Source organism: Swingsia samuiensis, assembly GCF_006542355.1.
GTDB lineage: Bacteria > Pseudomonadota > Alphaproteobacteria > Acetobacterales > Acetobacteraceae > Gluconobacter > Gluconobacter samuiensis.
Genome location: NZ_CP038141.1, coordinates 1,057,501 through 1,115,171 on the forward strand (window position 1 = coordinate 1,057,501; position 57,671 = coordinate 1,115,171).

General features: G+C 46.3%; 45 protein-coding genes, 2 tRNA genes and 2 rRNA genes (2 of these 49 only partly in view). 24 read left to right on the forward strand and 25 right to left on the reverse strand.

The annotated features are described in order from the left end of the window. The 3 genes from E3D00_RS04895 to E3D00_RS04905 all read left to right on the forward strand — a co-directional run. Nucleotides 1–1,562: ribosomal RNA gene (locus E3D00_RS04895) — 23S ribosomal RNA — on the forward strand (it extends 1,175 nt beyond the left edge of the window). Between the two features lie 84 nt (nucleotides 1,563–1,646). Beyond that, nucleotides 1,647–1,761, forward strand: a 5S ribosomal RNA gene (rrf, locus tag E3D00_RS04900). 40 nt (nucleotides 1,762–1,801) lie between these two features. Beyond that, nucleotides 1,802–1,878: transfer RNA gene (locus tag E3D00_RS04905), tRNA-Met, on the forward strand. 478 nt (nucleotides 1,879–2,356) lie between these two features. On the opposite strand, the gene E3D00_RS04910 is transcribed toward E3D00_RS04905, so the two are convergent. Both E3D00_RS04910 and E3D00_RS04915 read right to left on the reverse strand, forming a co-directional pair. After that, nucleotides 2,357–2,602: a hypothetical protein gene (locus E3D00_RS04910; protein ID WP_141460458.1), complete on the reverse strand. Its 246-nt coding sequence runs from the start codon at nucleotides 2,600–2,602 to the stop codon at nucleotides 2,357–2,359. A gap of 3 nt (nucleotides 2,603–2,605) precedes the next feature. Next, nucleotides 2,606–2,821, reverse strand: coding sequence for a hypothetical protein (locus tag E3D00_RS04915; protein ID WP_141460460.1), 216 nt, complete (start codon nucleotides 2,819–2,821; stop codon nucleotides 2,606–2,608). A gap of 208 nt (nucleotides 2,822–3,029) precedes the next feature. On the opposite strand from E3D00_RS04915, the gene E3D00_RS04920 reads away from it, so the two are divergent. The 12 genes from E3D00_RS04920 (at nucleotide 3,030) to pbpC (ending at nucleotide 23,645) form a co-directional block, all read left to right on the forward strand. Further along, complete coding sequence (locus E3D00_RS04920; protein WP_141460462.1) at nucleotides 3,030–4,643, forward strand: class I SAM-dependent DNA methyltransferase; 1,614 nt, start codon at nucleotides 3,030–3,032, stop codon at nucleotides 4,641–4,643. Continuing rightward, entirely contained in the window at nucleotides 4,640–5,044 is a 405-nt protein-coding gene (locus E3D00_RS04925; protein WP_141460464.1) for an HI0074 family nucleotidyltransferase substrate-binding subunit, read from the forward strand. The genes E3D00_RS04920 and E3D00_RS04925 overlap by 4 nt, the downstream gene beginning before the upstream one ends. Next, on the forward strand, nucleotides 5,041–5,343 hold the full coding sequence (locus tag E3D00_RS04930) for a nucleotidyltransferase family protein (RefSeq protein WP_141460466.1): 303 nt from the start codon (nucleotides 5,041–5,043) through the stop codon (nucleotides 5,341–5,343). The genes E3D00_RS04925 and E3D00_RS04930 overlap by 4 nt, the downstream gene beginning before the upstream one ends. Next, nucleotides 5,340–6,638 carry a restriction endonuclease subunit S gene (locus E3D00_RS04935; protein WP_141460468.1) on the forward strand — a complete coding sequence of 433 codons (1,299 nt, stop codon included), beginning with the start codon at nucleotides 5,340–5,342 and terminating at the stop codon, nucleotides 6,636–6,638. The genes E3D00_RS04930 and E3D00_RS04935 overlap by 4 nt, the downstream gene beginning before the upstream one ends. A 51-nt stretch (nucleotides 6,639–6,689) precedes the next feature. Beyond that, nucleotides 6,690–9,881 carry a type I restriction endonuclease subunit R gene (locus tag E3D00_RS04940; RefSeq protein ID WP_141460470.1) on the forward strand — a complete coding sequence of 1,064 codons (3,192 nt, stop codon included), beginning with the start codon at nucleotides 6,690–6,692 and terminating at the stop codon, nucleotides 9,879–9,881. A gap of 293 nt (nucleotides 9,882–10,174) precedes the next feature. Continuing rightward, entirely contained in the window at nucleotides 10,175–11,356 is a 1,182-nt protein-coding gene (locus E3D00_RS04945) for a glycosyltransferase family 32 protein (RefSeq protein WP_141460472.1), read from the forward strand. Nucleotides 11,357–11,385: 29 nt separating this feature from the next. Then, nucleotides 11,386–12,753 (forward strand): discoidin domain-containing protein, encoded by a 1,368-nt coding sequence (locus E3D00_RS04950; RefSeq protein WP_141460474.1) that lies wholly within the window; start codon nucleotides 11,386–11,388, stop codon nucleotides 12,751–12,753. A 29-nt stretch (nucleotides 12,754–12,782) separates the two neighbouring features. Then, complete coding sequence (galE, locus tag E3D00_RS04955; protein ID WP_141460476.1) at nucleotides 12,783–13,766, forward strand: UDP-glucose 4-epimerase GalE; 984 nt, start codon at nucleotides 12,783–12,785, stop codon at nucleotides 13,764–13,766. Nucleotides 13,767–13,799: 33 nt separating this feature from the next. Next, entirely contained in the window at nucleotides 13,800–14,948 is a 1,149-nt protein-coding gene (glf, locus tag E3D00_RS04960; RefSeq protein ID WP_141460478.1) for a UDP-galactopyranose mutase, read from the forward strand. 134 nt (nucleotides 14,949–15,082) lie between these two features. Next, complete coding sequence (locus tag E3D00_RS04965) at nucleotides 15,083–16,501, forward strand: glycosyltransferase family 2 protein (protein ID WP_141460480.1); 1,419 nt, start codon at nucleotides 15,083–15,085, stop codon at nucleotides 16,499–16,501. Between the two features lie 125 nt (nucleotides 16,502–16,626). After that, on the forward strand, nucleotides 16,627–21,648 hold the full coding sequence (locus E3D00_RS04970) for an alpha-2-macroglobulin family protein (RefSeq protein WP_181442003.1): 5,022 nt from the start codon (nucleotides 16,627–16,629) through the stop codon (nucleotides 21,646–21,648). Further along, a complete protein-coding gene (gene pbpC, locus E3D00_RS04975; protein WP_141460484.1) occupies nucleotides 21,645–23,645 on the forward strand; it encodes a penicillin-binding protein 1C in 2,001 nt (666 codons plus the stop codon). Before E3D00_RS04970 ends, pbpC begins: the two co-directional genes overlap by 4 nt. Nucleotides 23,646–23,710: 65 nt before the next feature. Here the strand turns inward: pbpC and E3D00_RS04980 are convergent. Continuing rightward, nucleotides 23,711–23,786: transfer RNA gene (locus E3D00_RS04980), tRNA-Lys, on the reverse strand. A 127-nt stretch (nucleotides 23,787–23,913) separates the two neighbouring features. On the opposite strand from E3D00_RS04980, the gene E3D00_RS04985 reads away from it, so the two are divergent. Continuing rightward, nucleotides 23,914–24,285: a DUF6525 family protein gene (locus tag E3D00_RS04985; protein ID WP_141460486.1), complete on the forward strand. Its 372-nt coding sequence runs from the start codon at nucleotides 23,914–23,916 to the stop codon at nucleotides 24,283–24,285. 37 nt (nucleotides 24,286–24,322) lie between these two features. Here E3D00_RS04985 and E3D00_RS04990 read toward each other — a convergent pair whose 3' ends face one another. The 8 genes from E3D00_RS04990 to E3D00_RS05025 form a co-directional block, all read right to left on the reverse strand. Then, on the reverse strand, nucleotides 24,323–24,811 hold the full coding sequence (locus tag E3D00_RS04990) for a peptidylprolyl isomerase (protein ID WP_141460488.1): 489 nt from the start codon (nucleotides 24,809–24,811) through the stop codon (nucleotides 24,323–24,325). A 32-nt stretch (nucleotides 24,812–24,843) separates the two neighbouring features. Further along, on the reverse strand, nucleotides 24,844–25,374 hold the full coding sequence (coaD, locus tag E3D00_RS04995; RefSeq protein ID WP_141460490.1) for a pantetheine-phosphate adenylyltransferase: 531 nt from the start codon (nucleotides 25,372–25,374) through the stop codon (nucleotides 24,844–24,846). Further along, nucleotides 25,355–28,147: a DNA gyrase subunit A gene (gene gyrA / locus E3D00_RS05000; protein WP_246091520.1), complete on the reverse strand. Its 2,793-nt coding sequence runs from the start codon at nucleotides 28,145–28,147 to the stop codon at nucleotides 25,355–25,357. The genes coaD and gyrA overlap by 20 nt, the downstream gene beginning before the upstream one ends. A gap of 199 nt (nucleotides 28,148–28,346) precedes the next feature. Beyond that, nucleotides 28,347–29,903 (reverse strand): carbohydrate porin, encoded by a 1,557-nt coding sequence (locus tag E3D00_RS05005; protein WP_141460494.1) that lies wholly within the window; start codon nucleotides 29,901–29,903, stop codon nucleotides 28,347–28,349. A 116-nt stretch (nucleotides 29,904–30,019) separates the two neighbouring features. Then, the gene (locus E3D00_RS05010; RefSeq protein ID WP_141460496.1) at nucleotides 30,020–30,589 is read right to left on the reverse strand and encodes a YceI family protein; all 570 of its coding nucleotides are present in this window, start codon (nucleotides 30,587–30,589) and stop codon (nucleotides 30,020–30,022) included. Between the two features lie 24 nt (nucleotides 30,590–30,613). Beyond that, nucleotides 30,614–31,204: a cytochrome b gene (locus tag E3D00_RS05015; protein WP_141460498.1), complete on the reverse strand. Its 591-nt coding sequence runs from the start codon at nucleotides 31,202–31,204 to the stop codon at nucleotides 30,614–30,616. A 5-nt stretch (nucleotides 31,205–31,209) separates the two neighbouring features. Then, entirely contained in the window at nucleotides 31,210–31,824 is a 615-nt protein-coding gene (locus E3D00_RS05020) for a YceI family protein (protein WP_141460500.1), read from the reverse strand. 144 nt (nucleotides 31,825–31,968) lie between these two features. Continuing rightward, nucleotides 31,969–32,883, reverse strand: a complete 915-nt coding sequence (locus tag E3D00_RS05025; RefSeq protein ID WP_141462380.1) for a LysR family transcriptional regulator — start codon at nucleotides 32,881–32,883, stop codon at nucleotides 31,969–31,971. A gap of 101 nt (nucleotides 32,884–32,984) precedes the next feature. Between E3D00_RS05025 and E3D00_RS05030 the strand changes: the two genes are divergently transcribed. The 3 genes from E3D00_RS05030 to E3D00_RS05040 all read left to right on the forward strand — a co-directional run bounded on the left by E3D00_RS05030 (nucleotide 32,985) and on the right by E3D00_RS05040 (nucleotide 35,672). Then, nucleotides 32,985–33,692: a pirin family protein gene (locus E3D00_RS05030; protein WP_141460502.1), complete on the forward strand. Its 708-nt coding sequence runs from the start codon at nucleotides 32,985–32,987 to the stop codon at nucleotides 33,690–33,692. A gap of 186 nt (nucleotides 33,693–33,878) precedes the next feature. After that, nucleotides 33,879–34,841 (forward strand): hypothetical protein, encoded by a 963-nt coding sequence (locus E3D00_RS05035; protein ID WP_141460504.1) that lies wholly within the window; start codon nucleotides 33,879–33,881, stop codon nucleotides 34,839–34,841. Between the two features lie 135 nt (nucleotides 34,842–34,976). Further along, nucleotides 34,977–35,672: a hypothetical protein gene (locus E3D00_RS05040; RefSeq protein WP_141460506.1), complete on the forward strand. Its 696-nt coding sequence runs from the start codon at nucleotides 34,977–34,979 to the stop codon at nucleotides 35,670–35,672. A 45-nt stretch (nucleotides 35,673–35,717) separates the two neighbouring features. On the opposite strand, the gene mdoH is transcribed toward E3D00_RS05040, so the two are convergent. From mdoH to E3D00_RS05065, 5 genes are all read right to left on the reverse strand, one after another. Continuing rightward, a complete protein-coding gene (gene mdoH / locus E3D00_RS05045; protein WP_141460508.1) occupies nucleotides 35,718–38,006 on the reverse strand; it encodes a glucans biosynthesis glucosyltransferase MdoH in 2,289 nt (762 codons plus the stop codon). Nucleotides 38,007–38,025: 19 nt separating this feature from the next. Continuing rightward, on the reverse strand, nucleotides 38,026–39,153 hold the full coding sequence (locus E3D00_RS05050; RefSeq protein ID WP_181441931.1) for a polysaccharide biosynthesis/export family protein: 1,128 nt from the start codon (nucleotides 39,151–39,153) through the stop codon (nucleotides 38,026–38,028). Between the two features lie 27 nt (nucleotides 39,154–39,180). After that, nucleotides 39,181–40,317 (reverse strand): hypothetical protein, encoded by a 1,137-nt coding sequence (locus E3D00_RS05055; RefSeq protein ID WP_141460512.1) that lies wholly within the window; start codon nucleotides 40,315–40,317, stop codon nucleotides 39,181–39,183. A gap of 290 nt (nucleotides 40,318–40,607) precedes the next feature. Then, nucleotides 40,608–41,417, reverse strand: coding sequence for an aminotransferase class IV (locus E3D00_RS05060; protein WP_141460514.1), 810 nt, complete (start codon nucleotides 41,415–41,417; stop codon nucleotides 40,608–40,610). Further along, the gene (locus tag E3D00_RS05065; protein WP_141460516.1) at nucleotides 41,414–42,739 is read right to left on the reverse strand and encodes an anthranilate synthase component I family protein; all 1,326 of its coding nucleotides are present in this window, start codon (nucleotides 42,737–42,739) and stop codon (nucleotides 41,414–41,416) included. The genes E3D00_RS05060 and E3D00_RS05065 overlap by 4 nt, the downstream gene beginning before the upstream one ends. Before the next feature lie 72 nt (nucleotides 42,740–42,811). On the opposite strand from E3D00_RS05065, the gene E3D00_RS10525 reads away from it, so the two are divergent. Then, nucleotides 42,812–42,970, forward strand: a complete 159-nt coding sequence (locus E3D00_RS10525) for a hypothetical protein (protein WP_181441932.1) — start codon at nucleotides 42,812–42,814, stop codon at nucleotides 42,968–42,970. A gap of 2 nt (nucleotides 42,971–42,972) precedes the next feature. Here the strand turns inward: E3D00_RS10525 and E3D00_RS05070 are convergent, their stop codons facing one another. Further along, complete coding sequence (locus E3D00_RS05070) at nucleotides 42,973–45,636, reverse strand: 2-oxoglutarate dehydrogenase E1 component (protein WP_141460518.1); 2,664 nt, start codon at nucleotides 45,634–45,636, stop codon at nucleotides 42,973–42,975. Between the two features lie 219 nt (nucleotides 45,637–45,855). Between E3D00_RS05070 and E3D00_RS05075 the strand changes: the two genes are divergently transcribed. From E3D00_RS05075 to hemH, 4 genes are all read left to right on the forward strand, one after another. After that, complete coding sequence (locus E3D00_RS05075) at nucleotides 45,856–46,164, forward strand: hypothetical protein (protein WP_141460520.1); 309 nt, start codon at nucleotides 45,856–45,858, stop codon at nucleotides 46,162–46,164. A gap of 70 nt (nucleotides 46,165–46,234) precedes the next feature. Further along, on the forward strand, nucleotides 46,235–46,873 hold the full coding sequence (locus E3D00_RS05080) for a 2OG-Fe(II) oxygenase family protein (protein ID WP_141460522.1): 639 nt from the start codon (nucleotides 46,235–46,237) through the stop codon (nucleotides 46,871–46,873). Nucleotides 46,874–46,897: 24 nt separating this feature from the next. Then, nucleotides 46,898–47,938, forward strand: coding sequence for an aspartate-semialdehyde dehydrogenase (locus tag E3D00_RS05085; RefSeq protein WP_141460524.1), 1,041 nt, complete (start codon nucleotides 46,898–46,900; stop codon nucleotides 47,936–47,938). 602 nt (nucleotides 47,939–48,540) lie between these two features. After that, nucleotides 48,541–49,578, forward strand: coding sequence for a ferrochelatase (gene hemH, locus E3D00_RS05095; protein ID WP_141460526.1), 1,038 nt, complete (start codon nucleotides 48,541–48,543; stop codon nucleotides 49,576–49,578). Nucleotides 49,579–49,635: 57 nt separating this feature from the next. Here hemH and E3D00_RS05100 read toward each other — a convergent pair whose 3' ends face one another. The 8 genes from E3D00_RS05100 to dnaJ all read right to left on the reverse strand — a co-directional run. Beyond that, nucleotides 49,636–50,061: a hypothetical protein gene (locus E3D00_RS05100; protein ID WP_141460528.1), complete on the reverse strand. Its 426-nt coding sequence runs from the start codon at nucleotides 50,059–50,061 to the stop codon at nucleotides 49,636–49,638. 215 nt (nucleotides 50,062–50,276) lie between these two features. Beyond that, nucleotides 50,277–51,182: an electron transfer flavoprotein subunit alpha/FixB family protein gene (locus tag E3D00_RS05105; protein ID WP_141460530.1), complete on the reverse strand. Its 906-nt coding sequence runs from the start codon at nucleotides 51,180–51,182 to the stop codon at nucleotides 50,277–50,279. Then, a complete protein-coding gene (locus tag E3D00_RS05110; protein ID WP_141460532.1) occupies nucleotides 51,182–51,931 on the reverse strand; it encodes an electron transfer flavoprotein subunit beta/FixA family protein in 750 nt (249 codons plus the stop codon). The genes E3D00_RS05105 and E3D00_RS05110 overlap by 1 nt, the downstream gene beginning before the upstream one ends. A gap of 88 nt (nucleotides 51,932–52,019) precedes the next feature. Next, complete coding sequence (locus E3D00_RS05115) at nucleotides 52,020–53,660, reverse strand: electron transfer flavoprotein-ubiquinone oxidoreductase (protein ID WP_141460534.1); 1,641 nt, start codon at nucleotides 53,658–53,660, stop codon at nucleotides 52,020–52,022. 49 nt (nucleotides 53,661–53,709) lie between these two features. Further along, a complete protein-coding gene (trmB, locus tag E3D00_RS05120) occupies nucleotides 53,710–54,438 on the reverse strand; it encodes a tRNA (guanine(46)-N(7))-methyltransferase TrmB (RefSeq protein WP_408909366.1) in 729 nt (242 codons plus the stop codon). Continuing rightward, complete coding sequence (gene metK, locus E3D00_RS05125; RefSeq protein WP_141460538.1) at nucleotides 54,410–55,594, reverse strand: methionine adenosyltransferase; 1,185 nt, start codon at nucleotides 55,592–55,594, stop codon at nucleotides 54,410–54,412. Before metK ends, trmB begins: the two co-directional genes overlap by 29 nt. Before the next feature lie 290 nt (nucleotides 55,595–55,884). After that, on the reverse strand, nucleotides 55,885–56,625 hold the full coding sequence (gene dapB / locus E3D00_RS05130) for a 4-hydroxy-tetrahydrodipicolinate reductase (protein WP_141460540.1): 741 nt from the start codon (nucleotides 56,623–56,625) through the stop codon (nucleotides 55,885–55,887). A gap of 64 nt (nucleotides 56,626–56,689) precedes the next feature. Next, nucleotides 56,690–57,671, reverse strand: partial view of a molecular chaperone DnaJ gene (gene dnaJ, locus E3D00_RS05135; RefSeq protein WP_141460542.1) — the 3' portion only. Its footprint extends 155 nt past the window's final position; only the last 982 of its 1,137 coding nucleotides appear in the window; its start codon lies beyond the right edge, outside the window — the gene reads right to left on this strand; it ends in the stop codon at nucleotides 56,690–56,692.

The following is a 57,671-nucleotide window of genomic DNA, read 5'->3' on the forward strand; positions in this document are numbered from 1 at the left end:
AGCGTTCCGTAAGTCTGCGAAGGAGACGGGGTGACCCTCTCTGGAGATATCGGAAGTGCGAATGCTGACATGAGTAGCGACAAACAGTGCGAGAAACACTGTCGCCGAAAGTCCAAGGGTTCCTGCGCAAGGTTAATCCACGCAGGGTGAGCCGGCCCCTAAGGCGAGGGCGAAAGCCGTAGTCGATGGGAACTAGGTGAATATTCCTAGGCCTGCCAGAAGTGACGAATGGAAAATGTTGTCTGTCCTTAACGGATTGAACAGGCTTTTTGACCATTCCAGGAAAGAGCTCTGGCATATAGACCGTACCCGAAACCGACACAGGTGGACTGGTAGAGAATACCAAGGCGCTTGAGAGAACGATGCTGAAGGAACTAGGCAAATTGCTCGTGTAACTTCGGGATAAACGAGACCCATTGGTGGGCAACCATCAGTGGGTGGCACAGACCAGGGGGTAGCGACTGTTTAGTAAAAACACAGGGCTCTGCGAAATCGAGAGATGACGTATAGGGCCTGACGCCTGCCCGGTGCCGGAAGGTTAAGAGGAGATGTGCAAGCGTTGAATCGAAGCCCCGGTAAACGGCGGCCGTAACTATAACGGTCCTAAGGTAGCGAAATTCCTTGTCGGGTAAGTTCCGACCTGCACGAATGGCGTAACGACTTCCCCACTGTCTCCAGCATCGGCTCAGCGAAATTGAATTCCCCGTGAAGATGCGGGGTACCCGCGGTCAGACGGAAAGACCCTATGAACCTTTACTGCAACTTTGCAGTGGCATCAGGAAAATTCTGTGTAGGATAGGTGGGAGGCTTTGAAGCCGGGGCGCCAGCACCGGTGGAGCCATCCTTGAAATACCACCCTGAATTTTTCTGATGTCTAACCGAGACCAGTAAGCCTGGTCCGGGACCCTGCATGGTGGGCAGTTTGACTGGGGCGGTCGCCTCCCAAAGTGTAACGGAGGCGCGCGATGGTGGGCTCAGGCCGGTCGGAAACCGGCTGTTGAGTGCAATGGCATAAGCCCGCCTGACTGTGAGAGTGACAGCTCGATCAGAGACGAAAGTCGGCCATAGTGATCCGGTGGTCCCACGTGGACGGGCCATCGCTCAACGGATAAAAGGTACTCTAGGGATAACAGGCTGATCTCCCCCAAGAGTCCACATCGACGGGGAGGTTTGGCACCTCGATGTCGGCTCATCACATCCTGGGGCTGGAGCAGGTCCCAAGGGTTCGGCTGTTCGCCGATTAAAGTGGTACGTGAGCTGGGTTTAGAACGTCGTGAGACAGTTCGGTCCCTATCTGCCGTGGGTGTAAGAGACTTGAGAGGATTTGTCCCTAGTACGAGAGGACCGGGATGAACGCACCTCTGGTGCACCGGTTGTCGCGCCAGCGGCACAGCCGGGTAGCTAAGTGCGGACGGGATAACCGCTGAAAGCATCTAAGCGGGAAACCCACCTCAAAACGAGGTCTCATAGAGCCGTGATAGACCATCACGTTAATAGGCCGGGTGTGAAAGTGCAGCAATGCATGCAGCTAACCGGTCCTAATCGCTCATACCTCTCACATCAACACATGCACAGAAATCAGTCACACTCCTCATTCAATACACCAACCCAATCACCACCCTCTCATGATAGGGTGAGCTAGAAGACCTGGTGGCTTTGGCGAGGGATCTACACCCGATCCCATCCCGAACTCGGACGTGAAAACCCTCAGCGCCTATGATACTGCACCTTAAGGTGCGGAAAAGTCGGTCGCCGCCAGGTCCCCTAGCTTACCCTCAATCCTTACCAACATATCCACCAGCGCGGGGTGGAGCAGCCCGGTAGCTCGTCAGGCTCATAACCTGAAGGCCGCAGGTTCAAATCCTGCCCCCGCAACCATCTTAACGAATTTTCAGATAACACATCAACCGCACGACCTTTCCGGTCCGTTGCGGATTTTTGCGTTTGTGCCGCGTGCAATAATGCCACCAATTTACCCTCAAGCTCAACGCTATGTATCCGCCATCCCATGTGACAATGACACGATCAATCCAGGCTGCGGACTGCCCCCGTGGCCTCCAGACGAATACTCGGGGCGTTGAGCGATGGTCACCAAGGTCGATACCTTCGAAGCGTACACAGCGGCGAGGTTATCGGGGAGGGTTGGTATGTGTTGGGGCATGGTCCCATCATGGACCACCATTGTGAAGAGGGGGATGTGCGCGCTCTGGCGCGCTTTGGGTGTGCGTTTTGTTTTTGTAGCCATGTCAGGCACTCCGAGATGTTGGGGGAAGAACAGCTTGCGTTCTCTTCTCTTCGTCATCTGGGTACACCCCCCCAGGGGAGGGAAGTTGATTATGTAAGAAAAATGCAAACATTATGCTTTTCTTTTGCGCGTTCGTGGTAGGGGTGTGCCCTGTGGCCAGAGATCGTGTTCCCGTTCCTGTGCCTGCAACATGCGGGTTGCTGGGCCTGTTATAATGAATGGCGGCAATCCATGGTGCCGTGCGCCTAGAATAACGGCGTTGTGGCGCTTCCAGCAGATATAGCCTAACCGTGCTCCTGTTTTACCCAGACCCGTGGTGGCGGAGAGGCCACTATGGTTCAAGGAGTAAAGTGCCACGGCTCATGGCGTGTATTCGTCGGGATTGCGCGCGAAAATCGTAGATTTTCGCTGAAGTGCGCCCTCTCCCTTTTGGCCTTTCAGCTCCATGGTTGGGTGTGGTGAAAAAGATGGTGTGACAATGCCGCCTTGATGGCCACCAAGGAAATCATACAATGCTTTGACGCGGTGGAGATCACGCGCAAAATCGGGTAGGGGAATGTCCAGTTGACGGAGCATACGCCAGAGCGCGTTTTTCTGCTTGGCCCCATTGGGGAAGCCTGCGTCGTAGAAGGCGGCGAGATCAACAATATCGCCCGGTGTGAGGGTGAGCGCATCGTCTAAGCGGGGGACCGAATTGCGGTATTGTCAGAGTGTCGAAATATTGCGAAAATGAGGGATGCCGCAGAAGGCGGCAGCAGTGCCAGAATGACGAAAGCCTAACGCTATGCCGCGCGGACGCCCACACAAAAATCCTGAAGACGTTACCGTTAAGAAGCCTGCCGCGAAAGCGAAGGCAAAAGCGACGATGGCCAATTTGGGCTTTGAGGCACAGATGTTTCAGGCGGCGGACAAGCTGCGGAAAAATCTTGGGGCGTCTGATTACAAGCATGTCGTGCTTGGCTTGGTTTTTTTACGGTATATTTCCACCGCCTTTGAAGCCCGTCATGCTGCCCTGATGGCGGAGGATCCGATTGCGGCGGAAGATGCGGATGAATATCTGGCGGAGAATATTTTCTGGGTGCCGGTTGGGGCACGTTGGTCTCACTTGCAGGCGAATGCGCGTTCGGCCGGGATTGGCAAGATCATTGATGATGCGATGCTGGAGATCGAGAAGGCTAATCCTGAGCAACTGAAAGGGGTTTTGCCGAAGGATTATGCCCGTCCTTCGCTGGATAGTGTGATGCTGGGAGAGTTGATCGACCTGATTGCCAAGATCGGTATGGGGGGGAGTGACGATCAGGCGCTGGACGTGCTGGGCCGCGTGTATGAATACTTCCTTGGAGGTTTTGCGGGGGCAGAAGGCAAGCGCGGCGGAGAATTTTACACGCCCTCAAGCGTGGTGCGAACTCTTGTTTCGATGATCGAACCCTATAAGGGCCGTGTTTATGACCCGTGCTGTGGCTCTGGCGGGATGTTTGTTCAGTCTGAGCGCTTTGTGGAAGAACATGGCGGCAAGCTGGGTGATATTGCGATTTATGGGCAGGAGAGCAACCATACCACATGGCGCTTGGCAAAGATGAACCTTGCTGTGCGGGGCATTGGTGCGGATATTCGCTGGAACAATGAGGGTAGCTTCCTGCGCGATGAACTGCGGGATCTGCGCTTTGATTATATCCTTGCTAATCCGCCCTTTAACATTTCCGATTGGTGGAATGACGCGCTTGAGGAAGACCCGCGCTGGACGGATTACGGCAAGCCCCCGGCCAGCAATGCGAATTACGCCTGGTTGCAGCATATTTTATGGCATCTGGCCCCCCATGGGGTAGCGGGTGTGGTGCTGGCCAATGGCTCCATGTCCTCCAATCAAAACAACGAAGGCGAGATCCGTCGCCGCATGGTGGAAGCCGATGTGGTGGATTGTATGGTCGCACTGCCGGGGCAGTTGTTTTATTCCACGCAAATTCCGGCCTGTCTGTGGCTTTTGACCCGGAATAAAAAACCGAAAGACTGGCGTGACCGGTGCGGTGAGATGCTCTTTATTGACGCCCGTAAGCTTGGCTCCATGGTGGACCGTACTCGTCGGGAACTGACCGATGCGGATGTGGCAAAAATTGCGGCCATCTATCACGCATGGCGCGGCGAGAAAGGGGCGGAGGACTACGCGGATATTGCCGGGTTCTGCCGTTCTGTCTCGCTGGAGGAGGTCGCGCAGCATGGGTTTGTGTTGACGCCGGGGCGTTATGTGGGCGCAGAAGAACAAGAAGAAGACAGCGTGCCCTTTGCGGAGCGTTTTGCAGCGTTGGAGAAAACCTTGCAGGAGCAATTCCAGCAAGGGGAGGCTCTGAACGCGAAAATTAGCGCATCGTTAAAGCAGATTGTGGCGGAGGGCGCGGAATGACTTTGTATCTTACCCCCCTAGAGCGTGCGTTGGACCGTTTGATAGAAGGCTGGGCGCGCCATGCAGGGGAGCCGGATGATGAGCAGTTGCGCGATGGGCTGATTCAGCGTTTTGAATTTACCTATGAGCTTAGTCACAAGACCTTAAAGCGTTTTTGGGAGAGCATCGCGGCCTCCCCCGATGAATATGACCGCATGGGTTTTCCGGATTTAATCCGCTCCGCCAATGAAGCGGGTTTGCTCAAAAGCGCGTGGCCGCAATGGAGCGTGTTTCGGAAAATGCGGAACATGACCAGCCATACCTACAATGAATCCTCCGCAAAGCAGGTTGTGGCGACCATTCCAGACTTTATTGAGAAAGCCCGTTTTCTGTTGGCAGCGTTGAAAGAGCGGGCAGAGTGACGGGGCAGGTGGATATTACGCCGGAAGAACGGGCGATTGTGCAGCGTATTTTGCGTGACATTGTCCCAGACCGGGAGGTGCGCGTCTTTGGGTCCCGCGTGACGGGCAAGGCCAAGCCGTTCTCAGATTTGGATTTGGCGATTATGGGCGATGAGCCTTTGCCTTTAGCCGTGCGGGCACGGTTGGAGGAGGCGTTTTCTGAGGCTGACCTGCCGTGGAAGGTGGATGTGCTGGACTGGACGCAGGCCGATGCGCGGTTTCGGGGAATAATTTATAATTCAGGTACTATAATTTTATGACTAATTGGCAAGAGAGTACCCTCGAAAGCTGTATTGAGGTTTTGCTGGATTATAGAGGAAAAAGCCCACCTAAATCGCCAGTGGGAATTCCTGTTTTGTCGGCGAAAGTTGTAAAAACTACGGGACTGCAGCAGCCGATAGAACAAAAAATTCATGTTGATTATTATACGACATGGATGGTGCGAGGTTTACCTCGTGCTGGTGACGTTGTGATGACTACCGAAGGTCCGATGGGGGAAGTTATTCAGCTTAACGAAGAAACAGCTAAATATGCTTTGGGGCAGCGCATAGTTTGTTTGCGGGGGAAAGATGGCACTTTAGATAATACGTTTCTCCGTTATCTTTTATCTTCGCCATCGCAGCAGAAAATAATCGAGAGTTACTCGACTGGAACAACTGTCCCGGGGATTAGTCAAAAATCTTTACGGTCTATCCCCATTTTTTACCCATCATTTGAGAAACAAAAATGTATTGGGTCTCTGCTTTCCGCCCTTGACGATAAGATTGATCTGAACCGTCGGATGAATGAGACGCTGGAGGGGATGGCGCGGGCGTTGTTTAAGGACTGGTTCGTCGATTTCGGACCAACGCGCGCAAAAATGGCCGGGCAAAAGCCTTATCTCGCTCAGGACATCTGGGACATGTTCCCCAATCAACTCGATGACGACGGAAAGCCCGTTGGGTGGGTGGTGGTTTCTCTTAAAGACTTGGCTTCTTTATGCAAAGAAACCGTTAACCCTTCGGCTTTCCCAGACAAAAAATTTGAGCATTATAGTTTGCCAGCCTTCGACAATGGAAAAACTCCAGTGTGTGAGGTGGGAATATCCATAAAAAGTGGAAAGTTTATTGTAGCTCGCGGTTCTATTCTTCTATCAAAATTGAATCCTGAGATTCAGCGTGTCTGGCTAACAAGTATGCAAAAGCAAGAAAATACCAAGGTATGTTCAACCGAATTTTTGGTTCTATTACCGCACGCAGAATTATTGCGGTCTTTAGTTTATTGCATTTGTGTAAGTGAAAAATTTCAAGAACAGATAGTGTCTATGGTTACGGGTACCTCTAAGAGTCATCAAAGGGTTAAACCGAGTGAAGTTATATTATTGAACGTAAGCGTAGGTTCAAAGGCGATGTTTGAACAATTTTCTCAAATAACAGGAAGATTTTTTGAGAAAATTGAACAAAATTCGAATGAAATAAGCTCTCTTGCCCAAATGCGCGATCTTCTCCTCCCTAAGCTTATGTCCGGAGAAATACATATCAAGGATGCGGAGAAAATGGTGGGGGATATTTTATGATGTTTCAGCCTGTTTCTCCGTGCACTATTTGCCTGAAAGCCGCCTAACTCCATGAGCTTCCTCTCCGAAAACGACATCGAAAATTGGGCCTGCGAGATACTGTGTGAAACAGGATATGCACTGGCGGATGGCTCGGATATCTCGCCCGGTGGCGCGCACCCAGAGCGGGATTCACTGGCAGATGTTGTGTTGGAGGGGAGGCTAAAAGCCGCGATTGCACGGCTGAACCCGCATTTATCCGAAAGTGAGCAGGATGAAGGCTTGCGGGCCGTTTTGAGGGAGGACACACCGGACCATGTGGAGGAAAACCGCCGTCTGCATGGTTATCTGATTGACGGTGTGCCGGTCGATGTTGTGCGGGAGGATGGGACACAATCGGGCGACCGGGTGCGGTTGTTGGATTTTGACGATCCGTGGTCTAATGATTTTCTGGCGGTGCGGCAATTTGTGGTTGAAAAGCCTGATGTGAACCGCAGGCCGGATATTGTGCTGTTCATTAATGGTATGCCGCTGGGTGTGGTGGAATTAAAAAGCCCAAGCTCCGAACAGGCGACGTTGGAATCCGCGTGGAACCAGTTCCAGACCTATCGGCAGTATATTCCATCGCTGTTCCGCTTTAATGAAGCGCTGGTGATTGCGGATGGGACACAAGCGCGGGTTGGCTCCCTCACGGCGGATTATGACCGTTTCATGCCGTGGCGTACGGTGGATGGTGAGCAGGTTATTGCGAAAAACCACGAAGAGATGGAGACGGTTCTGCGCGGTGTGTTCGCGCCGGGGTGGTTTCTGCCGTTACTGCGTGATTTTGTGCTGTTTACGGAAAAGGACGGTTGCCCAGTTAAAATTTTAGCGGGGTATCACCAGTTCCACGCTGCTCGCCGTGCTGTGACGCAGACGGTCCGCGCGACTGGTGGCCTGACGGGGGAGGCTGGGGATAAGAAGGTCGGGGTTATTTGGCATACGCAGGGTTCCGGTAAGAGCCTGTTGATGACGTTTTATGCCGGGGTGATTGCGCGACACCCAGAAATGGGCAACCCGACGATTGTTGTGTTGACGGACCGTAACGATCTGGATGATCAGCTTTTCGCGACATTTTCCGGGGCGCAGGCGCTGTTGCGGCAAAAGCCGGAGCAGGCGGAAGATCGCGCGCAATTAAAGTCGTTATTGCGACGTGTATCAGGCGGTGTGATTTTTACGACGTTGCAGAAATTCCAGCCGGAAGAGGGCGCAACAGAACTCCCGCTTTTAACGGATCGACGCAATGTGGTCGTGATGGCGGATGAGGCGCATCGCAGCCAATATGGGCTGAAGGCGAAAGCTGACAATAAAACCGGTGCTGTGTCGTACGGTTTTGCAAAGCATTTGCGGGATGCGCTGCCCAATGCGTCGTTTATTGGCTTTACGGGTACGCCGGTTGAGACGGTGAATTCTAACACGCGCGCCATTTTTGGCGATTATATTGATGTGTATGACATCGCGCAGGCGGTGGAAGATGGCGCGACGGTCCCCATTTATTATGAGAGCCGTCTGGCACGGATCCAGCTTGATGAGGATATAGCGGGCGAGTTGGACGACGAGTTGGCGGAGATCGTCGACGGGCTTTCGGAAAATGAAGAGCACAAGTTAAGCCAGAAATACTCGCGGGTTGAGGCGCTGGTCGGAGCAGAGCCGCGTTTGCGGAGTGTGGCGGCGGATATTGTGTCTCATTTTGAGGCGCGTCTGACCGCGCTTGATGGCAAGGGCATGATTGTGTGCATGAGCCGTGCCATTTGCGTGGATTTATACAACGAGATTATCCGCTTACGCCCGGAATGGGGCGGTACAGAAGATCATGATGGTGTGATTAAGGTGGTGATGACGGGGAGTTCGTCTGATCCACAGGAATGGTTACCCCACATTGGGAAAAAGCCAAAGGATCGTCGGGAATTGCTGGCAAAGCGCATGAAGAATAATGCCGATCCGCTCAAATTGGTGATTGTGCGGGATATGTGGCTCACCGGGTTCGATGTGCCGTCCATGCACACTATGTATGTTGATAAGCCGATGCGCGGGCATGGGTTGATGCAGGCGATTGCGCGCGTCAATCGGGTGTTTAAGGGTAAGCCGGGCGGTTTGGTGGTGGATTATATCGGGCTGGCCCAGAATTTGCAGAAGGCGCTGGGACAGTACTCCGCCGGGGACCGGGATCAGGTCGGGATTGATGAGGACGAAGCGATCCGCATGATGCTGGAGCGCTATGAGATTGTGGAGGCGATGTTCAATCCGGGTCAGCCGGGAGGATTTGATTATCGCCCAGCCTTAGCGGAGGGGGCGACGCCGCAGAGAAAGTTGCAGGCTATGGCCGGTGCGTTGGATCATGTGCTGGGACAGCAACAACAGGACATGGTGAAAGCGAAATCCGATGAAGAGCGCAGGGCGGCTGAGCGTCGTTTTCCTGAAGCTGTAAAGGGCTTGTCGGTTGCTTATGCGCTGGCCTCGGCCAGTGATCAGGCGCAGCTATTGCGTGATGCGGTTGGGTTTTTCGAGGCTGTCCGCGCGGCGTTGATGAAGAAGGTGGCCGATGTGAAAGGTGGCCGGAGCGTGCAGGACCGGGAGCTAGCGGTTAAGCAGTTAATCAGTCGCGCTGTCATCTCGACGGATATTATCGATATTATGGAAGCCGCAGGGATTGGGCGGCCCGATATTTCGATTTTATCGGATGCGTTTTTGCATGAAGTGCGAGAGATGCCGCAGCGTAATTTGGCGATTGAAGCGCTAAAGAAGCTGTTAGAAGGGCAGATCCGCACGCGGGGTGCGTCTAATATGACGGAGGCTGAACGGTTCTCGGAGCGGTTGGAAAAAGCCGTAGCCCGGTATCATGCCAATGCTCTGACTTCGGCTGAGATGCTGGAGCAGTTGATTGCCATGGCAAAGGAGATGGCGGAGGCCCGTGATCGGGGCGAAGAGTTGGGTCTATCGCCAGAGGAAGTCGCGTTTTACGATGCGCTCTCACGCAATGAGAGTGCGAAAGAGGCGATGGAAGACCCCGCTTTGCGTACGCTTGCCGGTGCGCTTGTCGTCACGATCCGCAATAATGCCACGGTGGACTGGACCATCATGGCGCAGGCCCGCGCTAAAATGCGGAAAGAGGTCAAGCGCTTGCTCCGCAAGCACGGATACCCGCCTGATTTCTCAGAAGAGGCCATCCGCTATATTCTCAAACAGGCTGAAGAGTTCGCTCCCTCATGGGCTGCGAAGGCTTGATGGTTTGAAAACTGCGGTTTTTGTTGGGTTGGTGGGCCGGGGTTATGTGTTCGCTAAAGTTGGTATCCCACCCCCGCAACCACTTCCCCATCAAAATCTATAATCCCCACAGCCTCATTAGATTATAATTAAAACTAGAGAGACTGAAAAACGTTGCTTTGTTGCTAGCTGTTTTTACCTTTAAGGAACATACAAAAATATTTTTATAATAGCTTAGAATGAAATATTTTTGTATGTTCCTTGAAAATCCTGTTTTGGACTGTGTTTGATATATATATATAAAGGAAAGTTTCATGATGACGAATGATGATATTTCTGCTTGGGACGCAGTCCGAACTGAAGAAAATGAAGTTTCTACTCAAGAAAACAGAAAAAAAGAACTTATAAAGCTTTTGGATATTAACCCTCGAGCTAAAAGTGTTTACGACGCTAAAGGTTGTGAGACTGTTGAAGCTTGCTTTGAACTAGCTAATATCCTCCATACAGATGGGCAGGTGCTAGAAGCAGCATCTTTTTATGGAGAAGGATTTGATTTGCATGATAAAAATCCAGCTCATTATCCTTTAGCGCAGTCATTTCTTCAGACAAAATTGTTGTGTTTGATGAAAGCTGGACATTCTATTGAAGAAAAAGATCTGGATACTTTGAAATCGTTTTCTATACCATATTATAATTTTATTAAGGGGATACAGTTAGGTTGGCAGCAGAATAATGTTGATTTGGCTTTAGAAACTATAGGAAATGCATATGAGGAATTTCATACAGGGGAAGAGATTGATAATCTTTATTTAGAGTTGGCGTTAAAAAAATTTGGAAGTTCGTTATTTGGAGAGGTAAAAGGAACAAGCATAAAAAAAATACCTAACAACTTGTTCTTTTATTGGGATAAAAATCCCCCAGAAGAAATTCAGCAAAATATAGATTATCACCAAAGTATTGAGAGTTTGTCGGTTAAGGTTTTCGATAAAGAAGAAGCTGCTGAATGGCTATATGAAAATTATGGATTAGAAACTAGAGAGTTATTTTTGAGTGCTCGTCATCCTGCTGAAGCTGCTGATTTTTTAAGGGTGCATGTAATTAATCTTCTTGGTGGGTGGTGGCTGGATGCAGATATCAGGTTATCTCAGGAAGGTATTAAATTTATTGATAGTGTAAACTCAGAGGGGGTATATTTTTTAACAAGAAAATTTGTTGTTCATAATGATTTTTTTGGCTCTGCAGAGAATAATCCAATACTTAACGATTGCTTGCTAAGTTTGTATAGGAATAGTTATCTCCATAAGGGTCTATTTATTGCGTATAAAACCGGTCCAGGTGTTTTTAATCGTGCATTCAATCGTTTGATTCATCGGAGAGATGAGGGATTGTCTATGGAAAATAAAATAGAGATTTATAGCCAAGATGATTTCAATCAGTACATTGAAGAGTTTCATACGCCTTACAAACATATTTTACCGTCATGGTATACGGCTTAATAAAAAGTACTTTTGGAAGGTAGGCGATCGTGCAAAAAAAAATTCTTATTGCGTTCAGGACGCATTATTGGAATGAAGTTACTGACTTTTTAGCTCGTAAATTATATGCAGCCACCCTGAATTTTGATTTTGTCGTTATGGCTGATGAGACTAACGGTATTATTGATACAAAGCACTTTGAAAAAGTTTCACATACATCTGATATGTTTAGCGCAATAGAACTGCCTCATTGGCCTGCTTCGTATAATAATTTGCATTATAATGGAGATTACGTTTTATATGATTTAAGAAAAAAGAAGCCTGGTTATGATTTTTATGTGCTAGTAGAAAATGATGCGATAATTAATTTTGACATTGAAGGTCTATTAGTTACTTCTTTAGAACAAAACATTGATTTTATAGCGAAAGTAGATGAAGTTAATAGCTCCCTTCATGCGCCTTATCATGAAAAATCAAAACGATGGTTTAAAAATACAGGGCGATCTTTTTTTCCATTTGTTGCAGTTTCAAGTAACTTTGTTGATGAGTTATACGCTAAGAGGCTTATGATAAGTAAGGCCATTTCAAATGAAAATGAGTGGCCATATTGTGAAAGTTTTGTAGCTTCATGTGCTCTATCGACTGAAGGTATAAAAATTATTAATTTAGATGATATAATTGATACATCTGATTATCAATTTATGAATCATAAATATGTGTTTGATACAAAATATTATAGGAGAAATTCTATATGCCATCCTGTTGTGGGGAAAGAGTTTTTAGAAAAGAATTTAATTGTTAATCATATAACTGCATTATTTGATAAAAAAACCAGCTTATACAGTGGTGTAAAAGCGATGGCTCAAGAAGGTGATTTTTCCTTTGTTGAGAAGTTGGAAAATATAATAAAAGAAAAGGATATTAGTCTCTTAGAGCGTTTTAAGGATTTTGCTTTTTCGGAAAAATGGATTGAGCATATTCCGGCAATTAATTTGGCCTTGGGAAAACCTGCCACCCAATCATCGGTGTCACATTATTCGACGCATCAATCTGTAGAGAAAGATGCGGCTCTTTTAGTTGATGGGCGGATTATTCCTGAGACTAAATCTCATACTGCTAAAGAAAAAAATCCTTGGGTTCAAATAGATTTGGAGTTACTCGCGGAAATAAGATTTGTAGTAATTTATGTGAGACCTGTTAATTTCCATATTTTCAATGACTTTTTTATATCTTTTTCTGAAAATGGATTTGATTGGGAAGTTAAATATATGAAAACAGATGGGGTTTTCAAGGATTCTAGTGATTTAAAACCGATTGCGATTAAATTTAAGAGAGGAAACTTTGCGCGTTTTGTTCGAGTAACATTAGATGATTATGAGGCTTTGGCGTTAAATCAGATAGAGGTGTATAGCTATTAAAAGCAGATTATTTCTAAAGGGATTTTGGGATGCGTTATCTTATAACAGGCGGGGCAGGGTTTGTCGGTAGCCATGTTGTTCTTGCCTTACTTGATGCTGGTCATGATGTAGTAGTGCTTGATAATTTGAGTACTGGCCATCGTAAGGCAGTTCCCTTAGGTGTTCCTTTTCATCACGTTGATCTTCTCGATTACGAAGCAACTTCTGCCGTTGTTGCGCAAGGACCTTGGGACGGGGTTCTTCATTTTGCGGCTCTTTCCCTTGTCGGGGAGAGCATGCGGGATCCATTTTATTATTTACGTCAAAATTATCTTACAGCGTTAAACCTTGTTCAGTCTTGTGTCGCGCATGGAGTGAAAAAGATCGTTTTTTCTTCCACGGCTGCTCTGTTTGGAGGTGACGAGCGTTTAGATCCTATTCCTGAAACTGCGATTGTTCAGCCCGGCTCCCCTTATGGGGAGAGTAAGTTCATGATCGAACGAGTACTTCACTGGGCGGATTCAATATATGGTTTACGAAGTGCTTGCTTGCGTTACTTTAATGCTGCGGGAGCAGATCCATTCGGTCGAGCAGGAGAAGATCATCGCCCAGAAACACATTTAATCCCGCTTACGATTGATGCTGCTTTAGGGCGACGTCCAAAACTTAAGCTTTTTGGCATAGATTATCCGACAAAGGATGGATCATGTATCCGTGATTATATTCACGTTACGGATTTGGCTGAGGCGCATGTTAAGGCATTAGCGCAAATAGATGATAGAAGTGTCGTATATAATATTGGAAACGGGCATGGGTATTCCAATCTTGAGGTGATTCAAAGCGTTGAGCGTGTAACCGGTCGAAAAGTCCCGTGGGAGGTAGGACCTAGGCGTGAAGGGGATCCTTCTTTGCTGGTTGCTGATTCAACTACTCTTCGACAGGAGACTGGGTGGACACCACTTTTTGGAGATTTGGATCGTATTGTGGAAACAGCATTTCTGTGGCGTGAAAAAAATCCAAATGGATATGAGTGATAGTTATACTTCTTTAGCTTATGGAATAGAGTAATGAGATTTTGCATTGTTGGAGCGGGATTTAGTGGTGCAGTTATTGCGCGGCATCTTTCTGAGCAAGGATATAAGGTTCTTTTGTTAGATGAGCGTTCGCATATTGCTGGAAACTGCCATACTGAACGAGATGAAAAAACAGGAGTCATGGTCCATTGTTATGGACCTCATATTTTTCATACAGCAGACCAACGTGTATGGGATTATGTACAGAGGTTCGGAAAATTTCGTCCTTACACGAATAGGGTAAAAGCCATTTCTCAGGGGCGATTATATACTCTTCCTGTTAATCTTCTAACAATTAATCAGTTTTTTAATAAAACTATGTCTCCATTAGAAGCACGAGCTTTTATTGAAGAAAAGGCAGATAAGTCAATTCAAGAACCAAAAAATTTTGAAGAGCAGGCCCTTTCGATGATAGGGCATGAATTATATGAAGCCTTTTTCCATGGCTATACAAAAAAACAGTGGGGGTTAGAGCCTAAAGAGTTGCCTGCAGCTATTCTTAAGAGGTTACCTTTACGTTTTAATTACGATGATAATTATTTCAATCATCCATATCAAGGGATGCCTGAAAATGGATATTCTGAAATTGTTAAAAATATTTTGAACTCAAACAATATTGAAATTCGATTAAACACAAAATTTGAAGATGTTGAAGAAGAGTTTCAACATGTCTTTTATACAGGACCGATAGATCGTTATTTTGATTTTTCTCTTGGAAGATTAGGTTACCGCACATTAGATTTTGAGCGTATTGAGACTGTTGGGGATTATCAGGGAGCTGCTGTGATCAACTATTGTGACCAGCAGGTGCCCTTCACTCGTATTTCAGAGCACAAGCATTTTGCTCCTTGGGAAGCAGATTCTTTAGAAAAAACAGTCGCTTTTAGAGAATATAGTCGCTTGGCAGAACCTAAGGATATCCCTTATTATCCAATTCGTTTGGTTGATGAAAAAACGATGTTAGATAATTATATTTCTTTAGCAAAAAATACATCCGGTGTATCTTTTTTAGGACGTCTGGGGACGTACCGTTACTTAGATATGGATATAACTATTTCTGAGGCATTAAAGGCTTGTGATCAATTAGATGATCTTCTGTCCAAGAAGCTTAAGATACCGACTTTTTTTATCGATCCAAGTTAGCGTAAAAGTAAGCTTTTGGTAATTTGATATTGAGTTGTTTTATGTTTTTTAATGGTAAGAAGGCCGCATCAAGTTAGGAAATATGACCCAAAAGCTTTAATGACAACGTGGAATAATGATTGTATATTTGTTCAATGGATGATTTAATTAATTATAAACAAACTCCTAAAGCTGTTGCACAAAATAAGGGGGAGTGGCCCTCCCCCAAGTATAAATATAGTATCGTGACGACGGCTCGTTGGGAAACGGCTTATATTAAAGAGTGGATAGCTTATCATTTATCTATAGGCTTTGAGCATTTTTATATTTATTGCAATGATGATGATCCTAGCGAATTATATAGAGAACTTTCTCCGTTAATAATTGAAAAAAATTCAAAAATTACCTTTTTGCATTATGGCATTAAAGGCGCTCAATACCAAATGTTTTTGCATTATTTGTATAATTACTCTCATGAGACGAAGTGGTATATATTTTTAGACGTAGATGAGTTTATTTGCTTAAAAGGTGTGAATAATATTCGAAAATTTGTTGAACACCATGTCAAAAAATATAATGATTTTGACGCGTTGTATTTTAATTGGTCATTATATGGCACGAGTGGGTTTAAAAAACGTCCCAAAGGAGATGTTCTTAATAATTACACTCATCGAGAGGAAGGGCTGTCTCCACTCACGAAAATTCTGACAAAAGCAAGAGCATTCTCCTATCGTGAGTTTTTCTTAAAGCCTCATGAGGCTATTCATCATAATATAATGAATGTTTCTCCTGATATGCGTGGTATTAATGTATTGGGTGCAGATATGAGAAATTATTATGATGATTTCCCCAATAGAATATGGGCATATTTGAAAGATGGTGATAATATGCAGCAGATTTTAGATGTGGGCTATATTGCTCATTTTAATGTAAAGTCAGAGCAAGATTTTGAATTGCGATATAATCGAGGGGTTGCAGGGAATTTCATTCAGCAAAAGCAATGGATCTCTATGAACCAGTTAGAAAGAAACATTTTTTTGACGTTAACCAACAAAGTAGAAGATCGATATCTTTCTGATTATTGGACGGCCCTCTCAAATAGTCACAAAAAATGTGTATTCCCTTTACCTAAATGGCCATTAATTTCTGATTATGGTTCAGTTACACAATCCTCAACGGTTTTTCCTATATCTGTAGAAGAAGATGCAGAGCAGGTTTTTTCAGGAAATATTGGTAATTATCCGGCTAACCATACGAAGCAGGAAAATGATCCTTGGTGGCAGGTGGATTTAGAAAACCGTCATATAATTCATCAGGTTCGCGTTTTTAATCGGCTTGATGATGTTGTAGAGCGGATTGCTAATCTTGCGTTCTTCTCTTCAGATGATGGTGAAACATGGACTGAGTTTTATAGTAAACGAGATGGTATTCCTTTTGGCGGCGCAGACGGAACGCCTCTTATTTGGACAAGTGACGAAGGAATACCTTTGCGGTTTCTTAAAATTGTAGTTCTTGGGAATGATACATATCTTCATTTCACTCAAATACAGATCTACGGGAATAGAGTGGCGTAATGAATGCTTTTATACTCGGTGTTTTTCCTTATTGAATAAAATATTCAATATTTTCTGTTGCTTATTTCCATTCTTGTAGAGTAACTCTCTCCCAATTATTGATTTGGATGAAAGTTATTCGAAAGATGAAAAGCCGCTATTTTGCCTTGACTGCTTTTACGGCGTTATGTGCATTTGCACCTTTTTATTCTGCCGTGGCACAACGGCAAATACCGGCTTCTTCTGAACAAACAACATTAGGCTTTGTTCGTCTGACCCTTAATACAGGGGGAGAACGACCTGAAGCATGCCTAAGGTTTGACCAAACGCTCGATAGTACAGCCGTCACACATTACGCAGACCACGTGACGGTGACACCACAAGTGCATCCAGCCCTTCGAGTGGAAGATCATGATTTATGTATCGGTGGCCTTGCATGGGGAACACGCTATCGGATAGCGGTTTCTCCCGGAATGGCGGATGCTCACGGAAATCGTCTTTCCGCACCCGTTTCAGTCTCCGTGATGACAGGAGATCGCAAAGCACAAATCGCGATGGGAGGAGCTGGTTATATCCTTCCCAAGCGGACAGCCTCTGGCATTGATATTCAGACGGTTAACATGGATCGTGTGCGTGTTGCCGTTTGGCGTATGTCACAACCTTCCATAGAGCATTTAATAAAGAATGATGATATTGATCTGGCGGCCTCTTCAGTAACACGCTCTCAACTTGACGAGTTACGACAAACACAACTGACAAAAGTTTGGTCCGGTACGCTGGATGTGGATAATGTAAAGAACATAATGTCCACAAAGTCTTTTCCTCTGGCAGGTGTCGTTCAAGGGCAAAAGGCGGGTATTTATCTTGTAACAGCTGAAGATGCTGCAACTCCAAAAGATAGAAGCTTTATGGCGGACGCGTCGTCTGAAGCACTATCTGAAGCGGATATTGAAAAGGAGATTGCCGCACATTGGGTTAAAGTATCCGATATGGGGCTCTCGGCTATACGCGGAAGTGATGGTTTGCACGTTTTTGCACGTTCGCTTGCCACAGCAGAGCCGATGGTGGGAATAAAGATTTCCCTGACGTCGCGAGGATCGGATGAGCTTGGAACGGTCACAACAGATGATGCAGGACAGGCGGTTTTTGCATCGGGCCTCATGAATGGGAAAGAAGCTGAAACCCCCAGTTTAATTCTTGCGACTGCTCCTGATGGAGATACTGCAACGATACGCGTGGATGGATCATGGTTTGATTTATCGGATCGTGGAGTCGATGGTCACGAAACTTCCAAGGCTCAGCAAGCGGTTTTGGTAACAGATCGTGGCATATATCGCCCAGGAGAGACCGTAAATATCACCGCGTTGTTGCGGGATCATAAGGGTGAGGCTATTTCCTCACAACCGCTCATTCTTGCTCTTTCTCGACCTGATGGAGTTGAGGTGCGTCGGGTGGTGCTCCCCGCGCAAGCCAGTGGAGGCTTTGTAACGACAGAGCAACTGACCAGCAGTGCTCCTCACGGTCGGTGGACGATCAGTGCTTATTCTGATCCGACCTTGCCTCCGATTGGAACGACAGAGATTTCAGTTCAAGATTTTGTTCCTCAAACGCTTGGGGTAAAATTAACGTCTACAGCAAAGGCTTTTCCTACGTCCGGAGCATTGGATGTTGTATTGGATGGGCAATATCTTTATGGCGCACCTGCTGCCGGATTACACGGAGATGGCCGGGTAAAAATCTCTCTTGATGATGCGCCAATTGCTGGGTTTGATGATTATAGTTTTGGTTTGAATACAGAACATGTATCGGGAGACGAGCAAAAGCTTTCCGTTCCAGATGCCGATGCACAAGGACGTTCGGTAATCGCCGTTCATCCTGACATCCCTCAGGGTTTGAGCCTCCCTTTGAAGGCGACGATTACGGCATCTATGCAAGACCCGGCTGGCCGAAGTGTTGCTCAAACCCTCACCATGCCGTTAACGCGTACACGTCCGCTGATCGGCCTTAAGGTTAAAGACAGCGGCGGAGGGGATGATCAGCAAGCTGTATCTGTTCCAATGGATGTTGTTACATTTGGACCAGATAATAAGCCGCAAGCATTGCATAATTTAGCTTGGTCAATTGTACGCGAAAATGAAGTGTATGATTGGATCCATGATGATGGTCGGTGGTCTTTTCGCGAGCATGTGATTGATGAACCGGTTCAGCATGGTGCAACCGATACAGGAAGTGATGGTCGTGCTCATTTTGCTCCTGCGTTGGTCCCCGCACGGTATCGTTTGATTGTATCAGACCCTGCAACAGGAAGTGCATCTTCTCGTGAGTTTTATGTTGGTTGGTGGTCTGCGGGGGATGATAAACCCAATGCTCCAGACCGCTTGGTGGTCACACCGAAAGACAAAACCCTTGCGGCAGATGGAACAACGACCGTTCATATCGATGCGCCTTTTGCAGGACAGGCGCAGATCGTTATGGCGACGGATCGTGTAGAGTCGGTTCGTAACATTAATGTGCCCAAAGGTGGGGTCGATGTGCCGGTGACCGCCAGTGCAGACTGGGCCGGTGGAGCGTATATGTTGGTGACGCTGTATCGGTCGCTTCAAACGCCGGCACGTGCGCACGAGCCAACACGAGCGGTTGGTGTGGCCTATATTGGGTTGGATCAATCCGCTCATCGCTTAGGGGTATCAATTGATGCGCCAAAAGAAAGTCGTCCCCAAGGGAAGATGGTTGTTCCTGTCACGATTACGGGAGGGAAGTCTGGCCCAGTCCATGTAACGTTAGCGGCGGTTGATAAAGGTATACTCGGGCTGACGGCTTGGAAACAACCTGATGTTTTTGATCTGATTTATGGACGGCGTGAGCTGGGAGTGGATGTAACGGATACATACGCTCACCTTCTCTCTCCGACTGGAACGGCAGGAACTATTCATGAAGGGGGTGATGTTGGCAGTGGAGAAGAGGGGGATACCGCCTCACTTGCCGTGACCTCAACACACATTGTGTCATTATTCTCCGGCGATGTGACACCTGATGCGAATGGCCATGCTCAAGTTGCGCTTAATGTACCAGACTTTGAAGGAACATTGGGTTTGATGGGCACCGCCTGGAGGGATGATGCTGTTGGAACAGGGCAGGCAGAAACGATTGTTCGTGATCCTGTCTTTGCTGATCTGACCTTGCCGCGTTTTATGGCCCCTGGAGATACGGCAACCAGTCTTGTTTCTTTGGTAAATACAGATGGAGAAGCAGGACATTACACGGTGAGTTTGACCGTAGATGGGCCGCTTACGCTTCCACAAACACATGATTTTGCATCTGATTTGGCTAAAGGGGAGCGCAAAAGCTTCTCTACAGTGTTAACAGCTCATGAGGCTGGGATTGCTCATCTTCATCTGGCTTTACACGATAAGAATGGAAAAACAGTTCTAACCCGTTCGTGGGATATTCAGATACGTTCTGGCCATATGCCATTAACGACTTCTGTTATGCATAAGCAGGCATCTGGTGAGAGCTATACCGTTGACCCAGCACTTTTAGATTCTTTTGAACCCGGTGCTGCGTTAACGTTGAGTTACTCGGGTGTTGGTGGAATTGATACCGTTGGGTTGCTCCAATCTTTAGAAAGTTTCTCTTGGGGCTCTTCAGAAAGCCTTGCTTCGGCAGCTCGGCCTTTACTTTTGTTCAAAGGGCATAAGCAACTCGGTTTAGAGACCATTCCCGGTGGGCCAGATAAACGTGTTCAAGATGCGATTGCGGCCTTGTTGGACCGTGAGGATGAAGGCGGCCGAATTGGGGATTGGCGTTTAAATGACGGTGGCACATTACCGTGGACACAAATCTATCTGGTTGATTTTCTTTCACGCGCTAAGGCTGCGGGGTATGCGGTGCCTGATGCAGCACTTGGCCATGCGTTAGACTGGTTGGAAACGGAGCAGGGCCAAGGGAATGGATCGGACGAAAGCTCCAGCTCTGGTGATATAGCTGTAACGCCTGAAAGCAAGGCATACGCACTTTATGTGTTAGCGCGTGCAGGGCGTCTGAATACGCCTGCCTTGCGGGCGTTATACGATAACGTCAATACCGAAGGCGGTAGTGGTACCCGTACGCTCTTCTGGGGAGATGGGCCTGCCAGTGATAAAACGCGAGCAGATGCGTTAGCGCTTGGTCATCTGGCGGGAGGCTTGGCTCTGGCTGGCCAACATAAACAAAGCGACGATACGTTTGGCATGGCGGTCGATGCTCTTGGCCCTACGCGTGTTGGTCGGCCTGGATTGCTTGACTTTGAGTATTGGACGTATGTGCGTGATCTGGCAGGCCTTACCCCTCTCGCAGCTGAATCTGGCAATCACGGATTAGCACAGAAGTTGGCGGATCGTTTTTCGGGTTTGACTCTTGGCCCTGCAGAATTGTCGGATGAGAGCAAGATGGATCTGCTTGAAACGGTGGCGGCTATGAACCAGAATGTTTCAGGTGTAGGGATTTCTGTGAATGGGCATGCACAGCCCCAGCCTCTGCAATTGCCTTTCTCTGTAACGCCTAAAACATCAGAGCTGAAAGGCTTTACGGTTTCCAATTCGGGCTCGATCCCTTTGTGGCTTGCTGTGACGGTTACAGGCTCTCCTAAAGATGTTTCCAAGCCAATCACACAAGGGTTTAACATGAATGTATCCACACGTGGGATGCATGGTGAACCCGTGGATGTCACAAAATTACGCCAGAATGATCGTTTTATCGTTGTGATTGAAGGGAATGTAACAGATCACGATCAGCACCATTGTGTGCTTGTGGATATGTTACCTGCTGGATGGGAAATTGAAGGGCTTGCTCAAGGAAAGAAACTTGAAGATGATCCTGAAAATCAGATTGGTGCAAAAGACGACACAGACACCAAGAATGAAGGGTATGACTTCTTGGGGGTAACGAGCGATACCCGCTTTGCTTCGATACAGGATGATCGTTTTGTTGCCGCGTTTGATTTATCTCCTAATGGGGATGCAAACAGCAACATGGAAGATATTGGAAGGTCGAGCTTCCGTGTCGCTTATATTGTTCGGGCTGTTACGCCGGGCACGTTCTTGCGCCCAGAAACGGTCGTGAAAGATCAGTACCGCCCAACCATGACTGCGCGTTCAGCGGCAGGTGTTACGACGATTACCGCACGATGATCCTGCATATCCGGGGGAAGAGGCGTGTATTCTTTGGAATACGCGCTTTTGTCCTTGGGGGGGTATGTATAGGAGGGATAGCTTTTGTAGCGGATCGTGTATTCCCTCCTGATTTAAGCCGTGCGCAGGCTTATGCACTGATCCTTCATGATCAGGATGGTCATTCTTTGGATGCGCGGGTCAGTGCGGATGGGTATTGGCGTTTACCCATAAAGCCAATGGATATTGATCCGGTATATCAGAAACTACTTTTAAAAACGGAAGACCGTCGTTTCTGGTGGCATCCAGGGGTCGATCCATTTGCAGTAATGCGCGCCGCAGGCCAATTGGTGATTCGAGGGCATATTGTCTCGGGTGGGTCTACTCTGGCTATGCAAACAGCACGGCTTTTAACACCACATCGGCATAGTTGGCGTGGCAAGATTGAGGATGCTTTGCGGGCGATTCAGCTTGTCTGGCGGTATGGTCATAGAGGTGTTTTGAACTTGTATGTCACACTTGCACCAGAAGGAGGGTCAATAGAAGGCGTTCGTATGGGCTCATTACATTGGTTTGGGCACGAACCGAAATATCTTTCACCTTCTGAGGCAGCATTACTGGTTGCTCTTCCGCGGCGTCCAACTGCTTTACGCCCTGATCGTCACCCCAAGGCAGCTTTGAGCGCAATGAAGCCGATTATGGCGCATATTCATATGCTGCCCCCTGAATCACTTCCTTTACGATTAGATAAAGGACGTACATGTCATGATGCTCCCTCATTACTTGCGCATGAATGGCACATGAAGGTGCGTGGGGTTGTGCGGACAACCCTTGATCGGGAGCAGCAGGAAACAGTGCTGCGCATCTTACACATGAGTAACCCACCGCGGCGTGGTGGGTGGGCTGCATTGGTTGTTCGTCGTAATGGAACGGTAGCGGCATGGGTCGGTAATGCGGGGAATGAGTGCCCTGGCTGTGCTGCTGATATGGTACTGGCTTGGCGTTCTCCTGGCTCTACGCTGAAGCCTTTTATTTATGGATTAGCCTTTCAGCAGGGGCTTCTTTCTTCTGAGACGTTAATGCAGGATAAAGTTGCTCGTTTTTCAAGTTATACACCCCGGAATTATGATCGTGTTTTCCATGGGGCGACAACGGTACGGACAGCGTTACAACAATCCTATAATTTACCGGCTGTGCGCGCTTTGGATCTTATTGGAGCACGTTATTTCACCCAGACTTTATTGGATAGCGGAATAGATATTCGTCTGCCGCGTGGTGCATCGCCCAATCTCGCCATTGCGCTGGGCGGGGCCGGGGTCAGAATGTTAGATCTAGGGCAGTTATATAATGCTTTGGCTCGTGATGGCTTGAGTGCTCCTTTAAAAGTGGTTCGGTCGGAAGAGCAGAAGGAACAATCGGTTCGCTTGTTCAGTCGAGAGGTGGCGCAGCAGATTCTTTCTATTTTACGTGGGACACCGCTACCGACAGGGATGTTGAATAGTCCCGATCGAAGCTTGGCGTTTAAAACTGGCACATCATACGGTCAACGTGATGCGTGGGCCGCTGGAGTGCGGCATGGATGGACGGTTGTTGTATGGGGGGGGCGGCCAGATGGTGCGCCAAGCCCAGGTATTACGGGGCTGAGAGTAGCGGCTCCGGTAATGGCACAAATTATGGATACTTTGCCAAATGGCCCCCATACACTTGAGCCATTTACGCGGGCTTCCGGGCGGATTGCACCTTCGCTTGCTGCGTTACCAGAAAAATCAGGCCCACATCTTGTTTCCCCGCCAGATGGAGCGACAGTTGAAAGCTTTTCTGATGATGGCACGGCTACACCGATTGGGTTTGAAGCAACGGGTGGGACTGCCCCTTACCGATGGATTGTGAATGGGCATGTGTTGAATATACCCACAGGGGGAACCCCTTCTTGGGTACCAGATGGCCCCGGCTTTGTGCATATAACGGTTATAGACGCAGAGGGACGTAGTGCATCCGCAACTGTTCGGGTGCGGTAGGCAATTTTGGACGATAAGCTACTTGGGCGCCCAACTATACCATAGTATTTTTATTTTCTGGAAGATGGTGAACCGGGTGGGATTCGAACCCACGACCATTCGATTAAAAGTCGAATGCTCTACCGACTGAGCTACCGGTTCACTATGGCGCGATGGCTACCTTACATTGGGATGATCGTCAACAGGTAAGAGGCGAAAAAGTCATTATTTGTGGATATTTTTTAGAAAAACATATTGATATGTTATAACATAACTATAATATAGCGCAATGCAAACATCTGCTTCCGATAAGAAACCGATATCTTCAGAGCATAATGATCAGACCCTTCGGCATGAAATCTGGCGTCGATATACAGGGAATGAATGGGATGCGTTCGATGCTCTTCCGGCCTCAATTAAACAGCGTGTGAATGATCATGCTTATAATGCGTGGTCAGTGAATGTGCTGATGCTATGGAAGCACTACAAAAGAATCTACGGACGTACCGTGCGCGCTGAGAAAGCGTTAATTCGTTATTTGGATTATTGTGAGCGCCTTGAGCGCAAAGCGTTTGCGGAGCATTACTATCAAGCGTGTGGAGATGCTTATCCGCATGATGCAGCACAGGCGACAGTGCTGCGCACATTTAAAAAGAAGTAAAGGCTCTCTGAACAAAACATGCCCAGAGAGCTGTATTTTAAGCTTCTACGTAAGCTTTAACGATGTGATCAGGATCTTGAACCATTCCAGAGGAACCAGAGCCACGTTTGATTTTATCAACGTGTTCCATGCCTTCGATCACTTTACCAGCAATGGTGTACTGACCGTTGAGGGAAGGGACATTCTCAAACATGATGAAGAACTGACTGTTGGCTGTATGGGGCGCCATGGTGCGTGCCATGCCGAGTGTGCCACGTTCAAATTTAGCTTTGTCGGTGAACTCGGCTTTCAGGTCGGGGTAGTTGCTTCCGCCTGTACCTGTGCCTGTTGGGTCTCCACCTTGAGCCATGAACCCTTCAATAACACGATGGAACTTTACACCGTCATAGAAGCCTTCAGAAGCAAGAAGCTTTAAACGCTCAACAGCAAGGGGAGCCAAGTCAGGGCGGAGTTCTATAATTACTTTATGGCCGTCTTTTAATTCAAAAACGAGCTTATTGCCTTCAGGAACTGTAGTATTAGACATTCTTATAACCTTCCAAAAATATAGGACGCTCTCTATGTCGTCCTTTGAGGTAGTTTCGACAAGACGAAATTAGTAACATCTTTGCTGGCAAAGGGAGAAATATCACCTCCTAAGCGTGCTATTTCTTTAACAATGCGGCTAGATGTTGCATGGTGGCCGTCGGATGATAGGAGGAATATGGTTTCTATTTCAGGAGCCATACGCCGTAAAACACCGGAGATCTGGCTTTCAAAATCAAAATCTCCAGCGGAGCGAATGCCTCGCACAACCGTTCCAGCGCCTACTTTACGAACAGCATCCACTAAAAGTGCTTCAAACCCCATAACCTTGATACGATCTGCGTAGCGTAAGTGCTTTATTTCTTGCCTCATGAGGGTAAGACGCTCGTCTAATGTCAGAAGTGGGTTTTTACCTTCATTGACGGCAATACCAATATAGAGCTGCTCAAAAAGCGCAGACGCTCTGTTGATAATATCCAAGTGACCAAAAGTTACCGGGTCAAACGTGCCGGGATAAAACCCGACACGATGATTGAGATTGTTCTTAGGTGTTGGACTGTTCATGACCGGATGTATCGGCTGGAGATGAGGGGGTATTGCTTACAGCTTCTTCAGATGAAGGGTTTTCATCAAGAGCGTCCCCTTCTTCTCCTTCATCTTCCATGACAGGGAAAACAGAAATGGCTGTTTCTTTATCATTGAGGCGGAAGAGTGTGACACCACTGGCTTGACGAGACATGACTCGGATTTGCGCTACAGGAAGGCGGATTAACCGCCCTGTGTCTGTAATGAGCATTACATCTGTTCCAGGAAGTGTTGGGAGGGTGCCAATCACTTCCTTTCCACGGCGGTTTGCGGAGAAGGTCATGTTGGTGATCCCTTTTCCGCCACGTCCGGAAACGCGATAGTCATAAGCGGAAGAGCGTCGACCAAAGCCACCATCTGTCACAGTTAGGAGGATCTCTTCTTGTGCTTCAAGTTCCTCGAAGCGTTCTTGTGTAAGATCCCCGACGAACTCAAGATTTTCTTCGCCATCTTCATCATCAGAAGGAAGGTTCTCTTCCTCGTTAACCGTTTCGTCCGAAGCATCTTGAGCGGCAAGAGCTGCATTCTCTGCACGGCGTTTTGCATTTGCCATGCGTAGATAAGCGGCTCTTTCTTCGACCGTCGCTTCAACGTGGTTGAGGATACACAATGAAATGACCGCATCGCCCGGTGCTAAGCGAATGCCTCGGACACCAGAACTGCCACGGCCTGCAAAGACGCGTAGAATATCATCCGTAATTTGGAAACGGACGCAACGCGCATTCTTGGTGGCCAAGAAAACATCCTGCCCAGCCTGACAGGTGGCAACGCCGATGAGGGAATCCCCCTCATCCAGCTTCATGGCAATTAATCCTGAAGCACGAATATTTTTGAAGTCATTGAGGCGGTTACGCCGCACATGTCCGCTGGCGGTTGCAAAGACGAGGTGTAGATCTTCCCACAAGTCTTCGTCCTGAGGCAATGGAAGAACGGCTGTAATGGAGTCAGACCCGAGTTCCGGCAGGAGGTTGACTAAAGCGCGTCCTTTGGCGGTCGGAGACGCTTCGGGCAGATGCCAGACCTTCATGCGGTAGGCTTTACCGCCGGATGAGAAGAAAAGAACCCATTGGTGCGTATGCGCATTGAAGCTTTGCATGATGATATCATCACCACGGCGGCCTGCTGCGGTACGGCCACGCCCACCACGGTTTTGAGAGCGGAACATGTCCAGAGGTGTTCTTTTGATAAAGCCATCACGCGTAATGGTGACAACCATTTGGCCCGGCTCAATCAGGCTTTCATCAGACTGATCCCCAAGCGCATCTGAAATCTCAGATAGGCGCGGGGTTGCAATCTCAGCTCGTGCAGCAAGCAACTCTTCACGCATGACTTCCATACGACGAACATGGCTTGCAATAATCTTGAGAAGCTCGCCAATTTTGGTTGCAACTTCATCTAACTCACCTTGGATCTTTTCACGCTCAAGGCCTGTTAGGCGTTGTAAGCGTAGTTCCAAGATGCCGCGTGCCTGTGCTTCTGTCAGACGAACCTTACCATCAATGATAACGTTGCCTTCATCTTGAATAAGCTCAAGCAGTGGGATGACTTCGTCTGCATTCCATTGACGCGCCATCAGCTCTGCACGGGCTGTTGCTGCATCGGGGGCGGCGCGAATTAAAGCGATAACTTCATCAATATTGGCAACAGCAATGACAAGGCCAACGAGCAAATGCCCACGGTCACGCACTTTATTTAAGTCATAACGAGCGCGGCGTAGAATAACGTCTTCACGGAAACGGATGAAGGCTTGCAAAACATCCATAATCCCCATGGTGCGGGGTTTGCCTTCATCAAGGGCCAGCATATTAACGCTGAAGGATGTCTGAAGCTGAGTAAAGCGATAGAGCTGATTAAGAACAACTTCAGGTGTTGCGTCGCGCTTCAGTTCAATAACGATACGCATTCCTGAACGGTCACTTTCGTCCCGAATGTCAGAAATGCCTTCAATCTCTTTTGAGCGGACAAGATCAGCAATCTTTTCCTGTAGAGTAGCCTTATTTACCTGATAGGGAATTTCGGTAACGACAATCGCCTGACGGTCTTTACGAATTTCTTCAATTTCCGCACGTGCACGAACAGGAACAGACCCTCGTCCCGTTTCAAAGGCTTTGCGAATACCGCTGCGACCCATAATGATTCCACCTGTTGGGAAATCCGGGCCGGGAATAATTTGCATTAACTCTTCAAGGCTAATCTCAGGATTAGCAATCATCGCTAATGTCGCATCAATTACTTCTGTTGGGTTATGGGTTGGGATGTTTGTTGCCATCCCAACGGCAATACCGGATGCACCATTAACGAGAAGGTTAGGGTACGATGCGGGGAGAACGGTTGGTTCTGTTTCGCTTTCATCGTAGTTCGGTTGGAAATCAACCGTATCACGATCAATATCGTCAAGCAGGTAGGAAGCGGCGCGGGCAAGGCGTGCTTCTGTATAACGCATAGCCGCCGGGCTATCCCCGTCAACAGAACCAAAATTCCCTTGTCCATCAATCAATTTGACGCGCATGGACCAAGATTGTGCCATACGCACCATGGCGTCATAAATCGAGCTATCACCGTGCGGGTGATATTTACCCATCACGTCACCGACGGCGCGGGCCGATTTGCGGTAAGGTTTATCAGCGGTAAAACCGCTTTCACGCATGGCGTAGAGAATGCGTCGATGGACAGGCTTTAAACCGTCTCGGACATCTGGCAATGCACGCGAAACAATAACGGACATTGCGTAGGCCAGATAAGAGGAGCGCATCTCCTCTTCAATTGTAACAGGGATGCGGCCAGCAGGAATAAGGTCGGTCGGCTCGTTCAGCTCGGTCAAGTTCAGTCCACCACGCTAAAATATATTTCTTGTGTTATATCGCATTGGTAGCATTCATGCCACACCTAGCTTCAGTCAAAGCTGGTTTTAAATCCAGCTTTGACTGAGAAAACGTGTATTTCCGATTAGATTAAAGGGCAGCTTGCAAGCGTAAGCCAAGGACGGCAGCATCATTGTAGCGGCCTGCTCCACCCGGACGGAAGACATACTGGAAGTCTGGTACAATGACGATCCCGCGCATGGCATGCAGGCCGTATTGAAGTTCGATGATGGAAGTGTGGGATTGAGCCATTTTAGCTGTTCTTGGATCGTCAGATAGTCTGTTTTGAAGCCACTGGCTTTGTTTTGAGTAAATAAACATTAAGCCAGCACTATCTAAAGGACGTTTTTTCCAAAACCCACGATCTTCGAAACCGATAAGGCCCATATCCTGATAGATCGATATTTTGTTATTGGTATGAGTGTAGTCTGCAAAGAGAATGAGGCCTTCGTCAGGGTCGGAGCCGTGGCGAAGGAGCATAACATCGCCCCCTGCCCATTCTGCAAAGTAACCACGATGTTGTTGGGCGTCTCCGCCTCTTATTGCGAGGATTTGCCCGGTGGTATTGACGGCGACATCTGGGGCAGAGGCGGTAGAGCCGTAGAAGCCTGCTTTTAAATGGATTGGATTTTTGTTTTTGCCATAAGAAGGTGTCCAGCCAATTTCAGCGGGGATCATCACGCCATTAACCCCGTGGTTGGACCAATTAAAGCCGGAGTGTCCGCCAAGTTGTCCACCAACGGCTGAAATACCGGTACGGATATAAGTATTGTAAGGAAGAGTTAGCCCTGTAAAAGCAGCCCAGTTGTGTTGGGGGGGCATAACAAACGCATTGGAACTGCCGCCTGTAATGGTTCTTGGTGTAGGGCACATACCAAAAGACAGGAAGTGGCAGTAGATGGGCGAAGAGTTGAAATAAACTGCCGCACCCGTTCGGCCTGCTATAATTCCAATACGATTTTTCCACAGCATCTGCTGAACATATGCATAGGCTAAATGGGCGACGACGTTGCCGCCGGCCCCATAAATTTCGTTTTCATTGAAAATGCTATCGCCCACATAGTCACGGCCGGCAGGGCGACCTGATCGGTTCATGAAGAGAACGTGGCTGCTGAAGCCTTTCCAGCCAATAAGGGTTTCCCAGTTCAGGTCGATTGCTGCTGAAACCTGACCGGCGTAATCTGCTCCTTTACGCATTCCTCCTGAAACGTTTGCGGCCATTTCACCGAGGTAGTTTACGCTTAGTCCAATACCATTTTTTTCTAAATATGAACGCATTCCCCACCAGTCACCAAAGAGATTATCACTTTTGGAAGGGTCTGTTGTTCGTGTGAGCTGATTGCGTTTTGTTGTCGTAGGAAGGAGTGGCCACGCAGTATAAATGGAGGCCATTTTCTTATCAGCGATAATTGATTTTTCTCTCTCTTCTGCCCTCTCTTTGGAGATAGTAGCCATATGTTGCTCTTGCTGAGGAGAGAGGTGGGGCTTTAATATTTTTTTCTGATGGGAAAGATGTAGCTCATTGTTGGTGAGGGTATTTGCGAAGCTGTAGGGAGTAATACTTGTTGTAACAAGAAGAACGGAAAGAGCCGCGACCCTCTTTTTGTATCGTGTGACGGATGCCAGAGAGTGACGAAGGATCTTCATATAAAAAACTCTTGTAATGTTATTGGACCTAAGGTTGAGAGATACGCCTTCTGTGGCCCTGTAACATTACAAGAAGTTTAGAGAAGAGTGTAGGTTTTAATTATTGGTTTTGATGATTAAGATTTTTTGTGTGCTGTAATATCAACATTCACGTTTACTTCTAGTGCAACCCATTGCCCTGTTGCCCAAGGACCTTGGCCTACGCCAAATTTAGAACGAACAAGCTGTAGGTGGCCAACTGCGTGTGCTGAATCACCAGAAATATCGAGTGTGAATGGAAGTGTTTCAGGTTGAGAGACGCCACGGATGGTGAGTGTGCCATGTGCTTCATAAGCGTTACCACCTTTAGATGTGAAGCTGGTTGCTTCGAAAGTGGCTTTTGGGAATTTGGCTACATTGAACCAATCTGCGCCGGGCATGGCGCCATCGCGTTGTTGGTCGCCTGTTTTAGCGCTGGTGACGTCAATATTGATTTTCGCGTGACCCGTTTCTGGGTGGGCTGGGTCAAAAGATATTGTACCGTCAAATGTATTGAATTTGCCGTCGAAAGGGCTACCGGTTTGTGATCCGGAGAAGCCGATTGTGCTGTGAGCAGAATCAATACTCCAGTCGGCTGCTAAAGCAGGTGCCGATGTGAAGAAAAATGCTGCAACAAGGGGTAGTCCGCGTTTTAATGAAGAAAGCATGCGAAGTCTCCTATGAGAAGAAGGTTATTTTCTTTTAGACGATGGGAGCATTTGGCCCAAAATATGGTCGTGCATAATAAATTGATGTCTAAGGGCTGCTAGAATATGGAGGGTGATTACTCCAGTAAGAAGCCAAGATGCCCAGTGATGTACGACTTTGAGGGCTGCTTCTACAGGCGCTTTATTGGGAAGTGTCGAAAGGATTGGCAAATCAGGCCAAGGAATATGTCCATATAAAACGGTAGGAATGGCGAAAACAGAGGCTGAAACCATCGCCCACCCGCTTAAGGGTAAAAGAATTTGAAAAAGATATAATAAACCATGAGAAATATGTGCTGCACTGCGTTCTGCGGGAGGCATATCGGCAGGAAGCTGAGGGGCGCGATGAGTTAATCTCCACCCTATTCTGATAACAACCAGCAGCATCACTGTAATGCCGATGGATTTGTGAAGCTGATAAAGTTGAAAAACTTTCATTGGCGATAGGTGTGCGTGATCCATGATCAGGCCCATGCCAATTAAGACAAGGATTCCTAAAGCGATCGCCCAGTGAAGGACGATCGCGCCTGCATCATACCGAGTGACGGGTGTCACTCGTGTCTGTTGCGTAGACATTAAAATTAGTCCTGACGTTCAAATGCGCCAGCGATTGTAAGACGAACTTCGTCGCTGACATAAGGAACAAACATTTTTACGCCGAAGTCACTGCGTTTAATGGTTGTTGTTGCTTGGAAGCCTGTGGTGTATTTTTTATCAAGAGCGTTTACGCCAGCTCCGATAAAGTGAACTGTAAGTGTTTCTGGCTTTGTAACACCATGAATGGTTAGATTGCCTGTAACCAATGCATCTTGAGAGCCTTTTGGTGTTACTTTTGTAGAAACGAATTTCGCTGTTGGATATTTTGCAGCGTCAAACCAGTTTGAACCTTTGAGCTCTTCTGTAAGCTTAGGGCTGGTTGTTTGAACGGAGTCTACAGGAATAGTAACATTCAGGCTGGAAGCTGAAGGATTTTTTGCGTTGAGCTTCAGCGCGCCGGAGACGTCTGAAAAAAGACCTGAGTAGTTTGTGAAACCAAAGTGAAGAACTGAGAAGCCTACTTGTGTATGAGCAGGCTCAACAACGTAATTTCCAGATTGAACTTTACCGGGGTTTGGAACGTTTTGTGCGATAGCTGGGACTGTAAGTGACGCAGCAATAACTGAAAGAGCGGAAAGAGAACGAATAAAGCGGCTCATGTGAGCATATCCTTAAAATTGATGCTAAAAATACATCGTAAAAAATAACTTACCGAAATTTAAAAGAGCGGTAAGCCTTGGCATGTGTGTAACCTAGATTCTTTAGTAACAAATGAAAACAGAAATGAAAGAAATAGAACGTTTCTATTTTTGAACCCAAGGAGGGTTTTCAAACTCCTTGATGAGAAAGTCTGTGAAGGCACTCACACGAGCTGGCCGTAGAGGGCTTGGCGGGGTGACAATGTATATCCCGATGGACGGAACTTCCCATTCCGGCAAGATTTGCTCGAGTTCTCCGCTTTTGAGTTTTTCGCCAATCATAAACTCAGGGAAAAGACCAAAGCCTAATTGAGCATACAGGGCCGGGAGTACAGCTTCCGCATTGTTCGTTTGTAAACGGGAAGATTGATAAAATGTATAATCTTCCTTTGTTTTAATATGACGCATCTTAATAATGCCGGGGGAGTGGCCGTTTGTGTAAACAAAAGCTTTTTTAGGAGCCAGTTCAGAGGGGTGAGAAGGACGACCATTTTGGTCTAGCCACGCTGGGCTCGCAACGAGGAGGAGTTTTACGGGGCATAGATGGCGTGCCCTCAAGGCAGAATCGGATAGAGATGCAATCCGAATAGCTAAGTCCACTCCATTGGCGACAAGATCAATAACTGTATCACTTAGATCAAGTGAGATATCAATGTGAGGATATTGCTTAAGAAATTTGGGAAGAATTGGCGCAATGTGCTGAAGGCTAAATGTCATAGGGGCGGCAATGCGCACCATTCCAGCTGGTTGTAGAATACTTCCTTTTGCTTCGGCTTCTGCAGCCTCGGCTTCAGCGATAATGCGGTTGGCGTGTTCTAAAACGTGTCGCCCTGTCTCTGTAAGAGACATTTGACGAGAGTTTCGATTAAAAAGAGAGATGCCTAGTGTTTGTTCAAGCCGGGTAACAGCTTTAGATACCGTTGGTTTTGAAAGTTTAATATCTTCGGCGGCGCGTGCGAAAGAGCCGCGTTCAGCGACTTTTGCAAAAATGGCCCATGCTTCAAAATCTGGTAATCTCATCATTAACCTAAAAGGAAACTCACTGTTTCGTTCATTTCTATTTCTTTGCAGGTGTGAGAGCAATATTTTAGCTTCATAGTTTCTGAAGAAAGGAGATATTTATGATAGAAGTTAGACCTTTTTCTGGTCTTGGTTCAGCAGACCATGGTTGGTTACAAGCAAAGCACCATTTTTCCTTTGCTAATTATTTTGACCCTAATAGAATGCATTGGGGCGATTTAAGAGTATGGAATGATGATACCATTGCGCCGGGCACGGGTTTTCCCACACACCCTCATGCGGATATGGAAATCATAACCTACGTACGTGAAGGGGCCATTACCCATCAGGACAACCTTGGGAATAAAGGACGTACTGTTGCAGGCGATGTTCAGGTAATGTCTGCGGGAACAGGGGTTCGTCACAGCGAGTACAATCTCGAAGACGAAACAACGCGTATTTTCCAGATCTGGATTATTCCAAGTCAGCAAGGTCATAAAGCATCTTGGGGGACGCGCCCGTTTCCAAAAACAGACCGCGAAGGTGCTTTTACGATTTTGGCATCAGGATATGCAAATGATGGGGATGCCCTTCAGATTCATGCTAATAGTCGGGTTTTGGCTGCCAATTTAAAGGCCGGTCAAACGGCTGAGTATCATTTAGGCGAAGACCGCTTAGCATATCTTGTCCCTGCAAAAGGGAAAGTGGAAATCCAAGGAAAGACGGTAAATGAACGTGATGGGGCCGCCATTTCTAAGACAGATCTTCTCATTGTTAAGGCTTTAGAAGATTCTGAAGTTGTGATGGTTGATACGTCGCCCGTTCAATAATGTAAAAGCTAGAGTACGAGAAAAAGTACTCTAGCTCTCTTAGTCTTTGATAAATAAAGAAAAATTATTTTTATTCTTTATTTTTTAACAATCAAATAGAGCTAAATTGTCATATAATCTTTACTTATAAAAAATATTTTACTATATAAAGCCTATTCACAACTCGGTTATTGAAAGGGCTTTACTATGGCTGATTATGATTATGATTATAACGACGATGATTATGACGATGCTAATGATGAGGGCTCTAACTTGAGTTTTAATCCATTTGACCCAGCGAGTGCTAAAAATTTTGGAACTGCTCTTGCCAGTTCTATTCAAAAATCAATCGCAGCTGCTCAGAAGGCTTCGAACGCTCAGGGTGGTGGGAACAATGTACAGATCTCCACTGGTTCTACAAAAATAAACGCGACTATGCTTGGCGTTTCTGTCTCAGTTTCTGGAACAGCTAAAGACCCTGTACCGACTGTGTCAGCAAAAGGTGACACTCTTACTGTTAATGGACAAAAAGTTGATCTTCATTTGCAGAAAGATCAGCACATCACTTCCATTAATTATAATAATGGTAAGTTGTTAGTGAACGGAACTGAAGTGAAGTTCTCTCCATCGAATAAGTCTTTTGGTGGCATCACAATTGATAACGGTCATGGTACTATCTCGCATATTGGTCCTGATGGTATAAGTAATGTGAATCTCTTTGGCGGCGGTAATACGGGCATATCCACCGGGTCTGAGGGCATCCAAATTGGTAATGATTGTGGCAATTCAACAATTAATTTTGGAGTTATAAACGGCCAGAACAGCAATAACAGCAATAACACAATTTTTAGTCTGTGGAATGTTGGTTCCGTGGATAAAGTGTCTAATAATAATTCGATCATCGGGTCTGAGAACATCGAATTTGGTAATGATGGTGGCAATTCAACAATTAATTTTGGAGTTATAAACGGCCAGAACAGTAATAACAGCAATAACACAATTTTTAGTCTGTGGAATGTTGGCTCCACGGATAAAGTGTCTAATAATAATTCGACTCAAAAACACTCTTCGACAGACAATGCTAATAAATCTGCTGTAGTTGGAACAAGCCCACAGCATAAAATTGCTGTAGGTAATTCACACGATAACTACGTTACATTCACTTCGTAAGTTAAAGAGTAAGTAAGGAGGGGTTAGAGCTTCCTCCTTACTTTTGTAAAAAATTAAAATTCATTATATTTATTTAAATTAATATTTAATATAGAATTTCTCCCTCGTGATTTAATCCTAAAAAAGGAACATTATATGCTTCGTTACGAAGACTATGACTACGATTATGACTCTGAAGATGGTTATGATAACGATCGCGCTGCTGAAATCGCTCAGAAAGAGGCAGAGAGAGAGCAGGCAAGAGCCGCACGGTTGATGGAAGCTGAACAGCGTCGTGTTGAAAAAGAGCAGGCAAGAGCCGCGCGGTTAAAAGAAAAAGAACAGCAACGTGCTGAGAGAGAAAAAGCAAAAGCAGCTCAACGCGCAGAAAGAGAACGTCAAGCTAAAGAAAACCACAATACATCAATCAGCATCAATTCAGATGGAAATACATCCGGTAATGGCGTTATGATCATTAACGGAGTGAGAATTGAAATTCCACCACAAGGGATTTCATCGATGAAAACTGAAAACGGAAAGATCTATGTAAACGGCAAAGAGGTTGGTTCTTTGCCAGCCGGTCAAGATCCTGGTATCAGCATTGGCGGTAATGAATCTGGATCAGGGTTCCATTTTATTATTGGAAACAACCAAAATTCCAATAATAGTTATACTTCCATCTTCAGTGATATACATGATGTGAATTTTACGAGCGATCTGCATCTTAATAATGTGCATCAAAGCTACTCAGAGACAGAGACTATTAATAGATCTGCCGCAGCAGGAACAAGCCCACAGCATAAAATCGCTGTAGGTAATCAACATGATAACTACGTTACATTCTCTTCTTAATTAAGATGAGATCGGTAAGGGGGCCTATTATGGCCCCCTTATTTTTTAAGATTGTTTATAGTTATAAAGTCTCAAAATTTCGTCTAACGCTTTTTTCTCAGATAAAGCGGTCATGAACTCATCAATTGTTAGTTTCTTATTGAGAGTCATTTTTTCCGAAACGTTAGAATAAAAACGAGAAATATGACGCGCCCGTGCTCTCTGCGCAACGTAGAAGTCTGGACTATTTAACGCGTATTGGATGCAATGCTCCAGATTTTCTGGGTCAGGGATTGTTGATCTAACTTTTTCATCCCATTCCAGCATTTGAGTAATTTCAAGAGGTACTTCGTGCTCTTCAGGGATCATAAACCATTTAGCTTTAAGAAGAGCAGGGAATGAAAAGCTGGTTAAGCGAGCAATAAACACACTGAAGATAAGCCCTGATAAAATCGGGAAGAACCAGAAAAGTATACTATTAGGAAGGGCAAAATGTCCGTTCATAAGGTGGAACATTAAGATCGCCTGAGTAGGGATCATGTATAGTTTGTAGATGAGATACCCTGTGATCAGGATCCCTAAGCTGGAAGTCCATCCAAAATGTTTTAAGCACATTTTCCATGGTAAGGCATCATCATCCCGTTGTTGATTGCCCCATGAAATGCTGCGTCTTTTGATCCAAAGCCATGTAAAACGTGTCAGGAATGCCATCATGATCGGGGCAAAAAAGAACGAAAACAGTGTTTCGGCTAGGGTTGACGCAATCATTTTAATCTTACCACCAAACCGTTGAGATTTAGCATGTGGCAAGTTCTGAAGGATGGCAAAAACGCGGGGGGCAAAAAGGAAAACAATTGTTGATGCGAGCATCATGATGGAAGGCAGGGATAAAGACCCCATCATATCAAGCGAGAATTGGAATGTTTGAATGTAAAAGGTCATGTACCATGCTGAGACAATCAAGAAGATGGCCCATAAAGGCGCTGATACATAGGCCATGACACCGGTGATGAAGGTCTCTCGATGAACGGGACGAATACCTTCAATAAAAAGGAGACGGATGTGCTGTAAGTTTCCTTGCATCCAGCGGCGTTCCCGAATGAGAAAGCTTAGAAGGTTGGAGGGTATTTCCTCATAACTTCCTTCAAGTTCTGGTAAAAGCCACACTTCGTAGCCTGCACGAGCCATAAAAGCGGCTTCAATAATATCGTGGCTAAGGGGCTTTCCTCCCCAAGGGCTTGTACCTGATAATTCTGGAAGTAGGCAGTGGTCCACAAAAGGCTGTATACGAATGAGGGCGTTATGACCGATGTATGAGGCATGGCCCATATTCATGGCTTGCATACTGTAGGAGAAAGCCGTGCCATAAAGGCGCCCGGCAAATTGTTGCATTCTCCCAAAAAGGCTTTCACGTAATACAGGCGTTGGGCTGGTTTGTAGAATGCCGAGGCGGTGATTGCCTTCCATCATGCGAAAGAGTTTTTGAATGGTTGCGCCATTCATGAGGCTATCGGCATCCATGACGAGCATATATTTGAAGCGACTACCCCAACGTCTGCAAAAATCTGTAACGTTTCCTAATTTGGCGTGATCGTTTGATTTGCGCCACCGGTAATGAATGGAAAAGTTAGGGCAAGCTTTTCGAACTTGAATTAATGCGGCGAGTTCAGCAATACGATAATTGGCTTGCCGGCTGTCGGACAGAAAGAAAAATTCGTAGTTTTTGATATGCTCAGGCGCATGACGCTCAAGAGATTTGGCTACAGAAATTATGCCAGCTGATACGCGAGCGGGGTCTTCATGATAAACAGGAAAAAGAACGGCTACCTTGGAATCAGGAAGAGGGTCTCGCGCAGAGTGACTAGGGTGCCACGGATTGGCATTAGGCCCTCGGAGGGCATGCCAGGTTCCCAAGATTAGTTTTGAAAAGGTTGATATGATAAAAAATATCATAACGGTGTAGAGTGCCGTATAAATAGCACTTAACGTAAGAGAAATATGCTCCGAAGAGAGAGTGGATGCAGAAATCCAGCTTAAAATAGCTGTTAAGGAGAGGGTAACGCATAAAGAGATATGTCTGCGTTTCTCAATAACGTCTGTCCAGCTTGGGGGGCTTCCAACAGGAAGCCCTTGATCGCGCATAGCGTGGAAGCGCCGGAAAAGAGCAGCCTTCCAGCAGAGATCGAGTTGAGGAGCGCCGATGGAGGTGCGCTTGGCAGATGGTAGCTCCTCATCTTGGGTGTGATGATCCATCCAGTGGAAAAAATCTTCCCAAGAATCTAGATTTCTATTCTGCTCATGCGCTTCGGCTTCAGATAAACCGGCTGCTTTTAGATATGCGCGAAAATCAGTCATATCAGAATATCATCCCCATTTAGCGTAAGATGGCTGCTGGGAGTGCCATTTGGAATATTGTGTTAATGACGCGCGCAATAGGAACCATGGGTGATTCAGCGACATAGACGACGTCTTTATTTTTGATCGGGAAGTCTTGTGCGGCGATAAGACCATTCCCGTCTTTCCATGAGAAAACATAGAGAGACATTTGAGAGTTAGGCTCTCTTCTAAAGACAAAGATACGCGTACTATTTGCAGAATTGGGGTTTAAGCCTTGTGCTTGCGCGAGTGTGCCTGACAAGGAAGGAGATTCACCAAAACCATACAGTCCGTTGTGGTTGATCCCGCCACCCATCACAACGACTTGCACAGGGGATTCTTTCTTGATGATAACTTTGTCTGCGGGTTGAAGAGCGATGTCTTTTTCCAGAGCGACGGAAATGGGGAGTTGTGCCTCTTGCTCATGCCGAACGACAGATACACGAATGGCATTTGTGTTTTTATCGAGATTACTATTCTCGCTTAACGAAGATGTTCCATTGCCGAGTGCTAATGTAATGGCTTGAGAGAGGGACATGCCCCCTGGAGACCATGAGAGAATTTTGGGTTGCCCGATTGAGCCTGTTACAGTGATTCCGGTTTGGGTGGAGGCAACATCTACGGTTATGTCTGGATCATTGACGATATTGCGTCTCACATAAGAGGACACAATAGATCTACGGGCTTGGTCAGGTGTTTTGCCTGCTACGCGAATACTACCGACATAAGGGAGTGTAATATTTCCGGCGGTATTAACCTGGAAAGAGCCGAGCGCCGTTTTTTGTGGGGCTTGAGACGGGGAGGTTGCAAGAGAACTCTCGTCAGCACCTTGGAAGCTCCATAACGAGATATTTAAAGTATCGCCCGGATGAATGGATGTTGTTCTGTAGGGCGAACTATTATTCAGGAAGTAAAGTGCTTCTGTAAGATCTTTCTCTTTTTTCTGGTTCTCTGCCACATTCATTGCGTTCGCAATTTCAGGCGTTACGTTCACAATATGAACATTGCGTGTTTTTTCAACAGGCTCTGCTAAGGGGCCAGCATTGGGCAGAGAGCATGATGTAAGAGGAAGGAAAACGAGTCCGCTAAGGAGGGCGACTGAGAGAGGGAGCTGCTTAAGTTTCATCGTAAAGGTCTCGCTGATCATGAAGGTTTAGGAAATGACAAAGCGGATGAGGAGCGATAGGGCCAACACAATGAGGATGGCTTTTAAGCGATTAGGCCCGGTAGGAGAGTGTGGGGTTGAGGGTTGGCTGATGGTTTGGAGGTAATATTGATTTTGCTTGCTCTTAATAACGGCTTCCTGAAGGGCTGTTTCGGCCGTTTCGAGTAGTTTTGCATCGGTATTTTGTTTTAAAATCAGGCTTTCATAGTTTGTAGCCTGAGAAAAAATAGATTTTGATACTTCTCGTAAATGAGAAGAGTTCTTTTTCAGAATATCTATTCTTGCTTTGAGGGAAGCAACTTTAGGGTTGTTACTTTCATACAGGTGGCCGATTTGAAAATCGCTATTGAGATCCATTTGCTTTGAATCGAGAGCTAGAGCCTCTTCTGATAAAGCGGCATAGTCTTTTTCAGGCGCTAAAAGGTTTGTATGTGTGCGCCATGCAGCAATATTGGCTGCATCTAAAGCAACAGCTTTGCGCATATCGGCAACTTCTGTGCGAGCTGAGGCAACAAAATCTGCACCTTCCAGATCATTTAAATGATTGAGATGATTGGAAACGTCCTTGAGTAACTCAGACGAAATTTTTTCAGATAAGACTGGTGAGAAAGAATTAACGGAAATTTTTGTAATACCTGTCTGCTCATCGATAGAGACATTCGTATTGTTTTTGTAATAATTCCAGAGTGAAACATCACTTGTACTAAAGAGACTTTTGAAGCCACCAAAGCGTGAAATGAAGTCTGCGTTAGAATAAACATCATATAAATTAAATTTGGTATTTATAGAGAGAAACTGATCCCACGATAGGGCTCTATTTTTAACAATCCATGCCCCAGAGGTATCATCATTATTATCTCCAGAAAGAATGTTTTTTAGGTTTGCTGAAGATTTTTGGGGGCTTTTTACTAAAATAATCGATTCAGATTCAAATGTTGGAGTAGCGATAAGCCCGAAATAGGAGATGGCTAAAAGGTTAGGAATGAGCAGTGTGTATAACGTTTTTTTAGACAAGTTAAACTTGTTGGCTTTTTGAGATTGGAATTTGTTTTTTATGTCAACAGGAATCTCTTTGTTACTGCGTTTTATGAATCGACTGAGCTTTGCGTCGAATGTTGTTGGCATAGATACCTCCTTCGAAAGTCTTTAATCTATTTCCTCAATAATGATTTCTATAAAGTATAGTTTTTATTTTTTTAATAAGTTTATCCTTATAAAAAGAACAAAAACAAAAAAAGCATCTTTTTAAGAAAGAAAACAAAATAAAAAAATTTAGTATAGATTTATTATATTGATAATTGTTTATTTCTTAATGTTTCTACTAGGAAAATGATTTTATGCAATCAAATTCATAATTATTTTTTACTTATTTTTTGACATATATCAATTTTATGACTGCGTCTGATAAGCATTTTTCATTCGTTAAATAACAGTGTTGAAATATCTATTGTTTTGTCTTTATTAACTTCTAAACAATATTTACCAACATGGCTTATTTCACGAATAGAAAGGGCGGATATGAGCCAAATAGACGTGATATTGCTGATTTCAGCAGGGCAAATGGATCGTTCTACACAGGCGTTATTTTGAATAAGTGATTTTCGGGATATTCCAGGTAACGCACCATCCTTTAGAGGAGGCGTGTAAAGGTTATTGTTCATGAGATAGAGAATATTTGCTGAAGTTGAATCCGCAATCGAATTATTATGATTTAGCAATATAGCGTCATCGAAACCATCTTGCTGTGCTTTCATTTTAGCTAAAATGAAAGGAAGATAATTGAGTGATTTGACCGCTGTAAGTGGAGATAAAGCATCTCTTTTATATTGAGAGTTAATGCAAAGGCGTTCTATTAGCTTTGATTGCGCGCTTTGAGGAAAAACTTGAATAAACACTGTTGGGGAAGAGGCCGTGGGCGGGGTAATTCCCCTTGGTCCACACCCGCGAGAGAGCGTTAGCCGCAGTGAGCCATTGTGAATATGGTTGAGGGAGATCAGATCGGAAATAGCTTTTTCCAAAATATGAATACGAGGAGGAGGGAGCATTAAGATACGGCACCCATGCAAAAGCCGTTCAATGTGGTCTGAAAACTTAGGAATATGTCTATTTTTGATCCGCATGGTTTCAAACAACCCATCCCCTAGCAGGAACCCCCGATCTCGTGGGTGTATGGACGTGTCATTCAGAGGTTGGATATTTCCGTTCAGCCACACATAGTCCGTCATTTTTGGAAGGCCTTTAAGAGAGGAGCGGCTTTTAGAAGCGTTTCATTATATTCTTTTTGAGGGTCTGAAAGCCATGTAATTCCCCCTCCTGCTCCGATAGAAAGGTGAGATGGTGTTCTGGAGATACTTCGAATAATGACAGAGCTATCCAATGAGCCGTCTTGCCCAATACGAAAGACACTCCCACAATACGCTCCGCGACTGGACGTTTCCACTTCATCAATAATTTCGAGGGCCCGTTTTTTGGGAGCCCCAGTAACTGAACCAGGGGGTAAGGTCGCTTTTAGTAAGTCGATTGCGGTAAAACCTGTTTGAATTTTACCCTGCACGCTGGAGACGAGGTGTAACACATGTTGGAACTGTTCGACGCGCGACAATTCAGGAACATGTACAGATCCAAGCTGGCTTATTTTACCAATATCATTACGCATTAAATCGGTAATCATCAGATTTTCAGCATTTTCTTTTGGATCTGAGGCAAGTTTTGCTGTGTAAAATTCTTGCTCTTGTGCAGTTTTGCCAAGAGGGGCTGTTCCCTTAATAGGGCGTGTTTCAATCCGTCCATCCGAACTGAGAGAAATAAATCGCTCGACAGAGGCGCTTAGTAAGGAAAAATGAGGTGATTTGAGGTAAGCGCCAAAAGGAGCTGGAGAGGTGGTGCGTAAGATATCATAAGCAGCAATTTCATTAAAATCATACGGGATTTTAGCAAACCAGCGCATAGTAAGGTTGGCCTGAAAGATATCACCTGCGCCGATATAATTAATAATCTTTTGAACAGAGCGCTGATACAATTCAGAGGATTGCTCAGCTTGGAAATCTAGAGAGAGCGGTTGATTTTGAGAGAAGGGATACGGCCATGTTGGCGGTGGAAGCTGATCTTTACTCACCCACCAGCATTTTTGCTCCTGCCGATCAAAAGCAAGAATATTATTATAAGTCGCGGCGATAAAAAGTGGCGTACATGAGTGATGGCGGGAGAGAACATTCTCTAAATATAACCCTGCTTCATAAGAAGCCATTCCAATAACACCATTATAAAAAGGAATATGGGTTGAGAGAGTGTGCTGAACGGATTGGGCCATTTCTTGTAAATGATCCCATACAGAGCCTGAAACGTATTGATCGTTACGGATAATGTTATTCTTCTCAACGGTTAACGTTTCAGAGGGATAAAGACCAATATAGCTCCAACGCCCGCGTTGAGTTTGTGTAGAACCGCCGCTATCGAGAAAAGCAGCCCAAGGCTGATCTTTTAGTAAAGAGAGTGCATCAGAGGGCGGTTTCCAAGGGAGTTCTTGAACTAACGGATTAATAATCATTTTTTAACTTATATTGAATGCGGTCATAGGCGTATAACATAAGAGAATATATATAATTGGAAGGTATTAGACGTGAAAATTAGATTAGTTTTTGCCTTGATCTTATTAACATCTCTTTCTGCATGCGGCCCTGATTATGGAAGCCAAGGCACTCGGCAGTTCCGAGGCGATGGCTTTGGGAATGTTGGGGTCGGTGTCAGTAGTTATGGGTATCAAGGCGGACCAGTATAAAACTAGGGTTGTAAGGCCTCTTTGATGAGTTTTTCTTGTTGAACAATGTGTGCTCCCGGTAGTCCTGTTGCGGGCGATGCTGCACTTGGCCGCCCTACATACCGGGGGCGTGTCACTTTGTGCTGCGCTTCACGAAGTGTATGTTCAATACGACGGTCAACAAAGGTCCATGCTCCATTATTTTCAGGCTCTTCTTGGCACCAGATGATATCATCAGCCTCTGGGTAGAGAGTGAGCTGGGCTAAAAGAGCATGATGAGGGAAGGGGTAAAGCTGCTCAAGTCGAATAATCGCGGTTTGTGTCTGGCCTGAACTCTTCCGTTCCGCAACTAAATCATAAAAAACTTTCCCCGAACATAGGATGATTTTGCGAATATGTTCTGGGTTAGGGAGTTCTGGGTCTGGCAGAACGGGTTGAAAACGTGTGTGTGGCCCCATTTCAGCCAAAGAAGAGACTGCTTCTTTATGTCTGAGAAGAGATTTGGGGGTGAAAACAACAAGAGGTTTACGGCAGCGACGAACAATTTGTCGGCGTAAGGCATGAAAGTAATTCGCGGGAGTAGTAATATTACAGACCCGTAAATTATTTTCGGCACAGAGTTGTAAAAAACGCTCAGGGCGTGCGGACGAATGTTCTGGTCCTCCGCCTTCATATCCATGAGGAAGAAGTAGTGTAAGCCCGGATGTTCTTAGCCATTTGGTTTCGCCGGAAGCAATAAATTGATCGATGATGATTTGTGCACCATTGGCAAAATCTCCAAATTGAGCTTCCCATAAAACCAAAGCCTCATGGTTGCCTAAAGAATAGCCATATTCAAAACCCAGCACACCAAATTCAGAAAGAGGGGAGTTCCATAATTGGATAGGAGCTTGATGGGGAGCAATATGAGAGAGCGGAACCGCCTCATGGCCCGTTTTTTGATCAAAGAGAGTCGCGTGTCTTTGGCTAAATGTTCCGCGTTTGCTGTCTTGCCCCGAGAGACGGACAAGATGGCCATCGATAGACAAAGTACCGATTGCCAAAGCCTCTGCTGTGGCCCAATCAATTGGTCCTTCGTTTTGAACAGCTGTTCCACGCGCAATAATTTGGCGTGAAAGCCGTGAATGAATTGTAATATCCGCAGGAATGGTGCCGATGGCTTCACCAACCATTTTTAGGCGGGGCAGTGGAACGCCTGTCATGGGTTGAATGCGCTCTGGCTCATCTTGCAGGCGTGTCGGGTCTTGAGGGCTATCGAGCCAATCGGTGATGTTGGGTTGATAGTTCTCAGATGCTTTAAATTGTTCTTCCAGTTCTTTTTGGAAGTTGAGCCACATATTTTCTACTTCAGAAGAAGATAGAATACCTCTCTCGACAAGCTTTTGAGCATAGAGCTGTCGGGTAGGCCGTTGTGACTGAATAGCCTGAGCCATGAGAGGTTGTGTAAAAGCCGGCTCATCAGTTTCATTATGCCCATGGCGACGGTAACACACCACATCAAGCACGATATCGGTATGAAACTCTTTGCGCCATTTATGAGCGAGTGATGCTGCTCGTACTACGGCCTCAGGGTCATCTCCATTAACGTGGAGGATAGGAGCCTGAATTGTTTTGGCAATATCGCTGTTATGAAGGCCAGAATGTGCATCAGATGGTAGAGTGGTAAAACCGATTTGATTATTGATGATGACATGTACCGTCCCTCCCGTTTGGTATCCCTTTAGCTTGGAGAGAGAGAGGGTTTCATACACAACGCCTTGGCCAGCGAAAGCTGCATCCCCATGAATAAGAATACCCAGATGCTGGTTACGATCTTTATCTTTTGTCCGATCTTGATCTGCGCGAACACGTCCAATTACAACCGGATCCACGGCTTCGAGATGGGATGGGTTCGGCAGGAGAGAGAGACGCATGCTGTGTCCAGCGTCTTGCATCGTGGTTGCTGTGCCAAGATGGTATTTAACGTCTCCAGAGCCTTCAATATGCTCTGGTTTAAAAGAGGCTCCAGAAAATTCACTAAAAATGGCAGCAAAAGGCTTACATAAGATATTCGCCATGACGTTAAGACGGCCACGGTGAGGCATGCCGAAAGAAATAGATTTTACGTTGTCGCGATAGGCGGAGTTGACGAGTGTTCGCAGAGCAACGATCAGGCTTTCTCCCCCTTCAAGACCAAAGCGACGCATACCGATGAAGCGTTTCTGGCAGAAAAACTCGAATCCTTCTGCGCGTGTGAGCGTCCATAGGATTTCTTTTGGGTCTAAAGAAAAAGATGATGGGGGGGTATTTTCAAACTGGTCAATCCACCATTGGCGCTGAGTTGGATCTTGAATATGCATGAACTCAATCGCGAGAGTTCCGCTGTAAGCACGGCGTAGTTTTTCTTTTAAACCTGCATCTGCCTGAGCTGGGTCAAGTTCTGGAATGTGTGGCGTAGGTGCAAGTTTTAAGGGATCCAGTTGAGCTATGGAATGACCACGCAGGCGGTAAGATTCTTTAAGGAGTTCAGCTTGATCGTTTGAGCCACTGGACGCAAGAGGGAGCTGTTCCGACCCAAGGGTTTCAAAGAGAGCTGCAAAAGTAGGGTCCACAGACGATGGATCATTTTGCCAGCGTGCATGTAATTCTGCCAGATAAACAGTGTTATTGCTGTTAATAGCATCCCGATCGTCGCGATGATCACCCATGAATTACGTCTCCAGCTCCAGCAGGGAGGAGACTTTTAGCCGATCATAAGGAGTGGGGAAACAGGGTTTGATGATAAGAGACAAAAGAAAGTGAAGAGAGTGGTCTTTTCTTGAAATGTGAGGAGTGTTTACCGCACACTTGCGAAGGCTTTGGGTTCAACAAAAGAGTTTTTTAATTGTTTTGATGTTTATATTGCAGAGATGAATTATGAGGGGAGTATGCGCAATTGGTTTATCATTTTTGTATTGTTAGAAATAATACAAATATCATCAGCTTGGGCTGATCGTTCCACGCAGCATCTACCCGTTGTAAGAGGTGCCCATGTTATGGGGTATCAACTGTTTCAGCTTGAGCGTAATATATTGAAGTGTAATGGCGTTCCCAAATTATGGCATGTGGCTGATATTAAGCCACGCGAGCAAGAGAGTTCTTTTTGCAAAGGGCGTGTTATCCGTGGAGAGAGAGTTACACCTCATTATTTGCCTAATTTTAAAATGCCGAAATTTAAAGTTTCTTTAAAAGGGTAGTTTAACTCACCGAACATAGCGTACACATATGGTTCTTGTACGGTTGTTTCAGTGAGGGTAGCCTCTGGTCATGTCTGAAGTATCGCTTGATTATCATGCTCTGCAAACGACTCCTGTTGCGGAGAAGCCATTCCCGCACGTGGTCGTAAAGCATTTTATTAATAACACAGATTTAAAATCGATTGTGGCAGAGTTGCCGGCGATGCAAAGCGGTGGGTCTTTCCCTCCTGAAGCGTTAAAACTGAGCCCACGCGTTTCCGCCTTGTTAGCAGAACTACAGGGGCCAAAATTAAAAGGAATCGTAGCCGAAAAATTTGGGCTGGATCTTGTGGGTGCACCGACCATGTTAACGATGCGTGGTAAAACAAGAGAGAAAGATGGTCGGATACATCGTGATTCTGACGCAAAGCTTGTGACTATTTTATTGTATTTAAACCCACGGGAAGAAGACTGGTCATCCAAAGGGGGGTGTTTACGCCTGTTAAATGGCCCAGACGATGTGGAAGACTATGACGTTGAGATTGTACCGGCAGAAGGAGCGTTAGCCATATTCCCCAATGGTCCTACGACGTGGCATGGACACAGACAGTTTGTCGGAACGCGGTATACAATCCAGCTTAATTATATGGCGACGAGTAAGAAAGCACAGTATGAACTTCGTCGACATCGTTTTTCCTCATGGTTAAAAAGACTGCCATTTGTTGGTTGAATTGTAAGAAGAAAGTGTGAGTTTATGGGTTATCGAGTTGCAGTTGCGGGTGCTACAGGAGCGGTAGGGCGTGAGTTACTCCGCATTTTGGCAGAGCGGAATTTTCCTATTGATGAAATTGTAGCTTTGGCGTCCCCTAAATCTGTAGGGCGGGAAATTTCTTTTGGTGATAAGAAGGTTTTGAAAGTTCAAAATCTTGAAACGTTTGATTTCAAGGGATGGGATTTAGCTCTTTTTTCTCCAGGTGGAGCTGTTTCTGCAAAATATGCTCCTAAGGCAGCAGAAGCGGGCTGTATTGTTATTGATAATACATCCCACTTTCGCATGGAGCCGGGTATTCCGCTGGTTGTGCCAGAAGTGAATCCGACATCACTCCAAAAAGCGAAACGTGGGATTATTGCAAACCCGAACTGCTCGACAGCTCAAATGGTTGTGGCGCTAAAGCCCCTCAATGATTTGTTTAAGATTAAGCGTGTTGTTGTGTCGACGTATCAGGCAGTCTCGGGGGCTGGCAAAAGTGGAATGGATGAGCTTTTTGCTCAGTCAAAGGGCTCATTTGTTAATGATCCACCGGCCGTAGAGCAGTTTACCAAGCAAATTGCTTTCAACGTTATTCCACATATTGATCGTTTTATGGAAGATGGAGCGACTAAAGAAGAGTGGAAGATGGCTGTTGAAACACGCAAAATCTTGGATCCAGATATTCAGGTTTTTGCAACATGCGTGCGTGTTCCCGTCTTTATTGGCCATTCAGAGGCTGTGAGCATCGAATGTGAGAAGCCTGTTGATTTGAAGAAAGCGCGTGAAGCTTTGAGAAATGCGCCGGGCGTTATTTTACGTGATGAGCGAGAAGATGGTGGCTATGTCACACCGATTGAGTGTGTTGGTGAAGACGCAACCTATGTTTCTCGTTTGCGGGTTGACCCAACGGTTGAGAACGGACTCGCTTTTTGGTGTGTCTCAGACAATCTGCGTAAAGGGGCTGCATTGAATGCGGTTCAGATTGCAGAGAGTCTGGTGGAGCAAGGTTTGGTTAAGAAACACGCTGACGCTTCAAACGCATAAAGCCTGTTGCTTTTAAAGCTGAGTAAAAAACCCTTTCCTTTCAGTACGAGAGGAGGGGGTTTTTATTGTCTTTGAGGGGTGAAATAAAAAAATATACGGGAATGCATTTTTTTCTTGAAATAGAGGAAAAAGGGGTTCAGTCTCATAATTGAACCTACAGAGAATTTTCTTTCAAAGGGTTCAAAGGAGGCAAGTATGGCTCTGTTAAATACTCTAACGCCTTATACAGCTTCAATTGGAATTCTAGCGGTGGCTTTTGCTTGTATTACCGCACAGAAGACACAACGCCGCAGCCTCTCATATGTGAGAGTAAGGCACCGAAGATAGCGTCCTTGCATAGGACGCGACTAAAAGTTGAATAATAATTAAGTTAAATTTTTTTAGATTGTAGATCATCACCATTTCCTGAGAGAGTATAATTTTAGATTATATTCTCTCAGTTGAGATCGGGGTTTGAACCTCAAAAAAGAAATTTATAAAAAAGGCGCTATAAGGCGCCTATTTTTTTGCTTGTCTTAAAAAAACGAAACACGATGTTAAGGTTTTAAACTATTCAAGAGAATTATTGATGGCTTACAATTCCTAGATAACAAAGGGACTTTATGAAATTTTTATATAAGAAGCCTCGCGTCACTCCGCCTGTGGAAGGCCGTACAGGAGTAATGATTGTAAATTTAGGGACTCCAGAAGGGACGGATTATTTTTCTGTTCGGCGTTATTTAAGCGAGTTTTTATCTGATCAACGTGTGATCGAGAGTTCTCCTTTTATTTGGCAGCCTATTTTGCAGGGAATCGTGCTGGCAAAACGTCCCTTTGTCAGTGGAGAAAATTATGCTCGGATTTGGGATCGGGAGGAAAATGCTTCGCCTCTGCGGGTGTACACGCAAAGGCAAGCAGAGAAGTTGGCAAAACGATTTAAAAAGGATGGTGTGCCTGTTGAGTGGGGTATGAGGTATGGAAAGCCGTCAGTCTCTCAGGCATTGGATCGCTTAATGGATCAAGGGTGTGACCGAATCATCAGCATCCCACTTTACCCACAATATTCTGCCACGACGACAGCGACCGCAAATGACCAGTTGTTTCGTGCTTTAATGAAAAGGCGTTATCAACCTTCCGTCTTGACCGTGCCGTCTTTCCCTGACCATCCATTATTTATCAAAGCACTAGAAAATTCGGTAAGAGAAACCTTACAGGGTTTGGATTTTAAACCTCAAAGAATTGTTGCTTCTTTCCACGGTCTTCCAAAGACATGTGTTGATAAAGGGGATCCGTATCAGAAAGAATGTTATCGAACCGCAACGGCTCTTAGAGAAGCTTTAGATTTAAGAGAGGAGCAAATGCCTGTTACATTCCAGTCGAGGTTTGGGCCTTTAGAATGGATACAGCCTTATACAGCACCATTTGTAACGGATTTGCCGAAACAGGGAATTACAAAAATTGCCGTCATTATGCCCGGGTTTATATCGGACTGCATTGAGACGCTGGATGAAATTGGAAATGAATTACGAGAAGAATTTTTAGAAGCAGGAGGAGAGAAGTTTGCGATGATCCCTTGTTTAAATGATACGGACGATTCAATTAATTTGTTAGAGAAATTATCACGCGATGCACTACAGGGGTTTCATCCCTCTGAAGGCTAATATTGGCTGAGATATAAAAAACATCCGCAGTTTATACGGATGTTTTTTATATAAGATTTAGTGTTGAGCAGCAGGTGCTGCTGTTGGAGCTGCCGGAGCAGTTGATGCTGGGGGAGTAGCAGGAGCTGGTTTTGCAGGAGTAGAGCTTGCATTACCATTATCAGGATGCTCTGCCTCATACCATTCTGCTTTTTGCTTTACAGAAGCAGAATCGTGGTGACGTTGCCACCAGCTTGCATTTGGGTCACCAGGATGTTCTTTATCCCAAAGAGCAGCTTTTTCACGCATATCTTTACGGTAAGCGTGCCGACGATACATTCCTGTTGCACAGCCGCCTGCTGCTCCTAGAACGCCATGATGAGCTAAGTGACCTGCAACAGCTCCCGCTGCACCGTATTTAAGGCAGCCACCGGGTTCAGCAAGGGCTGGAGATGCAGATAGAACTGCTACTAAAGCGAGTGTAGAACGTATTTTTAAAGACATAAAACGCCTATATGTATACCGTAATCTCAATCAATGAGATTTTCTGATAGTAAGAGTAGGATTATTTCACATTGTTTTCAATGTAATGTGTCATTTTACACATTTTATAAGAATAAAATCTTAACGTCATTGGACGTAGGAGAGGGTTCTTCCTCTTCGTTTTAATTAGTAGATGAGGTTGCTTTATATTTTAAAGCAACCTCATTGGGGCGGCGTTAGAGTGCTTTTTCGAGTTCTGGAAGAACGTCAAATAAATCTCCAACGATTCCATAATCAGCAATACGGAAAATTGGCGCTTCCGGATCTTTATTAATTGCCACAATGACGCGGCTGTCTTTCATCCCAGCCAAATGTTGGATAGCCCCCGACAGACCAACGGCAATGTAAAGTTCAGGAGCAACAATTTTTCCTGTTTGCCCGACTTGCATTTCATTGGGGGCAAAGCCTGCATCTACTGCGGCACGGGATGCGCCGATAGCGGCTTTCAATTTGTCGGCAATCGGCTCAAGAAGTTTGAAGTTTGCTTCGTCTTTCATTCCTTTCCCGCCAGAAATTACAACACGAGCAGATTCTAATTCCGGGCGGCCGGAGTTTGAAAGTTCAACTTTTACGAATGTTGATTTATTATTCGTAGGAGCTTCTACAGTTTTAACAGCGGCATTGCCGCCGTTCGGTGCCGCAGGGTCAAAGTTGGATGCCCGTACAGTTAGAATTTTCACGGTATCAGACGAACGAACCGTTGCGAGAGCGTTGCCTGCATAAATAGGGCGTACAAACGTATCCGCATCCTTAATTTCAATGACGTCTGGAATGGGTTGAGCATCCAGTAATCCAGCAAGGCGCGGGAGAACGTTTTTACCGTTGGCGGTCGCAGAAGCAATAATGTGGCTGTAATCTTTAGCGAGCGTGGCAAGAATATCTGCTGAAGGTTCAGCTAATTCGTGAGTTAGGCCTTCGACTGAGAAAACGTTTTTAACATGTGGCAATTGAGCGGCAATGTCTGCTCCTTTACCAAAAACAATGGCATCGACTTCCCCAAATTTGGTAGCAGCCGTAAGGGCTGAGCGTGAAGCTTGACGAACTTCGCCGTTCTCAATCTCAATAACAACAAGAGCAGTCATCAGATCACCTTCGCTTCAGTTTTTAGTTTTTCAACAAGTTCAGCAGCATTATTTAACTTTATGCCTTCTTTTCTTTCTGGGGGCTCAACAACAGAGACCGTTGTTAAACGAGGCGCCAGATCAAGCCCAAGCTCAGAAGCTTCGAGTGTTTCAAGAGGCTTTTTGCGTGCCTTCATGATGTTAGGAAGGGACGCATAGCGCGGTTCATTGAGGCGCAGATCCGCTGTAATGACGGCTGGAAGTGAAAGGGAGATGGTTTCAACACCGCCATCAATTTCACGGATGACCTCAATCTTCCCATCGGCAACATTGATGTTGCTAGCAAAGGTTCCTTGCGGCCAGCCCAGCTTTGCAGCAAGCATCTGTCCCGTTGCATTCATATCATCGTCGATTGCTTGCTTACCCATGCAGACAAGGTTGGGTTGCTCACGGTCTACGATGGCTTTTAAGGCATTTGCGACTGCGCGCGGTTCAAGTGCATCGTCCGTGCGAACAAGGATAGCACGGTCTGCCCCCATTGCCATGGATGTTCTGAGAACATCTTGTGCAACTTGTTGGCCGATTGTAACGACAACCACTTCTTTCGCAACGCCTTTTTCACGGAGGCGAAGTGCTTCTTCAACAGCAATTTCATCAAATGGGTTTAAGGACATTTTCAGTCCTTGTGTTTCAACGCCACTGTTGTCGGCTGCAACTCGAACTTTGACGTTGTAATCAACCACCCGTTTAACTGGGACTAAAATTTTCATTGTCATCTTTCGCTGCTATTGCTGCTCATAATTGCTGCCATGGTAACTGAAAAATTTTAGCAAGTCACATTATAAGTAGATGGAAATATTACATTCCAACCGGATAATTGGGGCCACCGCCACCCTCTGGTGGGCACCATTCGATATTTTGGGCAGGGTCTTTAATATCGCACGTTTTGCAATGCACGCAGTTTTGAGCATTGATCCGTAATTCCCAATGATGTTCGCTTTTTTCTTCCTGCTCGTAAACGCCAGCAGGACAGTAGCGACTTTCGGGCGAATCAAACACATCATGATTGATGGTTTTCCAAATCGCTTTTTTGCGTAGCTTTAAATGGGGTGGTTGGTTTTCTTCATGGTTCGTTCCGCTCAAAAAAACAGAACTAACACGATCAAACGTTAAGACATTATCGGGTTTAGGATAATTGATGCGCTCCGATAAAGAAGCGGCCCGCAAGGTTTCGTTATCGGCATGGGGGTGATGTAACGTCCAAGGAGCGCGTCCACGGAAAATCATGCTGTCGATGCCCGCGTAGAGCGCGCCTGCTTTCATGCCCCATTTAGAGAAAGCTGGGCGAATATTGCGTGCCATCCGAAGTTCTGACCAAAGCCAAGAATCCCGAACGCGTTGTGTTAAAGAAGAGGCCTCCGAACGATCCGTCTTTAAAGCTTCAGCCACAGCATCCGCCGCAAGAATCCCGGATTTCATAGCGGTATGCGTGCCTTTGATTTTTGGCATATTGAGAAAGCCAGCGGAATCCCCAGCAAGAACCCCACCGGGGAAGGTGAGGCGTGGAATAGACTGAAAACCGCCTTCATTGAGCGCACGTGCGCCGTAGATAATTCTTTTTCCACCTTTGAAGTGTTCTTTAAATGCAGGATGTAACTTGGTGCGCTGCATTTCTTCAAAAGGAGAAAGGTAAGGGTTGCTGTAATCAAGCCCAGTCACAAAACCATAGCTGACAAGATTATCACCAAAATGATAGAGCCATGCGCCACCATAGGTGTGGTCGTCTAATGGCCAGCCAAAACTGTGTTGAACAAAGCCTGGGCGATGGTTTTCTTTGGGAACCTCCCAAACCTCTTTCACGCCGAGACCATAAGTTTGCGGATCCACCCCGCGGCGTAAACCAAAACGTTTCATGGCCTGTGCACTTAACGAGCCGCGCGCTCCTTCGGTGAGAACCGTTTGCTTGGCTTTTAAAATCATACCGGGAGTAAAGTTGGGCCCGTGGGAACCGTCTTTATCGATCCCCATATCACCTGTAATTACCCCTGCGACACGGTTATTTTCAATAAAAAGCTCTGCTCCTGCAAAGCCAGGATAAATTTCTACCCCTAACGCCTCAGCTTGCTCTCCCAACCAACGGCATACTTCTCCTAAGGAGACAACAAAGTTCCCGTGGTTGTTCATATGGGGCATGAGAAGATTAATATAAGGAATTTGAAAAGAACGTTTCTCTGTCAGGAAGAGAACACGCTCTTCGGAAACGGGCGTTCTTAACGGAGCATTAAGTGTCTCTAAGTTAGGAAAAAGTTCTTGAAGGGCACGCGGCTCAATCACCGCTCCTGAGACGATTTGAGCGCCAATCTCGCTTCCTTTTTCAATCAGACATACAGATGTTTCTGGTGTGATCTGTTTTAGACGAATTGCCGTAGCAAGGCCTGCTGGCCCTCCACCAACCACAACAACATCGAATTCCATTTCGTCGCGTTCGATTTGGGTCATGATGTAGAAACTCGCTCAATATGCTTGAGAAAAAGGAAGAGGAATGGACTTAGGGTCGTCGTTTAAAAGTCCAATAAAAAGGCTGTCGGCCTTCACGGAAAGCTTTTGCTTCATAACGTGTAGGCGACCATCCTTCAGGGCGTTCTTTTTCGGGAGGGGTGTTAACGAAAAGATCCTGTTGGCTCATAACGTCTATAACCCAGTCTTGGTAGACAGGATGATCACTGGCAACACGCCAAGTCCCACCGGGTTTAAGAACGCGATGTAACTCTTGTAAGTTTTCTGGGTGAACAAAGCGCCGCTTTGCATGACGTGCTTTGGGCCACGGGTCAGGAAACATCAGATAAGCACGATCCAGACTATGGTCTGGCATGGCTTTTAAAAGCTGCCGAGCATCTTCTGGCCATATGCGAAAGCGAGAAGGGGGTTGGGCTGTCGCTTCCTCATTCTCTGGGACGAGGCGCGACAAAACCGAGCATAATCCATTTTCAAAGACTTCAGACGCAATATAGCCTGTGTCTGGATTAAGCTCAGATTGGGAAACGGCATGTTCGCCGCTTCCAAAACCGATCTCTAGAAAAACCCGTGATACAGGTTCAGAGAACCCTTGTGCAGGATTGTCTGCTGAGGAGAAGGTAAAGCGAGGCAACGCTTGATCGAGAAGATATTGTTGCCTTGCCCGGAGCGGATGCCCACGTTGACGTCCGTAAAGCCGCTCCGGTTGTGGTTTGAGAGACTGTTTCAGGGTCTTACCGGTTAAAAGCGTTGCGAAGAGTATCGACGAGATCCGTTTGTTCCCACGTGAAGTTATCAAGCGCAGGATCAGGGACGCGGCCAAAATGTCCGTATGCAGATGTCGGAACATAGATAGGACGGTTTAGACGCAGATGCTTGCGGATACCACGTGGTGAAAGATCGACGATCTGGTTTAGGATAGCTCCCAAACGCGCTTCATCAATGTCTTTACCTGTACCATCGAGGTCAACATAGACGGACAAAGGCTTTGACACACCGATCGCATAGCTAAGCTGAATTGTGCAGCGATCCGCTAAATCAGCCGCGACAACGTTCTTAGCAAGATAGCGCGCTGCATAAGCAGCGGAACGGTCCACCTTGGTTGGGTCTTTTCCAGAGAAAGCACCACCACCATGAGGAGCTGCACCACCATAGGTATCAACGATGATCTTACGACCCGTTAAACCAGCATCCCCATCAGGCCCACCAATAACGAAGTTACCTGTTGGGTTGATGTAGAACTCTTCTTCTGGGCACATCCAGCCATTTGGAAGAACCTCGCGCACTACTTCACGAAGTGTTTCACGAATAGTGTGCTGGCTCATCCCTTCAACGTGCTGCGTTGAAATGACGACAGATGTAACACCAATCGGCTTACCATCGACATAACGCAGAGTAACTTGGCTTTTTGCGTCAGGTAGAAGGCCAACACCACGAGGGTCACCATTCTTGCGGTAATCGCGGATGGTTTCCAAAATGGTTTGAGCGTAAAAAAGAGGAGCGGGCATCAAGTTTTCAGTTTCGCGTGTTGCAAAACCAAACATGATTCCTTGGTCACCCGCACCTTCATCTTTATTATCAGCACTATCAACGCCTTGAGCGATGTCAGCAGACTGAGCATGAAGGTATGAGGTGATCTCAGCGGTTTTCCAAGAAAAACCTTCCTGATCATATCCAATGTCTTTGATTGCTTCGCGGGCGCGATCAATCAGAGTATCTTCAACAGCTTTAGGGCCTCTTACTTCACCTGCCAAAACAACACGATTGGTTGTGACAAGCGTTTCACAGGCAACGCGTGATTCTGGATCAGCCTCAAGGTAGGCGTCCAGAACAGTATCAGAAATGCGGTCAGCTACTTTATCGGGATGGCCCTCGGAAACAGATTCAGAGGTAAATAGAAAATCGCCGTAATTGCGCACTCAGGGACCTCGCAGGGAATGAGTGGTGAAAAGGATCATAGTTTCATGAAGAGAGGAACTATGATGTTCAAAGAAAGAAGAGACGGCTTGGCTTAAATGTGCGTCAGGGTCAAGAGTTTTGGTAAAAAACTATCAATTTTTCTTAAAGAGGCGGTCTGAAGAAAGCGAGGAACAAAGGATTTAGTTTGGAAGAAAAACCATACTAAAACGTGCTTAACAACACAACGAATCGTCTTTTTAAAAATTGCGCAGGGATGTGAAGGTTAAAATCCCCCTGCGCAACCGTCATTTTATCCCTTTAAGACGTCACTCATCCCGTAAAGGCCGGGACGCTGATGAGGAAGCCAGCGTGCAGCCATAACAGCCCCTCGCGCAAAAACACGCCGATCTAACGCACGATGTGAAAGGGTTATTTGTTCATCGGCAGCAATAAACATAAGGTCATGCTCGCCAACAATTTGCCCTCCACGAATGGAGGCGAAGCCAATAGCATCGTCAGGACGGCGAGAGTTTTGGTCAAAACGAGCGACTTTATTGAAATCAGCTTGTCTTCCCTCAGCAACAGCACGCCCAATCGCTAAAGCAGTACCAGAAGGGGCATCAATTTTTTGACGATGATGGGCTTCGATAATCTCTGCATCATATTCGGGTAACGCTTTACCCAGTTGGCGTGCTAATTCAAGGAAGAGAGTGAGTGCTGGCGAAAAATTAGCGGCTTGTAAAACTGGAATATGTTGAGCTGCCTCTTCTACAGCGGCTTGTGCTTCTTCTGCGAGGCCTGTTGTTCCTAAAACCCAAGCGCATTTTGCTTGTGTGAAAGCGCGCGCATGGGAGATAACCTGAGACGCGTGGCTTACGTCTATAATAACATCACTCATCTCAGCGAGAAGAGTAGGCTGGGTTACAATATGACGTTTAGAATCTTCCTGACGGGAGAGGCCACCAACCAGTTCTGTTCCGGCCTCTTCTGCGCAAAGTGAACCGAGACGTCCTGTAATTCCTGCGATACCAATGCGAAGAGGGCGTGTCATACTCAGTGTGTCCTCAATTTATATTGTGTCACTCCTTAAAACGGGAGCGACACAACAAGATGTTTTAACGGCCTTCAAAAAAATCCCGGACTTTTGCGAAAAATCCACTGCTTTCCGGGTTGGCTTTTGTGTGATCATCACCTGCTTCGGTTTCGAATTCTTCTAACAGTTCGCGCTGACGCTTGGTGAGGTGGTGCGGTGTTTCAACGCCCACATTGATATACATATCCCCTCGGGCAGAGGAACGAAGAACAGAGAAGCCTTTGCCCCTTAGGCGGAAAGTCTCTCCTGTTTGTGTGCCTGATGGAATCCGAACTTTGGTGCGTGTTCCATCAATGACAGGTACTTCAACTTCTGTTCCAAGGGCAGCTTGTGTCATGCGTAGAGGAACACGGCAATAGATGTTGGCACCGTCGCGTTGGAAGATCTCATGAGACATCACCGCCACATGGACATATAGGTCTCCAGGTTGAACACCATCACCGCCAGCTTCTCCTTTGCCAGCCATACGGATGCGTGTGCCATCTTCTACGCCCGCAGGGATATCAACGGAGATTGTTTCTTTTTTGGCTTCTGTCCCTGATCCATGGCAGGTTTTGCATGGATTTTGTACTGTACGTCCAGAGCCGTGGCAGGTTGGACACATTCTCTCGACCAAGAAGAAGCCTTGTTGAGCACGTACTTTTCCAGCCCCATGGCATGTAGCGCATGTTGTCGTACTTCCGCTAGGATCAGCCGAGCCGGTGCCATGGCATGTTTCACACGTAATCCGTGTTTGGATTTCAACATCTTTATTAATGCCAGAATAGGCTTCTGTAAGACTAATTTCGACCTGAACTTGAATGTCTGCGCCAGTACGACGGGCGCCTCCTCGGCGGCCTCCCATCATATCGCCAAACATCTGATCAAATATATCACCAAGGCCACCAGCGCCGAAGCCGCTAAAGCCGCCGCCCATTCCTCCCATGCCGCCTTCGAAAGCATCATGACCATAGCGGTCATAGGCCGCACGTTTTTGATCGTCTTTTAGAACGTCGTAAGCTTCA

Coding starts and splice junctions, on each gene's coding strand:
- E3D00_RS04915 (WP_141460460.1), bottom strand. CDS start 2,821: ATGCTCCGTCAACTGGACATTCCCCTACCCGATTTTGCGCGTGATCTC.
- E3D00_RS04920 (WP_141460462.1), top strand. CDS start 3,030: ATGCCGCGCGGACGCCCACACAAAAATCCTGAAGACGTTACCGTTAAG.
- E3D00_RS04925 (WP_141460464.1), top strand. CDS start 4,640: ATGACTTTGTATCTTACCCCCCTAGAGCGTGCGTTGGACCGTTTGATA.
- E3D00_RS04935 (WP_141460468.1), top strand. CDS start 5,340: ATGACTAATTGGCAAGAGAGTACCCTCGAAAGCTGTATTGAGGTTTTG.
- E3D00_RS04940 (WP_141460470.1), top strand. CDS start 6,690: ATGAGCTTCCTCTCCGAAAACGACATCGAAAATTGGGCCTGCGAGATA.
- E3D00_RS04945 (WP_141460472.1), top strand. CDS start 10,175: ATGATGACGAATGATGATATTTCTGCTTGGGACGCAGTCCGAACTGAA.
- galE (WP_141460476.1), top strand. CDS start 12,783: ATGCGTTATCTTATAACAGGCGGGGCAGGGTTTGTCGGTAGCCATGTT.
- glf (WP_141460478.1), top strand. CDS start 13,800: ATGAGATTTTGCATTGTTGGAGCGGGATTTAGTGGTGCAGTTATTGCG.
- E3D00_RS04965 (WP_141460480.1), top strand. CDS start 15,083: ATGGATGATTTAATTAATTATAAACAAACTCCTAAAGCTGTTGCACAA.
- E3D00_RS04970 (WP_181442003.1), top strand. CDS start 16,627: ATGAAAAGCCGCTATTTTGCCTTGACTGCTTTTACGGCGTTATGTGCA.
- pbpC (WP_141460484.1), top strand. CDS start 21,645: ATGATCCTGCATATCCGGGGGAAGAGGCGTGTATTCTTTGGAATACGC.
- E3D00_RS04985 (WP_141460486.1), top strand. CDS start 23,914: ATGCAAACATCTGCTTCCGATAAGAAACCGATATCTTCAGAGCATAAT.
- E3D00_RS04990 (WP_141460488.1), bottom strand. CDS start 24,811: ATGTCTAATACTACAGTTCCTGAAGGCAATAAGCTCGTTTTTGAATTA.
- coaD (WP_141460490.1), bottom strand. CDS start 25,374: ATGAACAGTCCAACACCTAAGAACAATCTCAATCATCGTGTCGGGTTT.
- gyrA (WP_246091520.1), bottom strand. CDS start 28,147: ATGCGCTCCTCTTATCTGGCCTACGCAATGTCCGTTATTGTTTCGCGT.
- E3D00_RS05005 (WP_141460494.1), bottom strand. CDS start 29,903: ATGAAGATCCTTCGTCACTCTCTGGCATCCGTCACACGATACAAAAAG.
- E3D00_RS05010 (WP_141460496.1), bottom strand. CDS start 30,589: ATGCTTTCTTCATTAAAACGCGGACTACCCCTTGTTGCAGCATTTTTC.
- E3D00_RS05015 (WP_141460498.1), bottom strand. CDS start 31,204: ATGTCTACGCAACAGACACGAGTGACACCCGTCACTCGGTATGATGCA.
- E3D00_RS05020 (WP_141460500.1), bottom strand. CDS start 31,824: ATGAGCCGCTTTATTCGTTCTCTTTCCGCTCTTTCAGTTATTGCTGCG.
- E3D00_RS05025 (WP_141462380.1), bottom strand. CDS start 32,883: ATGAGATTACCAGATTTTGAAGCATGGGCCATTTTTGCAAAAGTCGCT.
- E3D00_RS05030 (WP_141460502.1), top strand. CDS start 32,985: ATGATAGAAGTTAGACCTTTTTCTGGTCTTGGTTCAGCAGACCATGGT.
- E3D00_RS05035 (WP_141460504.1), top strand. CDS start 33,879: ATGGCTGATTATGATTATGATTATAACGACGATGATTATGACGATGCT.
- E3D00_RS05040 (WP_141460506.1), top strand. CDS start 34,977: ATGCTTCGTTACGAAGACTATGACTACGATTATGACTCTGAAGATGGT.
- mdoH (WP_141460508.1), bottom strand. CDS start 38,006: ATGACTGATTTTCGCGCATATCTAAAAGCAGCCGGTTTATCTGAAGCC.
- E3D00_RS05050 (WP_181441931.1), bottom strand. CDS start 39,153: ATGAAACTTAAGCAGCTCCCTCTCTCAGTCGCCCTCCTTAGCGGACTC.
- E3D00_RS05055 (WP_141460512.1), bottom strand. CDS start 40,317: ATGCCAACAACATTCGACGCAAAGCTCAGTCGATTCATAAAACGCAGT.
- E3D00_RS05060 (WP_141460514.1), bottom strand. CDS start 41,417: ATGACGGACTATGTGTGGCTGAACGGAAATATCCAACCTCTGAATGAC.
- E3D00_RS05065 (WP_141460516.1), bottom strand. CDS start 42,739: ATGATTATTAATCCGTTAGTTCAAGAACTCCCTTGGAAACCGCCCTCT.
- E3D00_RS05070 (WP_141460518.1), bottom strand. CDS start 45,636: ATGGGTGATCATCGCGACGATCGGGATGCTATTAACAGCAATAACACT.
- E3D00_RS05075 (WP_141460520.1), top strand. CDS start 45,856: ATGCGCAATTGGTTTATCATTTTTGTATTGTTAGAAATAATACAAATA.
- E3D00_RS05080 (WP_141460522.1), top strand. CDS start 46,235: ATGTCTGAAGTATCGCTTGATTATCATGCTCTGCAAACGACTCCTGTT.
- E3D00_RS05085 (WP_141460524.1), top strand. CDS start 46,898: ATGGGTTATCGAGTTGCAGTTGCGGGTGCTACAGGAGCGGTAGGGCGT.
- hemH (WP_141460526.1), top strand. CDS start 48,541: ATGAAATTTTTATATAAGAAGCCTCGCGTCACTCCGCCTGTGGAAGGC.
- E3D00_RS05100 (WP_141460528.1), bottom strand. CDS start 50,061: ATGTCTTTAAAAATACGTTCTACACTCGCTTTAGTAGCAGTTCTATCT.
- E3D00_RS05105 (WP_141460530.1), bottom strand. CDS start 51,182: ATGACTGCTCTTGTTGTTATTGAGATTGAGAACGGCGAAGTTCGTCAA.
- E3D00_RS05110 (WP_141460532.1), bottom strand. CDS start 51,931: ATGAAAATTTTAGTCCCAGTTAAACGGGTGGTTGATTACAACGTCAAA.
- E3D00_RS05115 (WP_141460534.1), bottom strand. CDS start 53,660: ATGACCCAAATCGAACGCGACGAAATGGAATTCGATGTTGTTGTGGTT.
- dapB (WP_141460540.1), bottom strand. CDS start 56,625: ATGACACGCCCTCTTCGCATTGGTATCGCAGGAATTACAGGACGTCTC.